This window comes from Massilia luteola, from assembly GCF_034420155.1.
Taxonomy (GTDB): domain Bacteria; phylum Pseudomonadota; class Gammaproteobacteria; order Burkholderiales; family Burkholderiaceae_D; genus Telluria; species Telluria luteola.
Genome location: NZ_JAXOFN010000028.1, coordinates 1 through 56,972, shown reverse-complemented (window position 1 = coordinate 56,972; position 56,972 = coordinate 1). Strand labels below are relative to the sequence as shown.

Genomic DNA, 56,972 nt, shown 5'->3' with positions numbered 1-56,972 from the left:
TCGAGTCGGCTTCGGGAAGCGACATCATACTCTGTCGCTCCGGGCAAGCGAAGGGTTGTAGCCCGTGAGCAACCGTTTGGTATTGGCTAGCATGCGTTTTGATGCATGTCTATTAATATTTGAATTTGCAACGATTTGTAATTAAAAAACGACAATTTTCTTGTGCCGCCGATGGCCGTTTTCATAGGAAAAGCAAAATTTTGTTCAATTTCATATCTTCAACACAATAGTTAATTCGGGGGTATTTTTTCGAAAAGGAATTGTTTTCTTGCTAAAGTGAAAAATCGTGCAGTTGGTAAAAAAACACGAAAGCATCGTACCCGTCGATGCTTCCATTTCAAGGCGAGAGACAATGACAACCCATCCGACTTCTTGCATTTCCCATGCCCGACCCGGGCTGAATCAATTCGTTCTCGGCGTTGCCGCGGCGTGCGCGCTGCTGGCGGCGGCACCGGCCATGGCCACCGTGGTCGACTTCGAATCCCTGAGCCCTGACGCCTTCTATCTCGGCGGCGACACGTTCACCGACGCCGGCTACACGCTGACGGCGGTCGACAATCACGGCCCCAGCGGCACCAGCGGCGCGGTCGGCCTGCTCGCCAACGGCATGGACCCGACGACCTGCTGGGCCGGCGGCTGCCCGACCAACAACGCGAGCCATTTCTATCTCGGCGTCAATGACGGCGGCGTCACGATCAAGAAGAACGACAGCGGCGCGTTCAACCTGCGCAGCCTCGATTACGGTTTCGTCGCCCCCGTCGGCGGCCAGCCGAATTTTTCCTACGGTCAGCTGATGCTTACCGGTAACCTCGCAAACGGCACCAAGGTCGACACGGCGTTCGACTTCGCGGGCACCGACGCCAGCGGCAATCCGCTGTTCGATACGGCCACGCTGCCCACGGCTTTCGGCAATGCGGCGCTGATGAGCCTGACGATCCGCGCCTGCCTGTTCGACGGTATCGGCGGCTGCACCGTCGCGCAGGACTGGTCCGATCCGACCGTCTTCCAGGCGCAATTCGCCATCGACAACATCACACTGGCCACGGTCCCGGAGCCGGGCAGCCTGGCGCTGCTGGGTCTTGGCATGGGTGCGCTCGTCCTGCGCCGCCGCAAGCCGGCCGCTTCGTCCAACCTCGCCTGACCGCCGGAGCCGACCATGAAACTGCGTCCCATCACTACGGCCGTCCTGTTCGCGCTGACCGTCGTCGCGGCCACCCACGCGTATGCCGACGGCGACATCCGCCGTTCCTACATCGTCCAGCTGGCCGACAAGCCGGTCGCCACCTATGACGGCACGGTCAGCGGCCTCTCGGCCACCAAGCCGGCCGCCGGGCAGCGCCTGAACGTCGACGCGTCGACCGTCCAGAACTACATCACCTACCTGGAGACGAAGCAGGCCGACGTCCTCGCCACCGTCAACAAGGCCCAGGTCACCAACGAATACAAGGTCGTCTTCAACGGCTTCTCGGCCATGCTGACCGACGCCGAGGTCCGCGCCCTCAAGAAGAATCCCGGCGTCGCCAACATCTCGGCCGACTCGATCCTGCAGCTCGACACGAGCTACACCCCGACGTTCCTCGGCCTCGACAAGCCGGGCGGCCTGTGGGACCAGGTCGGCGGCCAGGACAAGGCCGGCGAAGGCATCATCATCGGCATCGTCGACGGCGGCATCTGGCCGGAGCAGGACAGCTTCGCCGACCACGTCGACGAGAACGGCAACCCGAGCCGTGCCGGCAGCAAGCTGGCCTACGATGCGCCGCCGGCGACCTGGAAAGGCATCTGCCAGACCGGCGAAGGCTTCTCCGCCAGCGACTGCAACAACAAGCTGATCGGCGCACGGTATTTCAAGCAGCCGACGCAGACGCTGCACTGGACCGAATTCCTGTCGGCGCGCGATTCCGTGGCCGGTGCCGAAGGCCATGGCGGCCACGGCGACCACACGGCCAGCACGGCCGGCGGCAATGCGCACGTGACGGCCACGACCAACGGCCTCTCGCTGGGCAAGATCACCGGCATGGCGCCGCGCGCCCGCATCGCCGCGTATAAAGTCTGCTGGACCGACGGCGTGACGGGCCTGAATGGCTGCGCCACCTCGAACAGCGTGGCCGCGATCGAGCAGGCCGTGAAGGATGGCGTGAACGTCATCAACTTCTCGATCGGCCCCAACGCGGGCGGCGGCGCGTTCAACGAACCGACCGAAGTCGCCTTCCTCGGCGCGGCCGCGGCCGGCGTGTTCGTGGCGGCGTCGGCCGGCAACTCCGGCCCGTCGACGGCCCCGGTCGCCCACATCAGCCCGTGGCTGACCACCGTCGGCAACTCTACGCACAACCGCACGTACGCGGGCGACGTCGCGCTGGGCAACGGCGTGACCGTCACCGGCGCGTCCGGCAACGCCAACACGCCGTCGGCGCCGCTGATCCTCGCGCGCGATGCCGGCCTGGCGGGCGTCGATCCGGCCAACACCAGCCTGAACCTGTGCTTCGGCCCGTCCGACAACGTTGCTCCGCTGCTCGATCCGGCCAAGGTGACGGGCAAGATCCTCGTCTGCGACCGCGGCAGCAACGTGCTCGTCAACAAGAGCGCGAACGGCAAGACGGCCGGCGCCGTCGGTGTCATCATCGCCAACACGCCGACCAGCGCGACGACGATCCTGAACCAGGCCCACACCATCTCGACCGTCCACATCACGAGTGCGGACGGCCAGAAGGTCAAGGACTATTATGCCGCGACGCCGGGCGCCACCGCGGCGCTGAACAACCTGCGCGGCATCGTCGATCCGAATATCGTGGCACCGCAGATGAACAACAGTTCGTCGCGCGGCCCGAACGTGGCCAACGCGAACATCATGAAGCCGGACGTCACGGCGCCGGGCACGGACATCCTGGCCGCCGTCAGCGCCGACCTGACCCATGCCCAGCGCGATGCGGTTGCCGGCGGCGAACCGTCGCCCGTCAAGGACTTCGCGTTCTACACCGGCACCTCGATGGCGTCGCCGCACGTGGCCGGCATCGCCGCGCTGCTGAAACAGCGCCATCCGGACTGGAGCCCGGCCATGATCAAGTCGGCCCTCATGACGACGGCCTACGACACGTTCAGCGATGGCTTGAACGGTTCGGTGCCCTGGGACAGCACCGCCAGGACCACCGGCACGCTGCCGTGGGGCCAGGGCGCGGGCCACGTGGCGCCATCCGTCGCCTCCGATCCGGGCCTCGTGTACGACCTGGGTACGATCGACTACGCGCGCTTCCTGTGCGGCCTCGGCATCACCAACGTGTTCAGCCCGGGAACCTGCTCGGCCGTCGGCTCGATCCAGCCGTACAACCTGAACCTGGCCTCGCTGACGGCGGCCAGCGTGCTGGGCATCCAGACCCTGACCCGCACCGTGACGAACGTCGGCACGACGGCGGCAACGTATAACGCCAGCACCGCGCTGCCGGGCTTCACGGTCGCCGTGCAGCCGGCCACGCTCAACCTGGCGCCGGGTGCGAAAGGCACGTTCACGGTCAAGCTGACCCGCACCACGGCCCCGCTGAACACCTGGGTGTACGGCAAGCTGACCTGGAGCGACGGCACGCACACCGTGCGCAGCCCGCTGACGGCGCGCGCCGCCACGATCGCCGCGCCGGCCACGGTGACGAGCGAAGCGACGTCCGGCACCAAGCTGGTCACCGTCGGCACCGGGTTCGGCGGCGCGATGTCGGTCGCCAGGTCCGGCCTGATCCCGGCCACCGAGTTCAACTCGACGGTCGTCACCGCGACCGACACGAGCAGCAGCGCGTGCACGGGCGGCGGCGCCACGGGCGTGAATGTGCATACCGTCACCATCCCGGCCGGCACGACCGCGGCCCGCTTTGCCCTGTACGACAGCGACACGAGCGGCGGCGGCGCGTCCGACCTGGACCTGGTGGTGGCGCGCGGCACGACCGTCGTCGGCTCCAGCGGTGGCTCGACGGCGAATGAAATGGTCACGCTGAGCAATCCGCCGGCAGGCGACTACAAGGTCTGCGTCGTCGGCTACGCGCCGGTGGGCGGCAGCGCCACGTACAAGCTGTCGACCTGGGTGCTGAGCCCGACCGCGACCGGCGGCAACTTCAAGGCCGTGGCACCGAGCATGGTCGCCGTGGGCGGCACGGCGTCGGTGGTGGTCTCGTGGTCCGGTCTCGCGACCGGCAAGCGTCATCTGGGTTCGCTCACCTACCTGGCCGGAGCGGCCCCGGTCGGAACGACGATGGTCGAAGTCGACACGACCGACCCGATCCCGTTGTTCCAGAACGCCGGCAACAAGCAGGCGAAGGTCGAGTAATCGTCCTGGCAAGGGCCGCCACAAGCGGCCCAAGCGACAAGGCCGCGGGCAGTTTGCCGCGGCCTTGTCGTTTTTACGGTCGGCGATTCAGTAACGCAGCATGAACGCAAACTTCGCGCGGGCTCGGGGAGCCCGCCCTACCGGGATAGATGTCTAGTGCGCCCTGTGATTCAGCGCGCCACGGGCGCCATGCCGCCCGGACCGGCGCCGGCGGCGCGCAGCACGCAATGGCCGGCGGCGCACGTCGCGCCCGGATCCGGGACGACGGAGCAGGTCGACATCATGCCCTTTTTCGTGTCCTCGGCGCTGCGCGCGGCCGCGTGCTCGGCCACGAGCGCGCGCAGGCGCGAGCCGTCGCTGTTCTTGCTGGACCAGGCCAGGTAGCGCTCGGGACCGCCGCAGGCCTTGTGGCCGACGCCGATGGTGTGGCACTGGGCGTCCGTATCGCATGCGGCATCGCCGCGCTCCGCCTCGATGCGCGCCAGCAAGGGCGCGCTGCCACCGGATGCGGAAGGGACCTGCGGCGCATCGCTGCGGCAGGCGCTGCTCGCCAGCAGCAGGGCCAGGCCGGCCAGGCGGGCGAGGGTGCGGGATGGGATGAGCGGGTTCATGTCCCATGATCGCGTGCGCGGCCGCGCTTGGCAAGGGGCGCACGCCTGCGCGCGGCCGGCGTCACGGCGAAGTCATAATCGGCAGCTACAGTGCCAGTCATCGATATGACCGGCGGGACAAGCGTGATGGGTGGGCGTCTGGTGGAGGAAGGCAGGACAGGCAAGCGCATCCTCGTCCTGAGCGTGCCCGCGGGCGCCGGGCATACCCGCGTCGCGGAAGCGATCCGTGCCGGGGCGGAGGCCCAGCCGGGTGGCGCCGAGGTGATCCACCTCGACGCCACGGCCTACGCGACGCCGCGCCTGCGCAAGGTCTACGTCGACCTCTACATCATGCTCGTGCGGCACGCGCCCATCGTGTGGAGCTGGATCTACCAGTACACCAACGGCGCCGCGCCGGACGGCTGGGCCCACCGGCTGCGGCGCCGGATCGAGCGCCGCGACAGCGCGCCCCTGCTCGACAAGATCGCGGCCCTGCGTCCGGACGCCATCGTCTGCACGCATTTCCTGCCGGCCGAGATCCTGTCGCGCGAAGTCGCGGACGGCACGTTGCCGTGTCCGGTGTGGGTGCAGGTGACCGACTTCGACCTGCACCGCATGTGGGTGCACCGGCACATGGCCGGCTATTTCGCCGGCAACGACGAGGTCGCCTTCCTGATGCACAAGCAGGGCATCCCGGGCGACACGATCCACGTCACCGGCATCCCGGTCATGCCGGCATTCACACGCCAGCTGGCGCGCGAGGAATGCGCCCGCGCGCTCGGCATCGATCCCGGCCTCATGACGTTCCTGCTGATGGGCGGCGGCGCTGGACTCGGCGGCCTGTCCACGCTGGCGCAGCGCCTGCTGGCCATTCCCGGCAATTTCCAGCTGATCGTGCTGGCCGGCCGCAATGCCGACGAGCTGGCGGTGCTGGAACGCCTGGCGACCGCGCATCCGGGCCGCCTCGTGCCGCACGGTTTTACGGATCAGGTCGAACGCCTGATGGCCTGCGCCGACGTGGCGATCACGAAGCCGGGCGGCGCGACGACGGCGGAATGCCTCGCCATGGGCCTGCCCATGATCGTGAACGCGTCGATTCCCGGGCAGGAAGAGCGGAATGCCAATTTCCTGCTGGAGTATGGCGCCGCGATGAAGGCATTCGATGCGCCGTCGCTGGAATACCGCGTCCGCTACCTGATGGCCCACCCGGACGCACTCGAGACGATGCGCGTCCGCGCCCGGGCGCTGGGCCGGTCGCACGCCGCCGCCGCCGTCCTCGCCGCCGTCCTTGCCGCCGCCCCGAAACAACCCGAACCCATCGATGCCCTTGTTTGAACTTTCCCATGCCGGCCAGTTCGTCGCGACGCTGGCCGCCGTCGTCGTGGCCGCCTATTTTTTCGCCCGGGTCGAAGTCGAGATCGAAGGCGAAGCGGGCTGGGCGGCGAATCTGCCCACCTGGCGCATCGACGACCATCCGCTGCTCGACATCTTCTGGGGCGGCCGCACGCTGACCGGCTACCACGCGTGGATGTTTTCCTTCATCGGCGTGATCTTTCATTTTCCGCTGGCCTTCATGGGGCAATGGTCGCTGCCATTGGAGGCGCGCGCGCTGGGCGCCGTCATGCTGTTCTGGATCGTCGAGGACTATCTCTGGTTCGTCGTCAACCCCGCCTTCGGCTGGCGCGGCTTCAAGCGCGAACGGGTCCCGTGGCACAAGCGCTGGTTCGCCGGCGCGCCCGTCGACTACTGGACGTTCGGCGTCGTCAGCGCGCTGTTGTTCTGGTACGCGTACTGACCGTTCCCGCGCCGCGCCGGGTGCCGAGGTCGAGCGCGTGGCGCACGCGCTGGCACAGTTCGCCCGGCGTGCGCGCAATCAGCTCGTGGGGAATCTCGAATTTTTCCGTCAGCCGGTCGAAGTCCTCGAAGCCGTACGACACCATGAACGGATGCATGCCCGTGCCGATCGCGGCCGCGAAGTCCTTGTGCTCGTCGCCGCAGACATAGGCCCGTGCCGGATTGATGCCGAACTGCTCGCGGATGGCGCGGAACTGGCTCGTCTTCTTTTCGGAGAGCGGAATGTGGATGAGGAAGTCGAGCGCACTGATGTCGACGTCGTGACGCTGGAACAGCTGGCGCAGCGTCTCCAGCGGCTCGTTCGTGATGTTGCGCGTGACCATGCCGACGACGACGTCCGGCGCCGCGACCAGCTCCCGCACGAGATCCGGAATCCCTTCGTACATGGCCGCTTCCTGCCGGTAGACTTCGGTGAGGCTGTCGACCAGCCTGGCGCGGCTGTTCTTGCGCAGGTTCTTCTTGATGATCGACGGGAATTCCTTCAACCCGCCCAGGTATTTGAAGAGGTTGTGGCGCTTCTGGAAGCGGGCTTCGTCGCCGATGTCCAACCCGTGCCGCGCGAAGGCCGTTTCGATGGCGGAAAACGCGTCGATGGTGGTGCCGTCCGCGTCGAGGATCAGCAGGCGTTTCCTGGATTTGTACATGGGGTTCGTGGCCGGATTCCGTTGCCTCATCATACTCGCGGGCATGTTACCGGCGTATGACGCGATGCCGGCCGGGGCCGGCATCGCGGAGAAGGCACACAAGGGGAGCGCGCTCAGGAAGGTCTGGACGACGGCATCATCGCTGGCGTGCCTTCGTTCAGTCGCGCTCGATGTCCGCGTTCGCGTCGTTGCGGATGAACCCGGCGTCGTGGATGGAGAAGACCTGGTCCGGGATCGCCTTGTGGTCGACGCTCGTCACACGCCACACGGTGCGGCCGTCGGCGGCCTGGATCAGCAGCGGCAGCTTCGCCGTCGCGCTCCAGCACACGTGCGTCGTCTGCGTGCCCTGGACGAGGGCGACCCACTCGCAGGCGCCGATGGCGTGCGCGGCGCCGTGCGGCGTGGCGGCCGGGAAGTGGGCGGCAGGTGGCTCGCCGCGCGTGCTGAAGACGTGCTCGAAGTCCGGCGCGGCGGCGTGGGAAAGGGCGCGGAAAGCACGGCCGCGGCCGCCGTGCAGAGCACGAGCGACCGCGACGCGCGTCTTCCGGCGTGGCCAGGAAGGGCGTTATTCAATGAGGGCGCCTTGGGTCATCAGTTGCGCACCGCGCCAAACGAGCGATCGACTGCAGTGATCAGCCTGCACTTGCAAAAAGGCGCATCGTTTGTAAGCGCCCGTGCGCGGCTCATTCAATCCGGATGGAAGCCGATTCGCATCCATGCCGACGATAGCTATGAGTACGATGGCACGGAAAAACGCCTCGCTGACCGAAAATTCCTTGAAGTCGATTCTTGTTCCACCGACGGAGGAAGCCTTTGTATTTTTTACTATGCAAAGGACAGCACCTGCCTACGTGTTGATACTGTAGGCGAACAAGTAGACGCAATGCGGGTGACGCGGTGGGACAACGCCTGCCCGAACGAGCCGCCAGGGATCTCCGACGCAAGCTCGCAGCGGGCGCTTCAATAAGTCAGCGTAATCAACGACACCGCCTGCCGCGGCAATTGCATCCTGACCGTGGCCGTGCCATCCCGCGTCGCCACGGTCGCATCGGCCCCAAGTGGCGCGAGCGCGCTCGCTTTCTGCAGCTCGGCCACTTGTGCCGCCGTCGGATGCGAGGGCGAACCCATGCGCTTCCAGGCGCTGTACGAATTGCTGTGGTCCTGGTCGATGCGGAAGTGCCGCAACTGCACCTGTCTGGCGGGAATGCCGGCGATGTGCAGTTCGACCGGCGAGCCGGCGTCGATGATGTCGTCGTCGTGGTAATTCCAGACCATGACGGCGATGTGGTGGGCGTCCTTCGCCGCCAGCGCGTCGATGTCGGTGCGCGCGCCGCGCACGCCGGCGGCCTGGATGCTCGCCGCGTCGTAGGCCTGGTCGCCCGTCACCGCCACGCGCTCGCCGCGCAGCATGCCGAGCATGCGGAACACGTTCAGCACCGGCTTGTCGACGCCGTTGGTCGCCAGGTCGCGGAAGCCCGCGAACCACGGCTGGTCCTCGAACTCGAACGACCAGTTCACCGCGCCGATCAGGTTCACGCCGCGCCGCGCGGCCAGGTCGTACTCGCGCGCGATCGAGGCCGCCGTGTAGCTGGCGTACAGCGTGCCGTTGCGGTAGGCGTTTTCCGGGTTGGTCTGCATGCCGCAGGCGGCGCAGCCTTCCGGGTCGGATTCGCCGATGATGACGGGGATGTTCTTCAGTTCCGGATATTTTGCGACGAGCGCGAAGCCTTCGTCGAGGTGGCGGAAATGGGTGCCCATGCCCATCCGCACGACGCCGTCGACGACCTTGGGCGCGCCCTTGGCGTGGAAGGCGACGAAGTCCAGCGGCGAGCCGGTCTTGCCGGTCGCGTAGTTGGTCTCGTGCAGGCAGTGGCGCAGGAAGTCGTCCATGAAGCGTCCGGCGGCGGCCGTGTGCGGCCCGCCGATGCGCGCCGTCGGCAGCGCGCGTTTTACCGCATCGGCCGCGTAGTCGTACATTTTGAAGTACTCGCGTTTCGTGTCCGGCGCGATCAGGTACAGGCCGTCCGGCTCGTTCCACACTTCCCAGTACCAGCTCTCGACTTCCTTCTGCCCGTAGCGCGCCACACTGTGCTTGACCCATTGGTAGATCAGCTCGGACCACTTGCCGTAGTCCTTCGGCGGCGTCGCCCAACCGGTCATGATGTCCTGGTAGGGCGTGCCGGGCTTCCAGTGATGGCGATAGGGTTGCGGGCGCTGCGACAGCGCTTCCGGCATGAACCCGATCTCCGCCAGCGGCTTCATGCCGCGTTCGATGTACGTGTCGAAGATGCGGTCGACGATGGTCCAGTCGTAGACCGGCTTGCCGTCCTTGTCCTCGGTGTACATATTCGTCGAGCCCCACTTGAGCGCGTAGCTGCCATCGCCCGACGTCATCAGGTTGTGCGTGCGGACGTGGACGGGGACCGGGCTCAGGGCGGCAATCTCGCTCAGCAGCTTCTTGCCGTCGGGCGCCGTCGTGTAATTCGGTTCATCGTAGCCGAACCACGCCCAGATCGGCGTCATCGGCCCCTTTACCCGGGTGGCGTCGACGGTGAGCTTGACGGGCGCCGGGGCCGCCGGTTCGGCGACGCACAGCGGCGCGCCGGCCGCGAGGAGGAGGGCGGCGAGATGTCTCTTCATTGTTGTTCTCGTGGATCGGACAGATGACCCAATGCTAGGCCGAACCCAAGGGGGCGTCCAATCATGGTTTTGACGATTTCTATATCGAATCGAATATCGGACCGGCGGGAAAGCACGGCCGGAAATGAAAACGCCACCTCGCAGGTGGCGTTCATGTCCGATGGTTGCCCGCTCAGCTCTTGCGGACGAACTCCGATTTCAGGCTCATCGCGCCGAAGCCGTCGATCTTGCAGTCGATGTCGTGGTCGCCATCGACGAGGCGGATGTTCTTGACCTTGGTGCCCTGCTTGACCACGCCGCCGCCGCCCTTCAGTTTCAGGTCCTTGATGACGGTGACGGCGTCGCCGTCCTGCAGCACGTTGCCGGCCGCGTCGCGCCACACGCGGGCCGTCTCGTCCGCGGCCGCTTCGGCCTTGACCGGCCATTCGTGCGCGCATTCCGGACAGACGTAGTTGCCCGAGCCGTCTTCGTAGGTCAATGCGGAACCGCAGGCGGGGCAGGGTGGAAGGGTCGTCATGGCAGTATGTGGATGAAAGGAATGGTGGAATGCAAAACGCCAACCGGATGGGTTGGCGTTCTGTCCTGAAACTTGGTGGCCCGGGGCGGAATCGAACCACCGACACAAGGATTTTCAATCCTCTGCTCTACCAACTGAGCTACCAGGCCAAGGCGGCGCAGTATAGCACGGGTTACGCGAAATCCATAATTTTTGTCGCGCCGGCGGTTCAGGAACGCGACGCGGCCCGTTCCTCGTGCTGGCGGTCGAGCGCCAGGCGCAGGTCCTTGCGGCCCTTGGCTTCCTCGTAGCGGCGCTGCTCGTCCGGCCCGAACGGACGCAGGGGCGGGACGGGGACCGGCTGCTTGTCGTCGCCCACGGCCACCATCGTGAAGAAGCAGCTGTTCACGTGGCGCACCTGCTGGGTGCGGATGTTCTCGGCCACGACCTTGATGCCGATTTCCATCGATGTGCGGCCCGTGTAGTTCACCGCGGCCAGGAACGTCACCAGCTCGCCCACGTGGATCGGCTGGCGGAACGTCACCTGGTCGACGCTCATCGTCACGACATAGGTGCCGGCGTAGCGGCTGGCGCAGGCATACGCCACCTGGTCGAGCAGTTTCAGGATGTTCCCGCCGTGCACGTTACCGGAAAAATTCGCGGTATCCGGCGTCATCAGGACCGTCATGGTGAGTTGGTGGGCGGGCAGGGTCATGGCGTCATGCGTAAAGAGGAAGGATAGGGGCGATGTTGCCTGAGAAACCCACTGACGGCAACCGCCCCGTTCCCAGGCTCAGAACGCTTCCCAGTCCGCGTCGACCGTGGCGGCCGGCTTGCGGGCGGGGGCGCGCGTCGGGGCGGGCGCCATCCGTGCCGGCTTCGCCGCCGCGGGCCTCGTTGCGGGGGCCGGTGCCGGGACGGTGCGGCATGCCGGCGGCAGCGCGGGTGTCGCGGCCGGCGCCGGCCGCGCCTTCGCCTCGACGCGGAACAGCGCCACCCGCTCGGCCAGCGCCTGCGCCTGCTCGTGCATCGACTGGGTCGCGGCCGCCGATTCCTCGACGAGGGCCGCGTTCTGCTGGGTCACGCCGTCCATCTGCACGATGGCCTGGTTGACCTGGCCGATGCCGCCGGCCTGTTCGCGGCTGGACGCGACGATCTCGTTCATGATGCCGGTGACGCGGTTGATGCTGTCGACGATGTCGTGCATCGTCTGCCCGGCCTGGCCGGCCAGGGTCGCGCCGTCGGCGGCGCGCTGGGTCGAGGCGTCGATCAGGTCCTTGATTTCCCTGGCCGCGGCGGCCGAGCGCTGGGCCAGGGCGCGCACTTCGGCCGCGACGACCGCGAACCCGCGTCCCTGTTCGCCGGCGCGCGCCGCTTCCACGGCGGCGTTCAGTGCGAGGATGTTGGTCTGGAACGCGATGCCGTCGATGACGGCGATGATGTCGACGATGCGCGCCGACGAGGCGTTGATCGCGCCCATCGTGTCGACCAGTTGGCCGACCATCGCGCCGCCCTGCTGCGCCACGCGCGCGGCGTCGCCGGCCATGCGGTTGGCTTCGTCGGCGTTGGTCGAGTTCTGGCCGACGGCCTGCGTCAGTTGTTCCATCGACGCCGCCGTCTCTTCCAGCGCCTGCGCCTGGCTTTCGGTGCGCTGCGACAGGTCCTGCGTTTCGCCCGCCATCGCGGCGGCGGCGCTGACGATCGTGCCCGTGCCTTCGCGCACGTCGGCGACGATGCCCGCGAGGCTGGCGCGCATGCGTTCGAGGGCGGCCATCAGGCTGTCCTTGTCGCCCGGCCCGAGGGGCACGGCCACGCACAGGTTGCCGTCCGCGATCTCGGCCGCCACCTGCGCCGCCGCGGCAGGTTCGCCGCCCAGGCGCCGGAACAGGACGCGCCCGAACACGGTGCCGGCGGCGACGCTGAAGGCGAGCGTGGCGAGGCACAGCGCCGAGAGGACCTTGCTGCTGCGGTCCGCGCTGCCGAGCACCGCGGCGACGCGCGTGTCGATCTCCTTCCGCTGCAGCTCCAGCAGCGCCTTGACCCGGCCGAGATACGCCGTCACGGCGGGCACGAACGCCTCGTCGAAGTACGTGCGGGCTTCCGCGTCCTTGCCGCCGGCCTTGAGGGCCATGACGCGGTCGCGCGTGGCGATGTAGCGCTGGCGCGCCGTGCCGATCTGCCCGAACACGGCATGCTCCTCGGGCGTGTCGAGCAGCGCGCCGACCTGCTGCTGCAGCGCGGTGGTGCGCGTCGTCGAGTCCTGGGTTTCGGGCGCGTAGTACGTCGCGAGCTCCGGATCGGCGGAGCGCGCGATGGACGCCGTGCGCTTGGCGGCGACCGAGGTGTTCAGCAGCCAGCCGGAAATCAGGCGCTCCTTGGCGAGCGGCCGCCGGGTGAGGGCCTGGGTGTCGTCCGACAGGACCTGCAGGCGCCAGATGGCGATGGCCGTCGCGAGGAACGACAGGGCGATGACGATGGTGAACGCGAACCTGAGCCGGTTGCGCACGCTGACGCTGACGCGAATGGTGGCGGATGGTTTCATGGGGCTCCTTGGTTTCTCGGACAACAAGGATCAATGAAAGTCGCATCGAAGCAGGTCCGCCTTGAGGCGACTCAGGACAGTGCGCTATAGGTCGGCGCGCCTATCCGGCGCGGGTGAAAATCGGGAGCGGCGGGGCCGGCGCCCGTCTGCTAGGATGACGGAATGGCTCTCCTGCTCGTCCCCGGCTTCATGGCCGACGAAACCCTGTGGGACGACATGCTGCCGGCGCTGGCGCGCTTCGGCCCCGTCGTCCACGCCGACCTGCGCCACGACACCTCGGTCGAGGCGATGGCGCGGCGGGTTCTCGAGACCGCACCGCCGTCATTTTTGCTCGTGGGTTTTTCGATGGGCGGCTACGTCGCCCGCGCGATCGCGCGCCAGGCGCCCGCACGCGTGCGCGCGCTCGTGCTGATCGCCACGTCCACCCGCGGCGACACGGCCGCGCTGCAAAAGCGCAAGGGCGCGATCGCGAATGCCGCGCCGTCCATCGCCTTCAGCGGCTTGAGCCGCACGGCCGTCGCCACGTCGCTGCATCCGGACCACCGCAACGACGACGCGCTGATCGAGCGGATACGCGCGATGGGCACGCGCCTCGGCGGCGAGGTGTTCCGGCGCCAGTCGATGCTGGACCGGCCGGGCGACCTCGAACGTTCCGGCGAGATCCGCTGCCCGACGCTCGTCGTGTCGGCTGCGCAGGACCAGTTGCGCAGCCTGGAGGAGGCGCGCGAGATGGCGGCCGCGATCCCCGGCGCCACGCTCGCCGTCATCGAGGACACCGGCCACATGATCCCGATCGAGGCGCCGCGGCGCCTGCTCGACGTGATCGTGCCGTGGCTGGCGGCGCACGCGGACAGGTAAGGCAGCGCCGCTAGCAAGGACAATTGGACCACGTTGTCCCTGCGGCGCGCAAGTCGCGACTTACCCCTGGTTCTGCAACCGGCGAACCGCCTCCGCCACCCCCTGCCCATACGCCGGATCCGCTTTCAAGAAATGGCCGATCTGGCGATCCTGGATCACGGCATCCGCGCCGGACAGCGAACCGGCGATGTTCTCGATCAGGTTGCGCTTGCCCTCGTCGGACAGCAGGCGGAACAGGTTGCCCGCCTGCGTGAAGTGGTCGTCAAGGGCGCGGGTGTCGTAGCGGCCCGCGTTGCCTTCCACCGCCCAGCCGGCGTCGCCGTGGCCGAAGCCCCCTGCGGCCGGGATGTCCGCATGCACCGGATCGTAATTCGCCGCCGCGCCGCCGTTGGCGATCGCCATCGCGCCGTCGCGCTGCTGGGTGTGGAACGGGCAGCGCGGACGGTTCACCGGCAGGTGCTGGTGGTTCGTGCCGACGCGGTACAGCTGGGCGTCGTGGTAGGCGAACAGGCGTGCCTGCAGCATCTTGTCCGGGCTGTAGCCCAGGCCCGGCACAATGTTCGACGGCGACAGGGCGGCCTGCTCGACGTCGGCGTGGTAGTTGTCCGGATTGCGGTTCAGTTCCAGGATGCCGACGGGGGTGCGTGGGAACTCGCCCTGCGGCCACACCTTGGTGAGATCGAACGCGTCCCAGCCGGTCCTCGCCTCCCAGGCGGCGCGCTGGGCGTCGTCCATCACCTGGATCTCCACGCTCCAGCGCGGGAAGTCGCCCTGGGCGATGGCGTTGAACAGGTCGCGCTGGGCATAGTCCGGGTCGACGCCGGCCAGGCGCTCGGCTTCGATCGCGGTCAGGTTCTTGATGTCCTGCAGCGTCTTGAAGTGCCACTTGACCCAGACGCGCTCGCCCGCATCGTTGATGAGGCTATAGGTATGGCTGCCGAAGCCGTCCATGTGGCGGTAGCCGTCCGGGGTGCCGCGGTCGGAGAACAGGATCGTCACCTGGTGCAGGCTTTCCGGTGCGCGGCTCCAGAAATCCCACACGTTCTGGGCCGATTTGAGGTTCGTCTGCGGATCGCGTTTTTGCGTGTGGATGAAGTCGGGGAACTTGATGCCGTCCTTCAGGAAGAACGTCGGCGTGTTGTTGCCCACCAGGTCCCAGTTGCCTTCTTCGGTATAGAAGCGGACCGCGAAACCGCGCGGATCGCGTGCCGTGTCGGCCGACCCCTTTTCGCCGCCGACGGTCGAGAAGCGCAGGAACGTCTCCGTCTGCTTGCCGATGGCCGCGAATAATGCCGCCTTCGTGTACTTGCTGACATCGTGGGTGACGGTGAAGGTGCCGTAGGCGCCCGAGCCCTTCGCATGCACGACGCGCTCGGGGATGCGCTCGCGGTTGAAATGCTGCAGCTTTTCGATCAGGTGGAAGTCCTGCAGCAGCACGGGGCCGCGCGGGCCGGCCGTGATCGAGTTCTGGTTGTCGTCGATGGGAATGCCGGAAGCGGTGGTCAGTTGGGTCATGGCGGCTCTTTCAATGGTTAAACTATCGAATAATTAAATTCGATAGATGCGTTCTATCCGTAACCATGGTAGAGCTTGAGTGGCGTCCCTGCAAACTATCTGTTTATATGGCACCAATAGAAAAAATTAATCCGCCGGTGAGCACCGGGGTCAGAGCCCGATTTTGGGCAATTGCCCAAATCGGGGCTCTGACCCCGGTTTGCGTTAGATCAGGCTCAGCTTGACGTCGATGTTGCCGCGGGTAGCGTTCGAGTACGGGCAGACGATGTGGGCCGAATCGACCAGGTCCTGCGCGACGGCGCGGTCCAGGCCCGGCAGGCTCACGGCCAGTTCCACGGCCAGGCCGAAACCGTTCGGGATCGGGCCGATCGAGACGCTGGCGTCGATGGCGGCGTCGGCCGGGACGGCGACTTTCTTCTGGCCCGCGACGAACTTGATGGCGCCCATGAAGCAGGCCGAGTAGCCGGCGGCGAACAGTTGTTCCGGGTTGGTGGCGTCACCCTTGCCGCCCATTTCTTTCGGCGGAGCCAGTTTCACGTCCAGCAGGCCGTCGTCGGAGGCGGAATGGCCTTCGCGGCCGCCGGTGGTGTGTGCCTTGGCGGTGTACAGGACTTTATCGAGTTTGGTGGTCATCGGATTACCTTTCAGTGGTTGGGTTCGTACTGCACATAATTCGTTTCAGATCGCGCCGCCGGCGAGCCTGTCGCGCATGGCCTTGATCTCGCCGGCGAGTCTGACAACTTCCTGCACGTCGCAACCGGTGGCGCCCAGGATGCACGCCGGGATGGCGGCCGCGTCATCTTTCAGCGCCCGCGCCCGCGCCGTCAGCCGGATCACGACGCGGCGCTCGTCCTGCGGATCGCGGGAGCGGTCAACGAGGCCCTGCGCTTCGAGCCGCTTCAGCAGCGGGGTCAGCGTCCCGGAATCCAGGTACAGGCGTTCGCCGATGTCCGACACGCCCAGGCCGTCGCGTTCCCACAGCACCAGCAGCACCAGGTACTGCGGATACGTCACGCCCAGCTTGTCCAGATGCGGCTTGTACACCTTCGTCATCGCCAGCGATGCCGAGTGCAGTGCGAAGCACAGCTGGTTGTCGAGCAGGAGGGCCGCGTTTGCGTCGTGCGTTTTCATGGGTGGAACTATAGCGCGCAATTAAATTGTGCGCAATATGTTTATTTTTATGCAGGCTATAGCTTGAATCAATTAACGCGGTGCACCGAAGACCTGGGTCCAGTACGCGGTGCGGTTGCGGTTCCGCGGATCGATCGCGTAGGCCGCGCCCATTTCCGTGAAGGCCGGGTTCATGATGTTGGCGCAGTGCCCCGGGCTGTCCAGCCACGACGCGACGGCTTCGTCGACCGTGCGCTGGCCCGCTGCGATGTTCTCGCCCACGCGAACCCAGCGATAGCCGGCCTTCGTGGCGCGGTCGGCAGGGAGGCTGCCGTCCGGTTGCTTGTGGTTGAAATAGTGTTGATGAGCCATGTCGGCGCTGTGGGCGAGGGCGGCCTGGCCCAGCAGCGGGTTCCACGTGAGCGGTCCGGCGGGGCCGAACGCCTGCGTCCCGCACGTGCGCGGCCGGGCGCGCGCGGCGTTCACGAGCGCGAGGATGTCCCGGCCCGCATTCGGCCAGTCCGGCAGCGGGGGAATGACGACGGGCTGCGCCAGCACGATCTGCCAGTCGTCGCCGATGTGGGCCGTGCCCACCGCGGCGAACTCGGCGGCACGCAGCGTGCGGCAATATTTTTGTCCGATGACGTCCATCGCCGCGCGCGCATCCGGCGCCCCCGCGACCGTGATCGCCTCGGCATGCGCGGCCTCGTAGCCGGCGTTGCGCAGCGCCGATTCGAGGAAGGTGCCGGGTCCGATGCGGATGCGCGCCAGGGCCGGCTCGACGGCCAGGCGGCCTGCCGGCGCGGCGGGACGGCCATCGCAATCGCCTGGCGCGGCGCGGTACGCGTTGATCAGATCGGCCAGTTCGTCCGCGTGCGCGGGCACGGCCGCGGCGGCGGCCAGCACGGCGACGAACGCAACGGGACGGATGGCGTCGGGCATGGAAACGATATAGGGAAGGCTGGACCAAAGATGGGGACGGCGGCGCGAAATTCCAGCCCGACGGGACGCGCGGCATCGGGCACGTTTCTTCATTCCGGCCGAGATCCTGGCGCGCGCGGCCGGCTTCAGGGGCGTGCGGCATGTGTCGGCCGTCGACCTGACCCGGCGCTGTTTCGCGGGCCGGACCGGCGGCCTCCGCCCGCCCGCCAATGGCGCGGCGTTCCCGGTCTCGACGCCGTGACCGTTCGGTGGCGCGGCGCGTTCGTGGCCGGTGGGCATTACAATCAGGACATCAACCTGAAGGAATTACCCATGCGTCTGATCAGCTTCGCCGCCTTGCTCTCGCTGGCCTGTGCGCCGGTCGTCCACGCCCAGTCGCAAGTGAAGATCGGCAGCGCTTCTCCGCTGTCCGGCCCCAGCGCGCATCAGGGCAAGGACATCGAGAACGGCGCCCGCCTGGCGATCGACGACCTGAACGCGCAGGGCGCGACCATCGCGGGCAGGAAGGTCAAATGGGTGTTGCAGGCCGAGGACGACGGCAGCGATCCGAAGCTCGGCACGGCCGTCGCGCAAAAGCTCGTCGACGGCGGCGTGGTGGCCGTCGTCGGCCACCTGAATTCCGGCACGACGGTGCCGGCCTCGAAGATCTATGACAGCGCGGGCATCCCGCAGATTTCGCCGGCCGCCACGACGCCGCTGTACACGCACCAGGGCTACAAGACCGCGTTCCGCGTCGTCGCCAACGACGACCTCGTGGGCCGCGTGCTGGCGAATTACACGATCGCCACCCTCAAGGCGAACAAGATCGCCGTCATCGACGACCGCACCGCGTTCGGCCAGGGTCTCGCGGACCAGTTCGCGAAGGACGTCAAGCGGATTGGCGGCGCGCAGATCGTCAGCCGCCAGTTCACCAACGACCGCGCGACGGACTTCAACGCCATCCTCACCCAGATCCGCGCGCGCCGCCCGGACGTGATCTTTTACGGCGGCATGGACGCCACGGCCGGCCCCATGCTGAAGCAGATGCAGGCGCTCGGCATCGATGCGAAATTCGTGTCGGGCGACGGCGTGTGCTCGGAAAAGCTGCCGCTGCTGGCCGGCACGGCGCTCGGCGACGACAAGGTCATCTGCGTCGTCGCGGGCGGCGTCGATGCGCCGCTGGAGGCGGGCATGACGGCCTTCTCGGAACGCTACAAGAAGCGCTACGGCATGGCGTTCCAGACGTACGCGCCGTACGCTTACGACGCCACGATGGCGTTCGCCGCCGCGATGCGCGCGGCCGGATCGTCCGACCCGGCGAAGTTCCTGCCGGCCCTCGCGCACATCAAGTACCAGGGCATCACCGGCACCATCGCCTTCGATGCGCACGGCGACCTGCGCGACGCGGCGCTCACGCTGTACACCTACCGCCGCGGCCAGCTGACGAAGCTGCGGGTCGTGCGCGACGGCGGCGGCGGCAACGCGGCCGGCGCGCGCTGAGGCACTGACGCGGCGGCGCGCCCGGCCGCTCAATCCGTCACGACGTGCCAGACGTTCATCTTCTTGTCGCCTTCGCGCTCGCCCGCCTTCTTGTCCTTGACGAACGTGTACAGCGGCTTGCCGTGGTAGGCGAGCTGCTTGGTGCCGTCGTCGCGCACGATGGTCGAATAGGGCGAGGGCAGGGTCGCGTCGCCCGCTTTCACGGCCGGCCAGTTTTGCGCGCACGGGCCCGAGCAGGCGCTCTTGCCGCTGCCGGCGACGTCCTTGTCGAAGGTGTAGACCGTCATGCCATGGGCATCGACGAGGATGCCGTCGACCTTCTTGACCGGTGCGGGATCGGCGGCGTGGGCGGGCAGGACGCACAGGGCGTACAGGGTGGAAAGACAGGCAATACCAAGGTTCACGGCTTTCATGGAGAGGCTCCCGGTTGAAAACATCGGACATCGGTTGTCAGGACTGCCCGGCCATTCTAGACCAACGCGCGGGCTATAATGCGCGGTTCCGGCCGTCCCGCCCAACCTGATTCTCCCCATGTCCCTCGACTGGTTCTCGCCGGCGCAATGCGTCGGCTATATCGCGTTCGTCCTCGGCGTCGCCTGCGCCGTGCAAAAGGACGACCGCCGCTTCAAGCTGTTCATGGCCGGCGAATGCCTCGCCTACATCGTCCACTTCGCCCTGCTCGGCGACCCGACCCCTGTCGCCAGTACGACGATGTCACTGCTGCGTTCCGTGCTGGCGCTGTACACGCGCTCGTTGTGGGTGGCGGGCGGCGTCGTCGCGATGAACCTCGTCCTCGGCTTGTCGCTCGCCACGCGCATGACGGACTGGCTGCCCCTGGCCGCATCCTGCGTCGGCACGCTCGCCCTGTTCCTGCTGCGCGGCGTGCCCATGCGGCTCGTGATGCTGTGCGGGACGTTCCTGTGGATCGCGAACAACATCATCGCCGGCTCGATCGGCGGCACTGCGCTCGAGATCGTGATGGCCGTCGTGAACACGACGACGATCTTGCGCATGGTCCGCGCGGCGCGGGTGGCGCAGCCGGCCTGAGGTCCATCAACGCCGCCCGTGGAGGGCGGCGCGGCGATCGGGGATAATAACGCCTCGATTTGCTTACGATACACCTGCACATGGAATTCACCCGCGACGACATCAGGCGCCAGTTCGATCCCGGCACGTTTGGCCGGGGCGAGGAGTATGCCCGGAAAGGCCGGGTCCTCGGCATCGACCTGGACGGCGACAAGCTCTACGGCGAAGTCGAAGGCAGCGGCAACAGCGTCTATGAGCAGAAGATCCGCGTGACGAGCGGCAAGCACGGCATTCAGTTCAAGGGCGACTGCGGCTGTCCCATGAACTTCAACTGCAAGCACGTCGTCGCCGTGCTGCTGACCATGCTGGACCGCGCTGCGCCGGACGTTCCGATGGCGGCCGAGCGCTGGTTGCAGCAGCTGGCGACGCTGCAGGACTACCTGCAGCGAGCCCAGGGACCATCGGCGGACGACGCCTTCCGGATCATCTACGTGCTCGTCCCCGACCGTCATGGCAAGGCATTGAGCCTGCATTCGTACGTGGCGCGCATGAACGAGAACGGCAGCATTGCCGACGCCGACATCATGAACGAGCCCCGGTCCCTGCTGACGATGCGGCCGTCGTACGTCCGGTTCGAGGACGAAGAGCCGCTGCTCCTGCTGGCCGCGATGCGTACCGGACAGGCGGCGCCCAGGCCGACGGGCGTGCTCGGCGCCCGGTTGCTGGGCATGCTGAGCGCCGAAGGCCGGTTGTGGCGCGCACGCTCGCAGCATGCGGCCTCGCGGGGCGACCTGCAGCTGATGGCGCCGGGCCCGCAGCGAGCCATCGACATCGCGTGGCACCCGCATCCGGCCAATCGCGAGGCGGTCGTGCTGGACTGGCATCTCGATGACGGCGGGACGGTCGAGCAGATCTTGCCAACCGATCCGATGACCTATCTGGACGATCTCACGCTCGGCGTACTGGCGGTGCCCGGGCAATTCGCTGGCATGCCGTCCGCGGCCTTGCTGGACCTGGTCGCACAGGCGCCGATGCTGCGGGCGGAACAGCGCAACGGGGTGGCCGGGCGCCTGGTCGAACTGGGCCTGGACGGACTCATGCCCACACCGGCGGCGCTCGAGGTGCGCGAGCGCCGCGACGTCGCGCCCGTGCCGTGCCTGCTGCTGGACAGCCTGCAGATGCCGACGCGCCGCGACTGGGTCTGGCGCGACGTGGCCGTCCTGTCCTTCGACTACGACGGCCTCTCCACGGACGGCGTCGACGAACCCGTCGTGCGTCGTGCGCTCGACGACGGCATCGAAGTGATCGTGCGCGATCAGAAGGCCGAAGCCGCCGCTGCCGCCTGGCTGGCCGCGTCCGGCTTCGCCTCGCCGCCGCCGGGCGACCCCTTGCTCGACGACTGGTGGGACGCCCTGGTATTGCCGGACGAATCCGCGTGGCTGGCCTTCGTGCGCGATGAATTGCCGCGCCTGCGCGCGGCCGGCTGGCTGGTCGCGATCGATGACGACTTCCGCTACGCCGTCGCGGAAGTCGAAGCGTGGTATGCCGACCTGGACGAAGGCGGGCAGGACGGCAGCGGCTGGTTCGACCTGGAACTGGGCGTCATCGTGGCCGGCGAGCGCTATCCGTTGCTGCCGCTGCTGCTGGATATGATCCGCGAGGCACCGACAAAATTCGACGCCGCCGCCCTGGCCGCGCGCGCCGACGCCGACGAACTGCTGGTCGAATTGTCCGGCCTGACGCGCGTAGCCCTGCCGTGGGGCCGCGTGAAACCCATCCTGGCGACGCTGGGCGAACTGTATTTTGGCGACCGCATCGGCGCGACCATCCGCCTGCCCGCGCTGGACGCCGCGCGCCTGGCGGAGCTGGAGCGGGCGGCGCGGATGCGCTGGCTCGGTGGCGACCGCCTGCGCGAACTGGGCCGCAAGCTGCACGATTTCGCCGGCATTCGTCCCGTGGACGTGCCGGCCGGCCTGACGGCGCAGTTGCGCGCCTACCAGCGTGCCGGCCTGGACTGGATGCAATTCCTGCGCGAATACGGCTTCGGCGGCATCCTGGCCGACGACATGGGGCTCGGCAAGACGGTCCAGACGCTCGCCCACATCCTCGTCGAAAAGGAGGCGGGCCGGCTCGACGCGCCGGCGCTCGTCGTGGCGCCGACGAGCCTGATGGGCAACTGGCAGGCGGAAGCGGCGCGCTTCGCACCGGGCCTGCGCGTCCTGCTCCTGCACGGCAAGGACCGCAAAGCGTTGTTCGACCAGGTCGGCGAGGCCGATCTCGTCCTGACGACCTACGCGTTGCTGGGCCGCGACGAGCCGGCGCTGCGCCGGCACCGCTACCACCTCCTGATTCTCGACGAAGCCCAGTACATCAAGAACAGCCGCGCGAAGGCGGCGCAGACGGCGCGCCTGCTCGACGCCCGCCACCGCCTGTGCCTGACCGGCACGCCGGTGCAGAACCACCTCGGCGAATTGTGGTCGCAGTTCCACTTCCTGATGCCGGGCCTGCTGGGCGACGAAAAACAGTTCAATGCCGTGTTCCGCAAGCCGATCGAACTGCAGGGCGACGTCCAGCGCAAGGACTTGCTGGCGCGGCGCCTGAAACCCTTCATGTTGCGGCGTACGAAGGACAAGGTGGCGACGGAACTGCCGCCCAAGACCGAGATCGTGCTGCCCATCGAGCTCGACGGCGCCCAGCGCGACCTGTACGAGACCGTGCGCGTGGCGATGGACAAGAAGGTCCGCGCCGCGATCGACAGCAAGGGCCTGGCACGCAGCCACATCGTGATCCTCGACGCCTTGCTGAAACTGCGCCAGGTCTGCTGCCATCCGCGCCTGCTGGACGAGGCCGCCAAGGCCGGCTCCGCCAAGCTGGACGCGCTGCTGGAACTGCTCGACACGTTGCTGAGCGAAGGGCGCAACGTCCTCGTGTTTTCCCAGTTCACCAGCATGCTCGCATTGATCGAGGATGCCCTGCGCGCGCGCGCCATCGACTACGCGTTGCTGACCGGCGACACGCCCGACCGCGCGGCACCGGTCGCAGCGTTCCAGCGGGGCGACGTGAACGTATTCCTGATCAGCCTGAAGGCGGGCGGCGTGGGCCTGAACCTGACCGCGGCCGATACCGTCATCCACTACGATCCGTGGTGGAATCCGGCCAGCGAGAACCAGGCGACCGACCGCGCCTGGCGCATCGGCCAGCAACAGCCGGTATTCGTCTACAAGCTGATCGCGCAGGGCACGCTGGAAGAAAAAATCCAGGAAATGCAGCGCCGCAAGGGCGAACTGGCCAGCGCCGTGCTGGATGCGGAGGGCGGGCTCGCGGCGGCGATCGGCGGGGACGACCTGCAGGTCCTGTTCGCGCGGCCCTGATTGTCGGGCGCACACCGTGCACTAACGTACGGACGCCCGCGCCCGCCTCCGGCATCCTGAATCCATGATCAATTCGCTGACGAAAGGAGAACGATCATGGGCAAATATTTCCTGGCCTGGATCCTGGGCGTGCCGGCAATCGTGCTGGTCATCCTGTACCTGTTTTTCCACTGATCGCGGCAGCTCGCGACGACGAACGACGACGCCACCAGCCGGTGGCGTCGTCGTTTTGGGGATCAGGCCAGCGTGATGGTGACGTCGATGTTCCCGCGCGACATTTTCGAATACGGGCAGCGCTGGTGCGCGGACTCGATCAGACCTTCGGCGACCTCGCGCGGCACGCCGGGCAGGCTCACGGCCAGGCGCGCCTGCAGCGCGTAGCCGTCGGCGCCGGTGCCGAGGTCGACTTCGGCATCGACCGCCGTGTCCGCCGGCAGGACAACACGCCGTTCGCGCGCCGCCAGTCCCATGGCGCCGATGAAGCAGGCCGACCAGCCGGCCGCGAACAGCTGCTCCGGATTGGTGCCCGTGCCGGCGCTGCCCGGCGGCGACAACGTGATGTCGAGGCGCCCGTCGTCGCTGCGTGCGCCGCCTTCGCGACCGCCGGTGGTGCGGGTTTTACCGGTGTACAGAACCTTGTCGATCTTGCTCATGATATCTCCTTGTGATTACAGGTGGTTGACGGCGATGACGGCATCGGCAAAGGCGCGCGGCGCTTCCTGCGGCAGGTTGTGGCCCACGCCGCCCTTGATGAGTTCGTGCTTGTACTTGCCGGTGAAACGCTTCGCGTACGCGGCCGGCTCCGGGTGCGGGGCGCCGTTGGCGTCGCCTTCCAGCGTGATCGTCGGCACGGTGATGGCCGGGAACGTCGCCAGGCGGGCTTCCAGCTTCTCGTATTTCGCCTCGCTTTTTTCGAGGCCGAGACGCCAGCGGTAGTTGAAGACGGTAATGGCGGCCTGGTCCGGATTGTCGAGGGCGGCCGCGCTGCGGTCGAAGGTGCGGTCGTCGAAATGCCACTGCGGCGATGCCGTTTGCCAGATCAGCTTAGCGAAATCGTGGTGGTTCTTGGCGTAGCCGGCAGCGCCGCGCTCGGTGGCGAAGTAGAACTGGTACCACCATTGCAGCTCGGCCTTCGGCGGCAGCGGCTGCTTGCCGCTGTCCTGGCTGCCGATCAGGTAACCGCTGACGGAGACCAGGCCCGTGACCCGCTCGGGCCACAGCGCGGCGACGATGTCGGCGCTGCGCGCACCCCAGTCGTAGCCGGCCAAGGTGGCCTTGTCGATCTTGAGCGCATCCATCAGGTCGATGACGTCCTGTGCCAGCGCCGCCGGTTCGCCGTTGCGCACGGCGTTCGCATCGAGGAAGCGCGTCGTGCCGTACCCGCGCAGGTAGGGCACGATCACCCGGTAGCCGGCCTTCGTCAGCTGCGGCACGACCTCGTCGTAGCTGTGGATGTCGTAGGGCCAGCCGTGCAGCAGGATCACGGCGGGGCCGTTGGCCGGACCCGCGTCGACGTAGCCGACGTTCAGCACGCCGGCATCGATCTGCTTGATGGCCGTCTGCGCGTGGGCCGTGCCGAGCGCGGTGATGGCGAGGGCGGCGGCGCCGAGGACGTTGCGAAGCTTGCGGGTCAGGTGCTGGCTCAGGTGCTGGTTCATGTGATTCCTCCGGTGATGGTCAGGTGGCTTGCCGTAAATTGCTTATCGCGATAATCATTATGTCGATAACTTTATCCGAGCGTATCCCGCTTTGCAAGCGCAAAATCCATTATTTCGATAATTATTTTTCCTGCAGCGCTCCGGCCGCACATCGGCCCGCTAGAATGATCATTTCGACAAGCAAGGAGGAGACACCATGGGAGTGACGTGGACCACGGCCCTCGTCGCCGGATGCCTGCTGGCCTGCGCGGCCCAGGCCGCACCGGTGATGGACCCGGTGAAAGTGACGGGCGGACAGATCGTCGGCACGTCCGCCGACGGCGTGAAGGCATTTCTCGGCGTCCCGTTCGCTGCGCCGCCGGTCGGCAAGCTGCGCTGGCGCGCGCCCCAGGCCGTCGTGCCGTGGCAGGGCGTGAAGCAGGCGCGCGAATTCGCGCCTGCCTGCGCCCAGACGGCGCAGTGGGTGTCGAATCCGAAAAGTGAAGACTGTCTCTACCTCAACGTCTGGACGCCCGCCAAGGCGCAAAAGCTGCCGGTCATCGTCTGGATCCACGGCGGCGGTTACTACGGCGGTACGGCCGCCACGCCGATGTTCGATGGCGGCACGCTGGCGCGGCGCGGCATCGTCGTCGTTACGATCAACTACCGTCTCGGCATCTTCGGCTTCTTTGCCCACCCCGAACTGACGGCAGAGTCGCCGGACAAGGCGTCGGGCAACCAGGGCATCGAAGACCAGATCGCGGCGCTGCGCTGGGTGAAGGAAAATATCGCGGCCTTCGGCGGCGACCCCGGACGCGTCACCATCATGGGCGAATCGGCGGGCGGCGAATCCGTCGCGCTCCTCATCGCCACGCCGCTGGCGCAAGGCCTGTTCCAGCGCGCGATCTCGCAAAGCGGCAACGACGCCATGCCCATCGACGCGAGCGAAAACGCGCTGTTCTACCGCAAGGCCGCGGAAAACGAAGGCTTGGCGTTCGCCAAGGCGGTCGGTGCGGCGCACCTGGCGGACTTGCGCGCACTGCCCGTCGCCGCGCTGAAAAAACCGGCGTGGGCGCCGCATCCGATCGTCGACGGCCACGTGCTGCGCGAAGACATGACGACGATCTATCGCAACCACCGCCAGAACGACGTGCCGCTGCTCGCCGGCTGGAATGCGGAAGAGGGCAAGGATCTCGCGCCCGAAATCCTCGGCACGGACCAGTTCACGGCCGCGCATCACCGGGGCCTGGTGGCAAAACTTCTGGGCCATGCACCGTCCGCCGCCTTGCTGGCGGTATACCCGGGCGCGACGGACGCCCAGGCCAAGGCGTCCATCGACCAGCTCACGAACGACTGGTGGGGCTGGCGCACCGTGTACTGGGCCGGACTGCAGGCGCGGTACGGCCGGGCGAAGCCCTACGTCTATTATTTCGCGCACCGGCCGGCGGAACCCGTGACGCCATGCGGCTACGGCTGCGGGGCAGGGCACGGCGCGGAGATCCAGTATGTCTTCGACCATCTCGGCCAGGACGCACGGCCGTGGTCCGCGTACGACCGGCAACTGGCGAACCGGCTGGCCGACACCTGGGCCAGTTTCGCGCGCACGGGCAGTCCGAACGGCAAGGGATTGCCGGCCTGGCCGGCGTTCGACGGGACGCCCGCGTCGATCTTGCGCATCGGCGACAAGGCCGACCTGGATGCGCGCGGCAAACTGCCGGACTTCTCCTTGTTTCCGCAGCCTGCCATGGCCAGATAACGCGGCGTCACCGAAGACATCACGGCACGCAAGTCCATGGCACCGATGAGCCGGCCATAACGATCGCGCAGCCGGACAACCGCAACGCCAACCTGCACGGGTTGGCGTTTTTGTTTATTTAAATTGCGACTTGTTGGAAATGTGGTCATACTGCGTCAGTTGAATTGGTCTGACCAAATTTCAACAAATCAGCGATTCCAATACCAAATTGTGAAAACTGGCCTGACCAAATATCTGGCTCTGGCGATGGAGTCGCTCTGCAGCTGTTCTTGGGTACATCAGAAATTTCACCAATTTTCCCGGAGAAGAAATGACGATTTCCAAAAAGCAGTTATGTCAGGCACTATGCATCGGCGTCGTGATGGCCTGCGCCAGCGCGAGCGCCAATGCGCAAATTTCCTCGCTCGGCGCGAACGGCTGGGCGGCCACCGGCACCAATAACCTGGGCGGCACCGGCACCACCGGCGGCAACGGCGCGGCCGCGGCCAAGATCTACACCGTCTCGACCCGCGCGGGCCTGATCCAGGCTATGTACGGCAACACCGCGACCATCAAGTCCGACGGGTCGTTCAGCGGCACGCTCGACAACAGTAAGAAGATCATCTACATCTCGGGCACCATCAGCCTGAACCAGAACGGGGCCGGCACCGAGCTGACGGCCAATAATTACGTGACCTATGCCAACGCGGCCAGCAGCACGTGCGCGGGCTACGGCTACACCACTTTCGACAAGATCTGGAGCGACTACCTGGCCGCCTACAAGCCGCCGTACGCGAAGGTGCCGCCGTCGACCGACAAGGTCGAGGCGGCGCGCGCCTGCGCCAGCAACCAGATGAAGAAGAACGTCGTCCTGACCGTGCCGTCGAACACCTCGATCATCGGCAATGGCTCGACCGCCAAGATCATCCACGGCAACCTCAAGATCAGCGGCGCGAGTTCGAGCGCACCGGTCGACAATGTCGTGATCCGCAACGTCGCGTTCGAAGACGCGTTCGACTTCTTCACGGCATGGGACCCGACCGATTCCGGCGGACGCTGGAATTCGAACTACGACAACGTGTCGATCCTGTACGCCACGCACGTCTGGATCGACCACTGCACCTTCTCCGACGGCGCGCGTACCGACGACCAGTTCCCGTCCGTGTGGGCCGCACCGTACGACGGCGACCTCTACCACGTCCAGCACCATGACGGCCTGCTCGACATGACCAAGTCGGCCAACCTGATCACCGTGTCGTACAACCACCTGCATGACCACGACAAGTCCATGCTGATGGGCGGCACCGATACGGCCAGCCTGACGGCGGAAAACCCGGGCGTGCTGAAGACCACCTTCCACCACAATTATTTCCAGAACCTCGTGCAGCGGAAACCGCGTGTGCGCTACGGCATGGTCCATATCTACAACAACTATTTCGCCGGCAGCAACAGCGTCACGTTGTATAACTGGCTGGTGGGGCTCACATCGGGCCAGGGCTCGAAACTTTACGTTGAAAATAATGTCTTCAACATCAGCGGCGGCGCGACGGCCGGCGACACGATCGGCGCGTCGGTCTCGTCCGGCAGCACGCTGACCAAGTGCGCCGCCCTGTCGGGCATGAGCACGGCGCGCTGTTCGCCGTATATCTTCGACAGCGGCAACCTGCTCAACGGTGCGGCCGTGAACCTGGGGGCGACCGCCCACAGCGCCAATGCGCTGGTGACCGTCACCGCCACGCCGTGGCCGTCGGCGAGCAATCCGGCGGCCACGCCCTCGGCGACACCGGCCAACTACTACAATTATTCGGTCGAGGCGACCAGCAATCTCGCTACCTCGGTGCCGGCCGCAGCAGGCGTCGGCAAGCTGTAAGCAGCGCCGGCGACGGACAAGAAACGCCGACCCGCACGGGTCGGCGTTTTCGTTTGATCGGCCGTCCCATCCCGCGCCGGCAGGCTGACGTAAGTGCGCAACAATTCAGCAAAGTTCTGTACCATATAATCATTAAATGTTGATGCATGGTAACATTGGCGCACTGGGAGTTTGCCGGGCGGCGGTGTGCCGCCGCCATGCGATTGCTGTCGCAAGCGTCATGGCTTCATGTCTTCCTGCTCAGTTTCGAACACGATGTTTCACTCGCGTCCGCGAGCGGCCGCTCAGATCGGCAGGCTTGGCGCTTGACGTCATATTTCCGAAGGTGGACAGGAATGTCCGAAATCACAGGCACCGCGAATACGACCGCCACGCAACCCGGCACGCCCCGCCTCCATGCAGGCACGGATGTGCCTGGTGTACATCACCCCGACAGCCCGGCGGACCGCCGCCGCCTGCGCTTCCATGAGGGGCTGAGCGGCCGGCCGGCCCTGCTCCTCGCTTGCCTGCTTCCGGCGTTGTGGCTGGTCACCGCGCTGTTCCTGGCGCAAGTGCGGGACCATACCCTGGACGACGCCGACACCGACGCCGCCAACCTGGCGAAAGTGCTGGCGGAAGAGACGCAGTCCTCGGTGTTCGCCGTCGACCGCATGCTGATCGACCTGCGCGAACGCTGGCAGGAAGAACCGCAACACTTCGGCGACAAGGTCAGCCTGCGCCGGTCGCAACTGAACCAGATGACCGGCTTTCGGATCGCCGTCCTGGATGTCGATGGGAAGCTGGTCTTTTCCAGCCTTGCTCCCGGGGCAAAGAACATCGATTACAGCGACCGCGAATACTTCACTGCCTTGCGCGAACGCCAGGCGGACGCATTGTTCATCAACGGTCCGGTCCGGGGGCGGCTCTCCGGCCGGGAGGCTGTCCAGTTCGCCCGTCCCTTGCTCGATGCGACCGGTCGCTTCGCCGGCATCATCGTGTTATCGGTGTCGCCCGAGTATTTCGTTCGCTTTTCCCACGAGATCATGCTCGGTCAGAACGCGGTTGTCGTGCTGGCGCACTCGGATGGGCAGGTGCTGGCGCGCTCGCCCACGCCGGTCGACGGCGCGGAATATTCCCTGAGCAATTTTCCATTTGCCGATCCGACGGCGCCGCGCGCCGGCGTACTGCGGGCGGCGGCGCCGCTCGACGGCGTGGATCGCCTGTACGCCTGGCATACCGTCGAAAAATACGGATTGACCGTCCTGATCGGCCGCTCGATCGAGGACGTGCTGGCATCTTACGAGCGCGTGAAGGAGGGGGCGATTTTCTTCTGCGGTATTTTCTCGGTGCTCATGGTCTGGGTCTGCATCATCGTGCTCATGGGGATTCGCGACCGTGCCGCGGTGCGCAAGGCGCTGGAAGAGAGCGAGTTCCGCTGGAAGCGGGCCGTCGAGGGGGCCGGGCAGGACGTCTGGGACCTCGACTACCGTACCGGCACCGACTTTCTTTCCGCCCGCTGCCAGCGCATGCTCGGTTACGGCGAACACGAGATCCGCACCCTGGCGGAATGGGAAAGCCTGATCCATCCCGACGACAGGGCGCACGTGCTGGCGGCGCTGGACGATTGCCGCACGGGCGCCAGCCAGGCCTACGCGGTCGAGTACCGGATGCGCGGCGGCGATGGCGCATGGCGCTGGATCGCGAACCGCGGCACCAACGTCAGCGTCGACGGCCAGGGCAGGCCGTTGCGCATGATCGGCACGATGGCCGACATTACCGAACGCAAGGAGATGGAAGCGGCCGTGCGCGAAACCGAGGTTGCCGAGAGCCGGGCGCACAGCGACCTGCGTTTCCGCCAGCTTGCCGATGCGATGCCGCAGATCGTCTGGACGGCCGACCCGGACGGCAGCGTCGATTATGCCAACCACGTCATCACGGCGTATTCGGGTTTCGCGGGGCTGTTCGGACCCGGGCAGGGCTGGACCTCCATCCTGCACCCGGACGACGTGGCACCCACGCTGGCCGCCTGGAAGCGGGCCGTCGACGCCGGCGCGGTGCTGGAGGTGGAATACCGGCTGTTCCGGGCCGCCGACCGCAGCTATCGCTGGCACCAGGCACGGGCCCTGCCGATCAGGGACGAGAGCGGCGCGATCGTCAAGTGGTATGGCACGGCGACCGACATCCACGACAGCAAGCTGGCCAATGACGAGATCAGGCGCCTCGCCCGCGGCCTGTCGAACATCCTCGAGAGCATCACCGATGCGTATTATTCGCTCGATGCTGAATGGCGCTTCACCTACGTCAACAAGGAAGCGGAACGCCTGATCAAGCGGCCGCGCGCCGAGCTGATCGGCAAGGTCTTGTGGGACGAGTATCCGGAAATCGCCGGCGGCATCGCCGAGAGCGCATTCCGCATGGCGGCGGCCACCGGCGACCCGGCATCGTTCGAGATGTTCCACGCGCCGTCGAACAGCTGGTTCGAGACGCGCGTGTTCCCGTCGGGCGATGGGGTCACGGTGTATTTTGCCGACATCACCGAGCGCCGCCGGCTGCGTTTGTACAAGGACGAGCAACTGGCGATCCTGGAAAACATCGCGGCAGGGGCGCCATTGGGCGAAGTCCTGGTGGCGGCGACCCACATCATCGCGGAACTCAATCCCTTGGGCGGCTGCGCCGTGATGCTGATGGACGAGGACGGCAGGCATCTCGGCCATGCCGTCGCCGTCGGCCTCCCGGCCGCGCTCGAAGCGGCGCTGGACGGCATCGAGGTCGGCCCGGATGCCTTGCCGTGCGGCCGTGCTGCGTTCGGGCGGCGTCCCGTGATCGCCACCGACCTGGATGCCGAGCCATGGTGGGAACGGGTGGGCAAGCCGGTGGCGCCCGCCATCCGTGCCTGCTGGTCGTATCCGATCCAGGCCGGCAACGGGGAAGTATTCGGTACCATCGACGTGTACACCGCGGCGAACCCGCAGCCGGCCCAGGTCGAACTCGAGATCCTGGGCTCGTGTGCGCACACGATCAGCATCGCGATCGGGCGCGGGCGGGCCGAACAGAAGGCGCGCCAGAGCGAGGAGCGCGTGCGCCTGCTGCAGCGCGCGATCGAAGCGAGCGCCAATCCGATCGTCATCCGCAGCGCGGCCGGGCCCGATTATCCCGTCGACTACGTGAACCCGGCGTTCGAGCGGATCACCGGCTACGAGGCCGGCGAGGTCGTCGGCAGACCGCTGTTATTCCTGTGCGGCGAGGATGTCGCCCAGGACGCGCTGGTCGAACTCGACGCTGCGCTGGCCCAGCAACGCGAAGGCCACGCCGCGCTGCGCACCTATCGCCGCGACGGCAGCCTGGTATGGCTGGACATTTATTGCTCGCCGGTCAGGGACGGCAACGGCGCGGTCACCCACTTCCTGAACGGCATGTATGACATCACGGCAGCCAGGCAATATCAGGAAGAGCTCGAATACCGCGCCGATTACGACGCCGTGACGGGCCTGGCCAGCCGCAAACTGCTGGTCAGCCGCGTCGGGGCCGCGATTGCCCGCGCGGGTGCGCAGGCGCGCCAGACCTGGATCGCGTGCCTCAACTTCGACCGCTTCAAACTCGTCAACGAAACCCTGGGGCACCGCGGCGGCGACATGGTGTTGCAACTGCTGGCGCAGCGCGTGCAGGGCGTCCTCGGGGCCAGCGACACGGCGGCCCGGGTGGGCGGGAGCGAGATCATGTTGTCGTTCGCCGAGGGCAACGACGAGCATACGGTCGTGACCAAGGTACGGCGCATCATGGACGCGATCGCCACGTCGATGCCGGTCAACGGCCACGACTTCTTCATGAGTTCGAGCGTCGGCATCGCCGCTTATCCGGCGGACGGCGACAACGCCGAGACGCTGATGAAGAACGCACATGTCGCGATGCGGCGCGCGCGGGAAGTGCGCAGCAATCACCTCGAGTTCTTCACCAGCGCGATGAACGAGCGCGCGACCGACCGCCTGCGCCTCGAGGGCGACCTGCGCAACGCGCTGGAACGCAATGAACTGGAGTTGCACTACCAGCCGCAGGTCGACGCGCGGACTTGCCGCATCATCGGCATGGAGGCGCTGCTGCGCTGGCGGCATCCCGAGCTGGGCCTGGTGGCGCCGGAGCGCTTCATCCGCATCGCCGAGGAGACCGGGCTGATCGTGCCGATCGGCGCGTGGGTGCTGCGTACCGCGTGCGCGCAGGCCGCGAAGTGGCAGGGGCTGGGCGGCGGCACGCTGCGGGTGGCCGTCAACCTCGCGGCCAGCCAGCTTTACCACACCGACCTGGTGACCATGGTCGAGCGCACGTTGCGCGACAGCGGACTCGATGCCAAGTGCCTGGACATCGAACTGACCGAAAGCCAGGTGATGGACGATGTCGAGCAGGCGCTGGACATCATGCAGCGCCTGAAGGCACTCGGCGTGAAGCTGTCGCTGGACGATTTCGGCACCGGCTATTCCAGCCTGGCGTACCTGAAGCGCTTTCCGATCGATGTGCTCAAGATCGACAAGTCGTTCATCCACAATCTCGCCACCGATCCCGACGATGCCGTGATCGCGCGCTCGATCATCACGCTCGGCCAGAGCCTGCAATTGCAGGTCATCGCGGAAGGCGTGGAAACCGAGGAGCAGTTTGCCTACCTGCGGCGCCATCGCTGCGACCAGATCCAGGGCTATTATTTCAGCCGCCCGCTTCCCGCCGACGAGTTCCAGCACCTGCTGTCGGCACCCAGGGGCGAGCATGCGCCGGCGCCCGGCGATGCCGGGCAGTCGACCCTCCTGATCATCGATGACGAGGAGCAGGTGTCGGCGTCGCTGTCCCGCCTCTTGCGCCGCGACGGTTATCGCATCCTGCGCGGCAAGTCGGGCGCCGAGGGCCTGGCGCTGCTGGCCGCGCACGACGTGCAGGTCGTGCTGTCCGACGAACGCATGCCGGGCATGAGCGGCACCGAGTTCCTGTCCAGGGTGAAGGTCATGTACCCGAACACGATCCGGATCATGTTGTCGGGCTATACGGCGGTGGATTCGATCATCGAAGCCACCAACAGCGGCGCGGTATTCCGCTTCCACGTCAAGCCCTGGGACGACGACGTCTTGCGCAACAGTATCGCGGAAGCATTCCGTTACCACTGGCTGATGCACCGCAACGGTGCCGTGCAGTCGGGGACGGGCGTGACCGGATAAGTCCCGGCGGCGCGCCCGCGCCGTCCTACCCGCCGCCCGGCCGACCGGCGCGGATCTGCGAGGGACCGAGTCCCAGCAGCCGGCGCATCCAGCGCGCCATGTGGCTCGGGTGCGCGAAGCCGGCTTCCAGCGCGATTTCCGTGATGCTGTGCCGCCCCTCGAGCAGGCGCAGGCGCGCGCGCTCGATGCGCCGCTCCAGCACGAACCGGTGGACCGGCACGCCGGTCGCCTGCTTGAACAGGGCCTTGAAATGCGACGGGCTGAATTCGGCGACGGCGGCCAGTTCGGCGAGGGTGAGGTCCTGGTCCAGATGGGCATCCACATACTCGATGACGTGGCGCAGGCGCCATGCGGGCAACGCGCGCGCCGGCGGCGCGGCCCGCGCGGGCGCCTGCAGGGCGATCAGGCGCACGGCAAGTGCCGAGGCCAGGCTGTCGGCGAATATCCTGCCGCCCGGACAGGCGGCATGGTCCTCGGCCTGCATCATCCAGCCGATGCGTTCGATCTGCGGGTCGCGGATGTGGATGGCCGGCGCGAGGTCGAACGTGCGCGTGCCCAGTCCCATGTCTTCGGCGGTGGCGCGCACGTGCGCGGGGGCCAGCCGCAGCAGCAGCGAGGTGGCCGGCTGCGACATGGTCCAGCGCGTACTCGACCCGCCCGGCACGACGCAGAACTGGCCATGCAAGCGCACGCCCTGGCGCTCCGCCTTGCCGGCGCGGTACGACACGGGCACCGGCGCACCCAGGTGGAGGCACAGCACATGGCGCGCATCCACGGGCGAATCGAACCGCCCCGGCGGCACCGGCGACGTGAGCACGTCGAGGAGCGGCAGCGGGCCGCCCGCAGGGCTGGGATAGCAGGAAGGTCGGTCGATCATCGCATCCTCCGGGTACGCGTCGCGTTAATTTACAGGAAATCATCCGCTTGTGTCCGGGACCGGCCGATGATGCTCGCCGGGCAGTGGCGGCGCCGCTAGCATCCTCCCATGCACCAACCCAACCAAGGAGAGGCTAGATGAAACGCAGGAATTTCTTGCAATTGACCGGCGCCGCCGTCGCCGCGACGTACGGATTGGCCGCGGCGGCACGGCCGCCCGCGCCGACGGGCGTGAACGCCTATCGCCAGGCGCGCCGCTTCGCCGACCTGCCGTGCGGCCGCATCGCGTATGTCGAGCGCGGCACGGGCGGCGCGGCGCTGTTCCTGCACGGCGCCCCGCTGAACGGCTTTCAATGGCGCGGCGCGCTCGACCGCCTGGCGCCTTACCGGCGCTGCATCGCCCCGGATTTCATGGGCCTCGGCTACTCGGAGATCCCCGAACGCCAGTCGGTGGCGCCCGCTGCCCAGGCGGCGATGCTGGCGGCGCTGCTGGATGCGCTGCGGGTCGGCCAGGTCGACATCGTCGCGTCCGACAGCGGCGGGGCGGTCGCGCAGCTGTTCCTGGTCCATTACCCGGAGCGTGTGCGCACGATGCTCCTGACCGACTGCGACACCGAACCCAACAGCCCGCCGCCGATGATCAAGCCGGTACTCGACATGGCGAACGCCGGTACCTTGGCCGACGACACCGCCAAGTGGCTGACCGACAAGAACCTCGCACGTTCGACCTTCGGCGCGGCCGTGTACCACGACCCCGCCATTCTCACGGACGACATCATCGAGTATTACGTCACGCCGATGGTGAGCACGCCGTTGCGGCGCAGGCAGTACCACGCATTCCACAAGGCGCTGGCGCCGAACCCGCTGGCGGGGATCGAGGCGACGCTGAGGCGGAGCACGGTGCCGGTGCGGATGGTGTGGGGTTCCGCGGACACGATCTTTCCCGTCGCCGACGCAGCGTATCTGGACCGGACGTTTGCGCGGTCGCTGGGTGTACGCCAGGTGCCCGGGGGGAAGCTGTTTTTTCAGGAGGAGTTTCCGGATGTGATCGCGGAAGAGGCGAGGGGGTTGTGGCGCGTCGGTTGAGCCGCGGTCCAAAAAACGACAACGCCGACCTGCATGGATCGGCGTTTTTGCACGCGCACCCGGGCTTATTTCTGCGGCGTTGCTTCGGGCCTGGCGCCGCCCAGGCCCTGTGCGGCAATCCGTGCGAGCAGTGCGTCGTCGCTCGCCTTGTCCATCGTCGGCGTGCGCGCAAGGATCCACAGGTAGTCGCCCTTGCGGTCGCTGACCGCGGCAAGCCGATAGTCCGGGTCGGGGTCGATCACCCAGTAGTCGCCCCTCACCATCGGAATGAACGGGAAATCGCCGGTGCGAACCGCACTGCGAGTTTGGGCGAGGTCGAGCCGCCGAGCGGGCGCGCGGCACCTGCACCTTGCGCCTGTGCAGGCCTGCTGCCTACGCTGTCGCAGGTCTCGTGCACCTCGGCAACGAGGGCACGATGCAATCTCAGTCGAGTGGCGTCGTCAGTTCTTTCTCGTTCGTGTCCACGACGAACACCGCGAGCAGCTTGGCCGGCGCCGTCTTGCTGGCATTGGCACTGACGCCGTGCCGGTCGCCAGGCATCTCGGAGAAATTCTGCCCTGCTTTGTAGATGGTCTCGGGTCCGTTGTTGACCTTGCTGCGGATCGCCCCCTCCAGCACCGTCGCGTAGATGAAGGCAGATTTGGGATGGGTATGCCCAGGCGAAAAGCCGCCTGGACCGTATTCGACCAGCACGCCCTTGAGGCTCTTGCCCGGAACATTAGGCAGTTCGTGTTGGAAGACCAGCGTTACCTTGGCGTTCTTCGCCTTCGGCGCTTCGGCATGGACACCAGCATATGGCAGACTGGCGACCAGCAGGGAAAGAATGATGCGTTTCATGACGTTCTCACTTGGTTTGCGGACTTGGCGTTGCGCAGCCATTCGTCGAGACCGATGCGGCCGAGGCGCGCTTCGCCCAGAGGCACCAGCGAGTGTTCGCCGACCTTGCCGCCGAAGTAGCGGGCCTCGGGATCACTGACGACCTGGCGCGGGTCGCCGACCGCCTTGAGGTAGCGGGCGATGAATTCGTTGAGCGGTGCGCGTTCCGGGCCGGCGATCTCGACAATACCCATGCGCGGCGTCGCCAGCGCGACTTCGGCAACGTTCGCCGCCACGTCGTCCGATGCGATGGGCTGGAACTGGCCGGGCGCCAGCTTGACGACGTTGCCGACCATGCCTGAATCGGCAATGCCGCCGAGGAATTCCATGAACTGGGTCGCGCGGACGATAGTGTAAGGAATGCCGGACGCCACGATCGCTTCTTCTTGTGCGACCTTGGCGCGGAAATAGCCGTTGTCAGGCATCCGGTCGGTCCCCGCGATGGAGAGCGCAACGTGGTGGCGAACGCCGGCTTCGGCTTCCGCCGCAAGCAGATTGCGGCTGGACGTCTGGAAAAATTCCAGTACGGCCTGGTCTTCCCATGAGGGCGAATTGGCGAGGTCGATCACCACCTGCGCGCCGGCCATCGCCTGTTGCAGGCCCTCGCCGGTGACACTGTTGATACCGCTTTTGGGCGAAGCGGCGACGACTTCGTGGCCGCGCTGACGAAGAATGGTGACGGTTTTCGAGCCGATCAGCCCGGTACCGCCAATGACGACGATTTTCATGATTTACCTTTCACATTTAAGATGCACTTGCGGTCTTCCTGGTTATAAGTCGTTGTAGGCAAGCGATTTGTGACAGGCAATCAGATAGTTTGTGCAGCCGGCCTGCACGGACGCAGGGGGCGCTTCGTCGAGCGGCGCGACCTGTGCGCGCAGGTCGAGGATGGGATCCCGCCGGTTGCACTGGGAGTTGAACCGAAACGGGTCGTCAGGACAGGGCGTGCCGCGAGGGGGGCGTGGGTGAAGTGGGTGAGGGACCGGCAATGGACCGGACAGGGGGACGTTCTGTTTTCGGAAACAAAAACGCCGACCTGCATGGGTCGGCGTTTCGTTTGTTGCTGAATTCTTTGGTGGCCCGGGGCGGAATCGAACCACCGACACAAGGATTTTCAATCCTCTGCTCTACCAACTGAGCTACCAGGCCAAAGGAGGCACGATTATAGCGACGGGTTTGCGAAGTCGCAAGTCCTGTCGAGCAAATTTCCTGCTGCGGGAGGGCGAAATGTCCGTCCTGTTCGCCGGAAGCGGCCCGCGTTGAAGCGTCTATAATGTGTGTCATGAGCACACAAACCACTTCCTCCGCACATCATCGCAATGTCGCCCGCCGCAGCGACGTCTGCATCGTCGGCAATGGCGCGATCGCCAAGACGGCGGCGCTGGGCCTGTCGCAGGCCGGGCACAGCGTCACGCTGCTCGTGCCGCCCGCGCGCCCGGATGCGCCGGCGGCGGCCGGCGGCGAGAAGCCGTGGGACGTGCGCGTGTATGCGCTCAACCACACGGCGCATACGCTGTTGTCGTCGCTCAAGGTGTGGGGCGCGCTCGACATGGCGCGCGTGGCGCCCGTCGACGCGATGGACGTGCAGGGCGACGGGGAGCAGGGCGGCCATCTCGGCTTCGATGCGTTCGGCGCGCACGCGGGGGCGCTCGCGTGGATCGTCGAGGACAGCAACCTGAACCAGGCGCTCGATGCCGCGCTGCGCTTCGCCCAGAACGTCGAGACCGTTACCGGACGCGCTTGCCGGATCGTGAGCGGCGCGGACAATGTCGAGGTCGAACTGGAAGACGGCAAGGTGCTCGCGGCCCAGCTGCTGGTCGGCGCCGACGGCCGCGATTCCTGGGTGCGCGGACAGTGCGACATCGGCATCGATTACCGCTCGTACCACCAGCGCGCCATCGTGGCGAATTTCTCGTGCGAAAAGCCGCACCACAACGTCGCGTATCAATGGTTTACCTGCAAGGATGGCGTGATCGCGCTGCTGCCGCTGCCGGGCAATCAGGTGTCCCTGGTATGGTCGGCGCCGGACACGCTGGCGGACACGATCATGGGCGAATCGCTGGGCGAGCTGGCGATTCGCCTGGGCGAGTATGCGGACGGCAAACTGGGCCTGCTGAAACCGCTGCAGCCGGAAGCCGTCAAGGCGATCCCGCTGGCGCTCGTGCGCCCGCATGCGGTGACGGCGCCGCGCGTGGCGCTCGTCGGCGATGCCGCCCACGCCGTGCATCCGCTGGCCGGACACGGCATGAACCTGGGCTTCGGCGACATCATTGCCCTGCTCGACACGATCGCCGCGCGCGATGACCATCAAGGGATCGGCGACGAGCGCGTGCTGGCGCGCTACGCCAGGGCGCGCAAGGAAGACGTGTTGCTGATGCAACTCGCCACGGATGGCCTGGAGCGTTTGTTCGGCGCAAATCTGGAGCCCGTGCGCGTGGTTCGCAATTTGGGATTAAACTTGCTGGATAAGTTGCCCTTGATCAAGCGACGGCTGATCGCCCATGCAATGGGCAGGTAACGTGCCAAATCTTTAAGGAATTATCATTCATGGGTAAAACGAAGCTCGCCGTCCTGTTGGCGACCGGCTTGATGACGTCGTGCGTCGGCGCGCAGAATTCGGTCGAAGCCAATATCAAGAAGGCGATCGAGCCGCGGCTGGGCGGCGCCAAGATCGAATCGATCAAGGAAACGCCGTATGCCGGCCTGTACGAACTGCGCGTCGCCGGCGACATCCTGTACACGGACAAGAAGGGCGAATACCTGATCATCGGCCACGTCTACGATGCCAAGTCGACGCGCGACCTGACGCGCGAGCGCATCGACGACATCAACAAGATCAAGTTTTCCGACCTGCCGCTGGGCGACGCCATCAAGCAGGTCAAGGGCGACGGCAAGCGTGTGATCGCCGTGTTCGAGGACCCGAACTGCGGCTACTGCAAGCGCCTGCGCCAGACGACGCTGAAGAACATGGACAACGTGACGATCTACACGTTCATGTACAACATCCTGGCGCCGGATTCGTTCGACAAGTCGAAGAACGTGTGGTGCGCACCGGACCGCGCCAAGGCCTGGGACGACTGGATGATCAACGGCAAGCCGGCGCCCGTCGCGCCCGCGAGCTGCGCGGCGCCGAACGACAAGGTGCTGGCGCTTGGCCAGAAGCTGCATATCACGGGCACGCCGGCGATCTTCTTCTCGGACGGCAGCCGGATCCCGGGTGCCGTCGACCAGAAGACGCTCGAGGCCAAGCTGGCTTCCCTCAAACAGTAATCCAAGCCCGGCATCGCCGGGCTTTTTTCACCGCAACGACGCGAAGATCCCGTGGGCGGAGGCCGCCCACCAGGCAGATAGCAACAACAAACCAGAACAGGGAGAAGTCATGATCACTTTGAACATCAACGGGCACGACGTCCAGGTCGACGCCGATCCCTCCACGCCGATCCTGTGGACGCTGCGCGACAACCTCGATATGACCGGCACCAAGTTCGGCTGCGGCGCCGCGCTGTGCGGCGCGTGCACCGTGCACCTGGACGGGCAGGCGATCCGTTCCTGCGTCACGCCGATTTCGGCGGCCGTCGGCCACAAGGTCACGACGATCGAAGCGATGGAAACCGACAAGGTCGGCAAGGCCGTGCAGGACGCCTGGGTCAAGCACGACGTCCCGCAATGCGGTTATTGCCAGAGCGGCCAGGTGATGAGCGCCACGGCCCTCCTGCGCGTGAATAAAAAGCCGACGGACATCGACATCGACAACGCCATGAGCGGCAACATCTGCCGCTGCGGCACCTATCAACGCATCCGCGCGGCCATCAAGGATGCCGCCAAGATCCTGGCGTAAGGAGACCCGCATGCGATTCGACCTGATGAAGACTGTGGCGGCCAAGGCCGGCCGCCTTGCCCCGGCCTCCCGCCGCGGCTTCCTGAAAGCCGGCGCCGCCGCGACCGGTGGCCTCGTGCTGGGCTTCGTGCTGCCGGCCGGCGGGCGCATCGCCCGTGCGGCCGATGCCGCCAAGCCGACCGTCTACGCCCCGAACGCCTTCCTGCGCGTGGCGCCGGACAATACGGTGACCGTGATCGTCAACCGCCTGGAGTTCGGCCAGGGCGTGCACACCGGCCTGCCGATGGTGATCGCGGACGAGCTGGATGCCGACTGGAGCCAGATGCGCGCCGAACTGGCGCCCGCCGGCGACGTGTACAAGGATCCGGTATTCGGCATCCAGATCACGGGCGGTTCGGGCACCATCGCCCACTCGTTCACGCAGTACCGCGAAGTCGGCGCCCGCGCCCGCGCGATGCTGATTGGCGCCGCCGCCCGGCAGTGGAAGGTGAGTCCCGCGCAATGCCGCACCGCGAAGGGTGTGGTGTATGGCCCGGCGGGCCAGAAGGCCACCTACGGCGCGCTGGCCGACGCGGCGATGGCGCTGCCCGTGCCGGAAACGATCGTGCTGAAAGACCAGAAGACGTTCCGCTACATCGGCAAGCCGATGCCGCGCCTGGACGCCCGCGCCAAGTCGACGGGCCGCCAGAAGTTCGGCCTCGACGTCAAGCCGGCCGGCACCAAGGTCGCCGTCGTCGCGCATCCGCCCGTGTTCGGCGCGAAGGTCGCGAAGTTCGACGCCGCCAGGGCCAGGGCGCTGCGCGGCGTGATCGCCGTGCTGGAAGTGCCGGTCGACCGCGGCGGCAGCGGTGTGGCCGTCGTCGCCGACGGCTACTGGCCGGCCAAGCAGGCGCGCGACCTGCTCGCCATCGAGTGGGACACGAGCGCCGTCGAAAAAGTCGACAGCGCCAGGCAGCTGGCGCAATTCGCCGAGCTGTCCAAGACGCCGGGCGCCGTCGCGCGCAAGGCCGATACGTCGAAGCTGGCCGGCGCCGCCAGGAAGATCTCGGCCGTCTACGAATTCCCCTATCTGGCGCACGCGCCGATGGAACCGATCAACTGCACGGTCGACCTCCGCGACGACGCCTGCACCTTGTGGGTCGGGTCGCAGTTCCAGGGCATCGACCAGGCCGCGGCCGCGGCGGTGGCCGGCCTCAAGCCCGAACAGGTGACGCTCAACACGATGATGGCGGGCGGCGGCTTCGGCCGGCGCGCCACGCCGACGTCCGACTTCGTCGTCGAAGCCGTCCACGTCGCCAAGGCGTATAAGGCCGCGGGCCATGCCGGTCCGGTGAAGCTGATCTGGAGCCGCGAGGACGACATCCGCGGCGGCTACTATCGTCCGTCGCACGTGCACCGCGCCGACATCGGCCTCGATGCCGACGGCAACATCGTCGCGTGGAACCACACGATCGTCGGCCAGTCGATCATCACCGGCACCACGTTCGAACCGTTCATGGTCAAGAACGGCGTCGACAGCACGATGGTCGAAGGCATGGGCGAACCGTACGACGTGCCGCTGAACCTGACGGCGCACGCGGCCAAGGCCAACGTGCCCGTGCTGTGGTGGCGCTCCGTGGGGTCCACGCACACGGCGTTCGTGATGGAGACGCTGATCGACGAAGCCGCGCACGCGGCGGGCCAGGACCCGGTCGCGTACCGCAAGAAGCTGATCGACGCGAAGCACGTGCGCCATCACGCGGCGCTGGACCTCGCCGTGGCGCAGTCCGGCTACGGCAAGAAGACGCTGCCGAAAGGGCGCGCGTACGGCGTGGCGCTGCACGAATCGTTCAACACCGTCGTCGCCTATGTCGTCGAAGCATCCGTCGTCGACGGCAGCCCCAAGGTGCACAAGGTCACGGCCGCCGTGCACTGCAACCTGCCGGTCAACCCGATGTCGATCGAGGCGCAGATCCAGGGCGCGGCGCTGATGGGCCTCGGCACGACGTTGCCGGGCGCGCGCATCACGCTCAAGGACGGCGTCGTCGAGCAGCAGAACTTCAACGACTACACGGTGGCGCGCATGAACGACATGCCGCACATCGACGTCCACATCGTCCCGTCGCAGGATGCGCCGACGGGCATCGGCGAACCGGGCCTGCCGCCGCTGGCGCCGGCGCTGGCCAATGCCGTCTTCACGCTGACCGGCAAGCGCCTGCGCAAGCTGCCGTTCGACCTGGCGACGGCGTGACCGTGTCCCCGGCCGCGCCGGCCGGCATTCTGCTGGCGGCCGGCCGGGGGCGCCGCTTCGATCCCGAAGGACGGCGCAACAAGCTGCTGCAGCCGCTGGCGGGCTTCGATTCGGTCGTCGTGGCCAGCGCGCGCAAGCTGCTGGCCGCCGTGCCTCGCGTCGTCGCCGTCGTGGCGCCGGATGACGGCGGCGTGGCCGAGCGACTGGCCGCACTGGGCTGCGACGTGACCGTGTGTCCGGACGCCGACAGCGGCATGGCGGCGTCGCTCACGCACGCCATCCGCCATTCGGTCGGCATGGCGCCCAGGCCGCAGGCATGGCTGGTGGCGCTGGGCGACATGCCGTACGTCGAGGTGGCCACGCTGCGGTCGCTGGCCGACGCGCTGGCGGCCGGCGCGGACATCGCGGCACCCGTCATGGATGGCCGGCGCGGCAATCCGGTCGGTTTCGGCGCCGTTCACCTGGATGCGCTGCTGGCCCTGCGCGGCGACGAGGGCGCGCGCCGCCTCCTGCAAACCGGCCCGGTGACGGCGGTGCCGGTGCATGATCCCGGCATCTTCCGCGACATCGACAGGCCCGCCGATCTGACCGGATCGTAGCTCAACCGTGTGAACACGCGATGTTGTGAACACCGGTTGTGTGAACATGCTCTTTCTTGAAAAATCCGATTACACTACGGCGCATCGGAGAGAGATTGTTCACGCCATATGAAAAAAGCACCCCAGAAGCAGCCGCCGGCCATCCAGTACACGATCGTCCCCAAGGACCTGGCCGGGCACCTGTTCAACGTCACTGTCACCGTGGCCGAACCGAGCCCGGAAGGGCAGGTGTTCGCGCTGCCGGCCTGGATCCCGGGCAGCTACATGATCCGCGAATTCGCCCGCAACATCGTGCGCATCCGCGCCGAAGCCGGCGGCGCGGCGGTCCGGCTCGCGAAGCTGGACAAGCATTCGTGGCAGGCCGCGCCCGTCAGCGGGCCTCTGACGGTGCATTACGAAGTCTATGCGTGGGACCTGTCGGTGCGCGCCGCCCACCTCGACCAGACCCACGGCTTCTTCAACGGCACGAGCGTGTTCCTGCGCGTCGTCGGGCAGGAGGCGCGGCCGCACCTGGTCGACATCCAGCGCCCGGGCGATGCGGGCACGCGCAGCTGGCGCGTCGCCACGTCGCTGCCGGAAGCGGGCGCCAAGCGCTACGGCTTCGGCACGTATGCCGCCGCCGACTACGATGAACTGATCGACCACCCGGTCGAGATGGGCGACTTCGCGCTGGGCGGCTTCACCGCGCACGGCATCCGCCACGACATCGTGATCACGGGCCGCGTGCCGAACCTCGACATGGCGCGCCTGGAAAAAGACCTGAAAGCCATCTGCGAGACGCAGATCGCATTCTTCGAGCCGAAGACGAAAAAGGCGCCGATGGACCGTTACGTGTTCCTGACGATGGTCGTGGGCGACGGCTACGGCGGCCTGGAACACCGCGCGTCGACGGCGCTGCTCTGCGCGCGCACCGACCTGCCGACGACGGCGGCGCCCAGGACGGCGGAGCCGAACGAGGGCTACATCAAGTTCCTGGGCCTGTGCAGCCATGAGTACTTCCACACCTGGAATGTCAAGCGCATCAAGCCGGCCGTGTTCGCGCCGTACGATCTGCAGGTCGAGAACTACACGCCCCTGCTGTGGCTGTTCGAGGGCTTCACGAGCTATTACGACGACCTGATGCTCGTGCGCAGCGGCATCATCAGCGAGGCGACGTATTTCAAGCTGCTCGGCAAAACGGTCGCCAGCGTCCTGCGCGGCACGGGCCGCACGAAGCAGAGCATCGCGGAGTCCAGCTTCGACGCCTGGAGCAAGTACTACCGCCAGGACGAGAACGCGCCGAACGCCATCATCAGCTACTACACGAAGGGATCGCTCGTCGGCCTCGCGCTCGACCTGACGATCCGCGCCAAGACGGGCGGCGCGAAGTCGCTGGACGACATCATGCTGGCCCTGTGGGACCGCTACGGCCGCGATTTCTACAAAGGCGGCGCGCGGGGTGTGACGGAACAGGACGTGGAAAGCCTGTTCGACGAAGTGAGCGGCGTGCGCCTGAAAACGATCTTCGACCGCTACATCCGCGGCACGGACGACATCCCGCTGGCCAAGCTGTATGCCCCGTTCGGCGTGAAGGTGACGGAAGAGCGCAAGAACGCCAAGCCGTCGCTGGACGCCGGCATCGGCCGCGACGCCGCCGGCGTCAAGCTGACCCAGGTGCACGAGGGCGGCGCCGCGCACCAGGCGGGCCTGTCGGCGGGCGACGTCGTGATTGCCGTGGATGGCCTGCGCGTGAACGCCAACCCGCCCAACCTCGACCAGCTGTTCGCGCGCTACCGCGTGGACGACACGGTGACCGTGCACGCCTTCCGCCGCGACGAGTTGATGACGTTCGACGTCACCTTGCAGGGCGACCGCGTGCCCTGCGTCCAGGTCACCGTGGCGCCCGGCACGCGCAAGGGGCCCGTGGTCAAGCGGCCGAGCGCGAGCTGAGCGGGCGTTCGCTTCGCCTGCGTTCCGGGTGGGCATTTGCGGCCGGGGGCGTCAAATGAAACGTGCCCACGCGGACCCTTGTAATGAAGCGCACCATCGCGCGGTCGCGTCACTCCCCCGCCTGCGGCTCCGCGAGGCTGCGCAACTGATATCGCTCGCTGTCCGCGAACAAAAACGTTTCCGAAAAGGTGAGCCTGCCCGTCGCCTGCGCCAGCTGGCGCGGGGCCGGCAGCGGCGCGCTGCGTCGCACCGAGGCCAGCGCGATCCGGGAGGCATCCGGATTGCGCGAGCGCTGCACGGCCACGTCGGCCAACTGGCCGTCGCGGTCGACCGTGATCTCGAGCACGACGATGGCCGGCAGCATCGGCGGCAGCGTGCCCGCGTAGACGTGCTCGGGATTGCGCTCGACCACGTGGCGCGCGACCCGGGCCTTGTAATCGTCCAGGCCCGCGGGCGCGGGCGCCGTCGGCGTTGCGGGTGTGAAGGGGTGGAGGATGCGCGTGGCGGCGTGCTCGACGGACGCGGTGACCGTCCGGACACCCGAGCAACCACTCAAACCGGCCAACATCGGGATGACGATCGGGATGACAACCAGACCCGTACGGATGATCGTCTTCATGCCGGAACCCTCCAATTAAACGCCGTGTTCGCATCCTGGTCGGCTGGCCCTGCGCTCGCCGCGACCTTCCGGAGATTCCGTCAGTCGAACAGGCGGCGCAGTTCCGTGCCGGGATCGGGCGCGCGCATGAACGCTTCGCCCACGAGGAAGGCATGCACGTCGGCGTCGCGCATGCGCTTGACGTCGGCCGGCGCCAGGATCGCGGACTCGGTGACCACGAGGCGCTCCGCCGGGATGCGCGGCAGCAGGCCGATGGTCGTGTCGAGCGTGACCTCGAAGGTGCGCAGGTTGCGGTTGTTGATGCCCAGGAGGCGCGTCTTGAGCTTCAGGGCCGCATCCAGTTCGTCGCCGTCATGGACTTCGACCAGCACATCCATGCCGAGTTCCCGGGCACACGCTTCCAGGTCGGCCATCAGGCCATGATCCAGCGCGGCGACGATCAAGAGGATCGCGTCCGCGCCCATCGCCCGCGCTTCGTAGACCTGGTACGGGTCGACGATGAAATCCTTGCGGATCACGGGCAGGTCGCACGCCGCGCGCGCCTGCTTCAGGTACTCGGGCGAGCCCTGGAAGAATTGTACGTCGGTCAGCACGGACAGGCACGATGCGCCGCCCGCGGCATAGCTTTGGGCGATTTCGGCCGGGCGGAAGTCGGCGCGGATCACGCCCTTCGACGGCGACGCCTTTTTCACTTCGGCGATCACGCCGGCACGGCCGGCCTCGATGCTGCGGCGCAGGTTCGCTTCGAAGCCGCGCAGGTCGGCGCGCAGGGCGGCATCGCTTTCGACGTCGCGGCGCAGGCTGTTGAAATCACGGTATTGTTTTGCGCTGGCGATCTCGCTCGCCTTGACGTCGAGGATCTTGTTCAGGATATCGGACATGGTGGACCTTCAGTGTTGTTTCGCCAGCGCCAGCTTGACGCCGAGCCAGACGAACAGGCCGCCCGTGGCGCGGTTGAGCCATTGCGTGACGGCGGGATGCAGTTTGATGCGCGCCCTGGCCTGCGCGGTGAACAGCGCCAGCGCATGGCACCACAACATGCCGTTGATGTTGAAGACGGCGCCGAGGATGAGGAAGGCGAGCGCCTTGTGCGGCGCGTGCGCATCGATGAATTGCGGGACGAAGGCGAGGAAGAACAGCGCCACCTTCGGATTCAGCACGTTCGTCAGGATGCCTTGCGCGTAGATGCGGCGCAGGGGCAGCGGCGCGATGGTCAGCGGCGCCGCGACGCCGGCGCCGCGCTCATTTCCTCGCTTAATGAGCAGCATGCCGACAGCGAGGTACAGGATGTACGCGGCGCCCAGCAGCTTGACGACGGTGAACGCGGCGGCGGACGTCGCGAGGATCGCCGACAGGCCCAGGGCAGCGCCGACGATGTGCACGAACGTGCCCGTGCCGATGCCCAGGGCCGCCGCGCTGCCGGCGCGCCAGCCCTGCGTCGCGCTGCGCGTCATGATCAGCAGCGAATCCGGGCCCGGCATGATGTTCAGCAGCAGGCCGCTCGCGACGAACAGCCTCAGATCATGGATACCTGACAGCGGGATGCCGAACATCTCAGTTCACCGCGCCCAGCTGGCGCGTGACGCCCACGAACTGGTCGAGCTTCGCGAGCGCCGCGCCCGACGCGATCGCGGTGCGCGCGCGCTGCAGGCCGTCCTCGATGGACGCCGCCACGCCGGCCGCGTACAGCGCGGTGCCGGCGTTGAGCAGCACGATGTCGTGCGCCGGACCCGGTTCGCCGCGCAGCGCTTCCATGATCTTGCCCTTCGATTCGGCCGCGTCCGCGACCTTCAGGTTGCGGCTGGCGATCATCGCGAGTCCGAAGTCTTCCGGATGGATCTCGTATTCGCGGATCTCGCCGTTCACGAGTTCACCGACCATCGTGCCGGCGCCCAGCGAGACTTCGTCCATGTTGTCGCGGCCCCAGACGACGAGCGCGTGCTGGGCGCCGAGGCGTTGCAGCACGCGCACCTGGATGCCGACGAGGTCCGGGTGGAAGACGCCCATCAGGATGTTCGGCGCGCCGGCCGGATTCGTCAGCGGCCCGAGGATGTTGAAGATGCTGCGCACGCCCATCTCGCGCCGGACCGCCGCCACGTTCTTCATGGCCGCGTGGTGGTTCGGCGCGAACATGAAGCCGATGCCGGTCTGCGCGATCGACTGGGCGATCTGCTCGGGTGTCAGGTCGATGTGGGCGCCCAGCGATTCGATCACGTCGGCGCTGCCGGACGACGACGACACGCTGCGTCCGCCGTGCTTGGCGACGCGCGCGCCGGCGGCGGCGGCGACGAACATCGACGCGGTCGAGATGTTGAAAGTGTGCGCGCCATCGCCGCCGGTGCCGACGATGTCGACGAGGTGCGTCGTGTCGGCCATCGGGACCTTGGTGGAGAATTCGCGCATCACCTGGGCGGCGGCGGTGATCTCGCCGATGGTTTCCTTCTTCACGCGCAGGCCCATGGTCAGCGCGGCGACCATCGTCGGCGAGATGTCGCCGGACATGATTCTGCGGAAGAGATGCAGCATCTCGTCGTGGAAGATTTCGCGGTGTTCGATGCAGCGGAGGAGGGCTTCTTGAGGGGTGATCATGGCAGGTCCAGTTCTTGGAAATCGGTTGTCGCCACGCGGCCGTCGCACGTCGCCCCCGCGCAGGCGGGGGCCCAATTACTGTGCGGCGTGCACATAAACTTGGATTCCCGCCTCCGCGGGAACGACGTTGGCAAGCGTTCGGTTGCGTTCAGCGCTCGAGGAAGTTCTTCAGCATCGCATGCCCGTGCTCCGACAGGATCGACTCGGGGTGGAACTGCACGCCCTCGATGTCGAATTCCTTGTGGCGCACGCCCATGATCTCGCCGTCGTCCGTCCACGCCGTCACTTCCAGGCACGCAGGCAGCGACGCGCGCTCGATCGCCAGCGAGTGGTAGCGGATCACGGTGAAGGGGCTCGGCAGGCCCTTGAACACGCCTTCGCCGATGTGCGCGATCTTCGACGTCTTGCCGTGCATGACCTGCTTGGCGCGGATGATCTTGCCGCCGAACGCTTCGCCGATCGCCTGGTGGCCCAGGCACACGCCGAGGATCGGCTTCTTCCCTTTGAATTCACGCAGCACGTCCACCGACACGCCGGCATCCTTCGGCGACTTCGGGCCCGGCGAGATGCAGATGCGGTCCGGGTTCAGGTCCGCGATCTGCTCGAGGGTGATCTCGTCGTTGCGCACGGTGTGCACATCCTCGCCCAGCTCGCCGAAGTACTGCACGATGTTGTAGGTGAACGAGTCGTAGTTGTCGATCATGAGCAGCATGTCAGATCTCCCCATCCAGTCCGTCTTGCACTTGCTCGGCCGCGCGCAGCACGGCGCGCGCCTTGTGTTCCGTTTCCAGCCATTCCATCTCGGGGATGGAATCGGCCACGATGCCCGCCGACGCCTGCACGTACAGGTTGCCGTCCTTGATGACGCCCGTGCGGATGGCGATCGCCACGTCCATCTCGCCGCCGAACGACAGATAACCGCAGGCGCCGCCGTAGATGCCGCGCATTACGGGTTCGAGTTCGTCGATGACTTCCATCGCACGCACTTTCGGCGCGCCGGTCAAGGTGCCGGCCGGGAAGGTGGCGCGCAATACGTCCAGGTTGGACATGCCGTCCTTCAAAGTGCCTTCCACGTTGGAGACGATGTGCTGCACGTGCGAGTACTTCTCGATCACCATCTGGTCCGTGACCTTCACGCTGCCCGTCTTGGCGATGCGGCCGATGTCGTTGCGGGCCAGGTCGATCAGCATCACGTGCTCCGCCACTTCCTTCGGATCGTGCAGCAGTTCGTGCGCCAGTTCGGCGTCGCGCTCCGGCGTCGAACCGCGCGGGCGGGTGCCGGCGATCGGGCGCAACGTGACCTTGCGGCCGACGGCGGCGTCCTTTTCGTTGCGCACCAGGATCTCGGGCGAGGAGCCCACGATCTGCATGTCGCCGAAGTTGTAGTAGTACATGTACGGCGACGGATTCAGCGAGCGCAGCGAGCGGTATAGCGACAGCGGCGAATCCACGTACGGCTTGCGGATGCGCTGGCCGATCTGCACCTGCATCAGGTCGCCCGCCATCACGTATTCCTTCGCGACGGCGACCGCCTTCAGGTAGTCTTCCTTGCTGAAGTCGCGCACGGCCTCGGTGCGGACGGAGCTCGACGTCACCGGCGCGTCCACGCTCCGGCGCAGCATCATGCGCAAGTCCTTCAGGCGCTGGCGGCTCTTGTTATAGGCTTCGGGCTGGGACGGGTCGGCATACACGATCAGGTACAGCTTGCCCGACAGGTTGTCGATCACCGCCAGTTCTTCCGTCACCATCAGTTGGATTTCCGGCAGGTCGAGTTCATCGCGCGGCGCCGTATGGGCCAGCTTCTTCTCGATGTGGCGCACGGTGTCGTAGCCGAAGTAGCCGGCCAGGCCGCCGCAGAAGCGCGGCAGGCCCGGGCGCAGCGCGACCTTGAAGCGCGCCTGGTACTGTTCGATGAAGTCGAGCGGATTGCCTTCGTGCGTCTCGATGACTTCCCCGTTCTTCTCGACCGTCGTGACGTTGCCGCGCGTGCGCAGCAAGGTCTTGGCCGGCAGGCCGATGAAGGAGTAGCGGCCGAAGCGTTCGCCGCCGACCACGGACTCGAGCAGGAACGTGTTCTTGCCGGCGTCCTGGCTCTGGGCCAGCTTCAGGTACAGCGTAAGCGGGGTTTCGAGATCGGCAAATGCTTCCGCGATCAGGGGAATACGGTGATAGCCTTGCGTGGCGAGCGATTTGAATTCGAGTTCGGTCATGCTTTTCTCCGGGCCGCCCGCAGGAAGGGGAACGGGCGGCGATTTCTTCAAAAAACCTGCCGGTATCAATGTGCACGAGGCGTGCACCGGCAGCAATCAGCTTGGGTCAGTTGGACCAGGATTGCCAGCGTCGCCACAGCCAGGCCTCATGGGCACCGGTTGGGTTGACGATGTGTTTTTTGGCGAAAAACATGGAGTCGATGGTTTAGGAGTTGGCTTTGTTATGAGCGCTGATCAGTTCAGCGGCTTCAAGTAGCGAACCAACTATACCATCGGAATTAATACTTTGCACAGGTTTTCCGTGGTTGTAGCCATACGGGACCGACAGCACGAAGCAACCGGCCGCGCGTGCGGCTTCCGCGTCGTTGCTGGAGTCGCCGATCGCGACGACGCGCGCCGGCGCCAGGTCGAACTCGCGGCACACCTGCAGCAGCGGCATCGGGTCGGGCTTCTGGCGCGGGAACGAATCGCCGCCGTAGACCAGGTCGAAGAACGAGGTGAGTCCCTTCTTCGCCAGCAGCGGCTGGGTGAGCGCGACCGGCTTGTTCGTCACGCAGGCGAGGCGCAGGCCCAGGTCCTTCAGCGCCTGCAGGCCTTCGATCACGTGCGGATACAGCACCGCGCGTTCGCCGACGATCGCCTGGTAGTGGCGGTGGTAGGCGTCCAGCGCGGCGTCGGCGACGGCGTCGATGCGCGCCGCGTCGAAGTCGAGGGCCAGTACGTCGCGGATCAGCTTTTTCGATCCCTTGCCGACCATCGGTTCGATGATCTGCTGGGTGATCGGCGCCAGGCCGTATTCCGCGCGCATGCCGTTCAGCGCGAGCTCGAAATCCGGCACGGTGTGCAGCATCGTGCCGTCCAGGTCGATGATGGCGGCCCGGATCGTATCGGCGCCGTGCTTCATCAGGCGGCCTTCTTGGCGACGGTGGCCAGCTCGGCGCGCATGGCGTCGATGACCGCCTTGTAGTCCGGCTTGCCGAAGATGGCGGAACCGGCCACGAACGTGTCGGCACCGGCTGCCGCGGCGGCGGCGATGTTGTCGGCCTTGATGCCGCCGTCGACCTCCAGCAGGATGTCGCGGCCGGATTCGTCGATCATGCGGCGCGCGAGCGCGATCTTCTTGAGCGCTTCCGGGATGAACGACTGGCCGCCGAAGCCCGGGTTCACGGACATGATCAGGATCATGTCGATCTTGTCCATCACGTGGTCCAGGTGGTGCAGCGGCGTGCCCGGGTTGAACACGAGGCCGGCCTTGCAGCCGTTGTCGCGGATGAGTTGCAGGGTGCGGTCGATGTGCTCCGACGCTTCCGGGTGGAACGTGATGATATTCGCGCCGGCCTTGGCGAAATCGGGGATGATGCGGTCGACCGGCTTGACCATCAGGTGGACGTCGATCGGCACCTGCACGTGCGGACGGATGGCCTGGCACACCAGCGGACCGATGGTCAGATTGGGAACATAATGGTTGTCCATCACGTCGAAGTGGATGATGTCGGCGCCGGCGGCGACGACGTTACGCACTTCCTCGCCCAGGCGGGCGAAGTCTGCGGACAGGATGCTGGGAGCGATGCGGTAGGTGGTCATGATTGGGCTATTGCCGGGGTTGCTTTGGACAAAGCCAGCATTGTACGCCGACGCCGTGCTTTCGGTCGGCGCGTGTATCATGTCGACCACGCTCATGTTGGCCACGCGTCTTTTGCAAATACAACAAGGAACACCCATGCCCGTCTACGATTTCGCGATCACCGTCAGGACCCAATACCTGCCGGAACAATCCCAGCCGGACCGGACGCAGCATGTGTTCACCTACACCATCACGATCAAGAACACGGGCACCGTCGCGGCCCAGCTGATCTCGCGCCACTGGGTGATCACCGACGCCAACAACCAGGTGCAGGAAGTCCGCGGCCTGGGCGTCGTCGGCCACCAGCCGCTGCTGCAGCCGGGCGAACAGTTCGAATACACCAGCGGCACCCAGATGGCGACGCCGCAGGGTTCGATGGTCGGCGAGTATTTCTTCGTGGCCGAGGACGGGCACCGCTTCGAGATCAAGATTCCCGAGTTCGTGCTGTCGCTGCCGCGCGCCCTGCATTAATCCCTTGAGCTGATCAAGCGTCGGGCGTATCGTTTTTCCTGGCCGGCGGCGGTTGCTCCGGCTTGCGTCCGGAGAACATCGTCCACCACACGATGAACACCAGCAGGAACAAGGCCGCGCCGGCTTCCAACATCAGTATCCACATCACGCATTCCAGTATGTTTTCAACACGCCGCAGTGTACCCGCTTTATTGACCCTCGTCGCCTTGCTGGCCGCCTGCACGACGACGCCGCCGCAACCGCCGGCGCAGCCGCAGCCGCAGCCACAGCCGCAGCCGCAGCCGCAGCCGCAGCCGCCGATCAAGCTGCCGCCGCCGGTCGGACCCGTGACCGTGCCGCCGGCGCCGCCGGCGCCCCTGTTCACGCCCGTGACGTTCGATGCGCTGCCGGGCTGGCAGCAGGACGACCTGCGCCAGGCCTGGCCCGCGTTCCAGGCATCGTGCCGCGCGTTGGCGTCGAAGGCGGACTGGCAGACGCCGTGCGCCGCCGGCAAGCTGGTCGACGCGGACGATGGCGCGGCCATCCGCCAGTATTTCGAGACGTATTTCGTGCCGAACCTCGTGCGTGCGCCCGACGGCGCCGACGCCGGCCTGATCACGGGTTACTACGAACCGATGCTGCACGGCGCGCGCCGGCGCGGCGGCGCATACCAGACGCCCCTCTATAAGGTGCCGGACGACCTGATCACGGTGAACCTGGCCAGCGTCTATCCGAGCCTGAAAGGCATGCGGCTGCGCGGGCGCCTCGTCGGCAAGACCGTCGTCCCGTACGGCACGCGCGCCGAGATCGAGCGCGCGCGCATCCCCGGCAAGGCGCTGGTGTGGGTCGACGATCCCGTCGAGGCGTTCTTCCTCGAGGTGCAGGGCTCGGGCCGCGTGCAGCTGGACGACGGCGAGACGGTGCGCGTCGCCTACGCCGACCAGAACGGCCATCCGTACAAGGCGATCGGCCGCTGGCTGATCGAACAACGCGAACTGGCGCCGGGCGAAGCGACGGCGCAGGGCATCAAGGCGTGGATCGCAGCGCATCCGGAACGCCGCCAGGAACTCCTCGACGTCAATCCGAGCTATGTCTTCTTCCGCGAAGAGCGCCTGCCCGACCCGAGCGTCGGTCCGAAGGGCGCGCTGGGCGTGCCGCTGACGCCCGCGCGCTCGGTCGCCGTCGACCCGTCCTTCCTGCCGCTGGGCGCACCGCTGTTCCTTGCGACGACGGAACCGGGAGACGACGTACCGATGCAGCGCCTCGTGATGGCGCAGGACACGGGCGGCGCCATCAAGGGTGCCGTGCGCGCCGACTTCTTCTTCGGCTTCGGTGCCCAGGCCGCCGATGACGCGGGCCGCATGAAGCAGCGGGGCCAGATCTGGGCGCTGCTGCCGCGGCCGGCCGCGGTGGCGGCCCGCTGATCACTGCCGTATCCTGTGCAGGCGGGTGCCGAACAAGGTGGTGAGGGTCAGCAGCAGGGCGCCCGCCGCCACGACGCTCAAGCCGCCGCGCACGCCGAGCCGTTCCGCCAGCGCGCCCGCGCCGGCCGCGCCGATGGGGGCCGTGGCCACCGTCATGAAACGCATCGTCGACGTCATCCGGCCCAGCAGCGGATCCGGCGTGACGCGCTGGCGTAGCGCGAGGTAGGGCAGGAAGAACAAGGTGCCGCCGCAATCGAGGCAGAACACGACGGCGGCGTAGGCGGCCGCCGTGGCGCCGCGGGTGCCCAGCAGGTCGCGCGGGATCGTCGGCATCAGCATGAAGCCGAGGCAGGAAATGCACAGGCCCGTCGCGATGGTACCGCCGGAGCCGACGCGCCGCGTCAGGGGTTTCAACAGCAGGGAACTCACCAGGACGCCGGCGCCGCCCAGCATCTGCGAGGTGCCCATCAGGCCGGGCGACATCCCCAGCACGCGCGTGGCGAACAGCACGTACAGCGCCGTGTAGCCATAGAACAGCAGGTGCCAGCTGGCCGACGTCCAGGCCAGCAGGCGTAGCACGGGCTGGCTCCAGACGAACCGCAAGCCCTCCGCCATGTCGCGCAGCACGTGCGATCGCGCTGGATGCGGTTGCGGCTCGCGCGTGCGGACCTGGCGCAGGTTCCACAGCGAGACCGAGAAGCCCGCCACATTGCACAGGATCGCCACCGGTGCGCCCAGCGCTTGCACGAGCAGGCCGGCGATGCCGGGGCCGAGGAGGCGCGACGCGGATTCCGTCGCCCCCAGCTTCGATTGCGCGTCGATCAGGCCCTCGCGGCCGACGAGGAAGGTCAGGAAGATCTGCTCCGCGCTGCCGCCCACGACGAATCCCGTCCCCAGCATGAACTGCACGGCATACAGCCAGTGGACGCTGAGCCACCCATGCCACCACGCGAACGGCACGCTGGCGAGGCTCAGCGCGACCATCGCATCGCTGGCCAGCATGACGGGCAGGCGCCGGCTGCGGTCGAGCAGCACGCCGGTCGGCAGCGAGAACAGCAGGAAGGGCAGCGAGCCGAAGGCGGCGAGGGTCCCCATCTGCCCGGGCGTCGCATGCAGCAGCAGGGCCGCGCAGATCGGGAGGGCCAACAGGGTGATCTGGGCGCCGAAATTGGTCAGGGCGCTGCTGAACCAGAAACGGCGAAAGTCGACGTTGCGCAGCTGCCGGTCGGCGGCGAGGCTGCGGAGGAGGGCGATGGGGGACACGTGTGGCGAGATCGACGATGGGTTCGGGTATCGATGATAGCAAAGCCATGATTGCCGTATACGTCACATCCGTCGTTCAGGCGCTACAATCCGGGTTCATCTTATTAAGGGGTGTCCCATGGAATATTCTGACCTGCTGATCGAACACCACGGCAAAGTGGTCGTGATCCGCCTGAACCGTCCGAAGGCGCTGAACGCCCTCAACGACAACATGATGAACGAACTGGGCGACGCGTTATCGAAATTCGACGCCGACCCTGCCATCAACGTCATCGTCCTGACCGGCAGCGACAAGGTGTTCGCCGCGGGCGCCGACATCGCCGCGATGGCCAATTACACGTATGCCGATACCTATCCCGGCAATTACATCGGCCGTAACTGGGAGCACATCCTGGACGTGCGCAAGCCGGTGATCGGCGTCGTTGCAGGCTATGCGCTGGGCGGCGGCTGCGAACTGGCGATGATGTGCGATTTCCTGATCGCCGCCGACACCGCCAAATTCGGCCAGCCGGAAATCAAGGTCGGCGTGACCCCGGGCGCCGGCGGCACGCAACGCCTGCCGCGCGCGATCGGCAAATCGAAGGCGATGGACATGCTGCTGACGGCGCGCATGATCGACGCGGCGGAAGCGGAGCGCACGGGCCTCGTGTCGCGCGTCGTGCCGGCCGACCTCGTGATGACGGTGGCGCTGGAAGTGGCGGAGACGATCGCCGCGATGCCGGTCTCGGTGGCGATGCAGATCAAGGATTCCGTCAACCGTGCGTTCGAAACGACGCTGACCGAGGGCGTGCGCTATGAGCGCCGCTTCTTCCATGCCGGTTTCGGTACGCCGGCACAGAAGGAGGGGATGGGCGCGTTCCTCGAGAAGCGCAAGCCCGATTTCGAGGGCATGTAACAGATCGCGTTCGTCCGGGCGGGCGGCAGCCGGTCCGGCGGCGCACGTTTCTTTCGATGTCCCTTGCATACCCCCGCTTCGGTTTGCTATAGTACGCCTCCTGTTTTGCAGCGCATGAAACGAGTCGGAAACGACGGTGCGACAAAACAGACGAGGGGTTGACGAGTTAAGCGAAGCACGGCATAATCTCACTTCTCTGCTGCTGACGAACAAAACGATTCGCAAATGCAGCAAGACAGTACCGAATACCAAGTTCTTTAACAATCAACAGTCGATAAGTGTGGGCGTTTGATGAAGTGCCAGCATCCTTCGGGGTGCTGAATGCTTAAATTATCAAATGTTCACACAAAAGAAATACGTTGCTCAGCAATGAGTAACGGTCAGTATTTTGAGTGAGCGATCTGCTGCGAAAGCAGCAAAAACAGAGATTAAACTGAAGAGTTTGATCCTGGCTCAGATTGAACGCTGGCGGCATGCTTTACACATGCAAGTCGAACGGCAGCGCGGGGCAACCTGGCGGCGAGTGGCGAACGGGTGAGTAATATATCGGAACGTACCCAAGAGTGGGGGATAACGTAGCGAAAGTTACGCTAATACCGCATACGATCCAAGGATGAAAGTGGGGGACCTTCGGGCCTCATGCTCCTGGAGCGGCCGATATCTGATTAGCTAGTTGGT

Annotated in this window: 50 protein-coding genes, 2 tRNA genes and 1 rRNA gene; 23 read left to right on the top strand and 30 right to left on the bottom strand. The window is 66.6% G+C overall.

The features are described 5' to 3' along the window. Positions 1-457 precede the first annotated feature (457 nt). Positions 458-1,141: an NF038120 family PEP-CTERM protein gene (locus U9J41_RS23355; RefSeq protein ID WP_322404544.1), complete on the top strand. Its 684-nt coding sequence runs from the start codon at positions 458-460 to the stop codon at positions 1,139-1,141. A 15-nt stretch (positions 1,142-1,156) separates the two neighbouring features. After that, complete coding sequence (locus U9J41_RS23350) at positions 1,157-4,303, top strand: S8 family serine peptidase (protein WP_322404543.1); 3,147 nt, start codon at positions 1,157-1,159, stop codon at positions 4,301-4,303. 170 nt (positions 4,304-4,473) lie between these two features. Here the strand turns inward: U9J41_RS23350 and U9J41_RS23345 are convergent, their stop codons facing one another. Further along, positions 4,474-4,914 (bottom strand): hypothetical protein, encoded by a 441-nt coding sequence (locus tag U9J41_RS23345; protein ID WP_322404542.1) that lies wholly within the window; start codon positions 4,912-4,914, stop codon positions 4,474-4,476. A 126-nt stretch (positions 4,915-5,040) separates the two neighbouring features. On the opposite strand from U9J41_RS23345, the gene U9J41_RS23340 reads away from it, so the two are divergent. Beyond that, positions 5,041-6,228, top strand: coding sequence for an MGDG synthase family glycosyltransferase (locus U9J41_RS23340; RefSeq protein ID WP_322404541.1), 1,188 nt, complete (start codon positions 5,041-5,043; stop codon positions 6,226-6,228). Then, positions 6,221-6,688 (top strand): hypothetical protein, encoded by a 468-nt coding sequence (locus U9J41_RS23335; RefSeq protein ID WP_322404540.1) that lies wholly within the window; start codon positions 6,221-6,223, stop codon positions 6,686-6,688. Before U9J41_RS23340 ends, U9J41_RS23335 begins: the two co-directional genes overlap by 8 nt. Here U9J41_RS23335 and U9J41_RS23330 read toward each other — a convergent pair. Both U9J41_RS23330 and U9J41_RS23325 read right to left on the bottom strand, forming a co-directional pair. Continuing rightward, positions 6,657-7,391, bottom strand: coding sequence for an HAD family hydrolase (locus U9J41_RS23330; protein ID WP_322404539.1), 735 nt, complete (start codon positions 7,389-7,391; stop codon positions 6,657-6,659). The genes U9J41_RS23335 and U9J41_RS23330 overlap by 32 nt on opposite strands. Before the next feature lie 157 nt (positions 7,392-7,548). After that, positions 7,549-7,719, bottom strand: coding sequence for a hypothetical protein (locus U9J41_RS23325; protein ID WP_322404538.1), 171 nt, complete (start codon positions 7,717-7,719; stop codon positions 7,549-7,551). Here U9J41_RS23325 and U9J41_RS23320 point away from each other — a divergent pair, their 5' ends adjacent. Then, positions 7,720-8,358 (top strand): hypothetical protein, encoded by a 639-nt coding sequence (locus tag U9J41_RS23320; RefSeq protein WP_322404537.1) that lies wholly within the window; start codon positions 7,720-7,722, stop codon positions 8,356-8,358. It abuts the gene before it with no gap. Here U9J41_RS23320 and U9J41_RS23315 read toward each other — a convergent pair. From U9J41_RS23315 to U9J41_RS23295, 5 genes are all read right to left on the bottom strand, one after another. Beyond that, a complete protein-coding gene (locus U9J41_RS23315; protein WP_322404536.1) occupies positions 8,352-10,031 on the bottom strand; it encodes a GH39 family glycosyl hydrolase in 1,680 nt (559 codons plus the stop codon). The genes U9J41_RS23320 and U9J41_RS23315 overlap by 7 nt on opposite strands. Positions 10,032-10,203: 172 nt before the next feature. Next, positions 10,204-10,548, bottom strand: a complete 345-nt coding sequence (locus U9J41_RS23310; protein ID WP_322404535.1) for a zinc ribbon domain-containing protein YjdM — start codon at positions 10,546-10,548, stop codon at positions 10,204-10,206. A gap of 73 nt (positions 10,549-10,621) precedes the next feature. Beyond that, positions 10,622-10,697 (bottom strand) — tRNA-Phe (locus U9J41_RS23305). Between the two features lie 59 nt (positions 10,698-10,756). Beyond that, on the bottom strand, positions 10,757-11,242 hold the full coding sequence (locus tag U9J41_RS23300; protein ID WP_322404534.1) for an acyl-CoA thioesterase: 486 nt from the start codon (positions 11,240-11,242) through the stop codon (positions 10,757-10,759). 78 nt (positions 11,243-11,320) lie between these two features. Beyond that, entirely contained in the window at positions 11,321-13,069 is a 1,749-nt protein-coding gene (locus tag U9J41_RS23295) for a methyl-accepting chemotaxis protein (RefSeq protein ID WP_322404533.1), read from the bottom strand. A 162-nt stretch (positions 13,070-13,231) separates the two neighbouring features. On the opposite strand from U9J41_RS23295, the gene U9J41_RS23290 reads away from it, so the two are divergent. Continuing rightward, positions 13,232-13,927 (top strand): alpha/beta fold hydrolase, encoded by a 696-nt coding sequence (locus U9J41_RS23290; RefSeq protein WP_322404532.1) that lies wholly within the window; start codon positions 13,232-13,234, stop codon positions 13,925-13,927. A 60-nt stretch (positions 13,928-13,987) separates the two neighbouring features. Here the strand turns inward: U9J41_RS23290 and U9J41_RS23285 are convergent, their stop codons facing one another. The 4 genes from U9J41_RS23285 to U9J41_RS23270 form a co-directional block, all read right to left on the bottom strand. Next, positions 13,988-15,442 carry a catalase gene (locus tag U9J41_RS23285; protein ID WP_322404531.1) on the bottom strand — a complete coding sequence of 485 codons (1,455 nt, stop codon included), beginning with the start codon at positions 15,440-15,442 and terminating at the stop codon, positions 13,988-13,990. A 204-nt stretch (positions 15,443-15,646) separates the two neighbouring features. Then, a complete protein-coding gene (locus U9J41_RS23280) occupies positions 15,647-16,075 on the bottom strand; it encodes an organic hydroperoxide resistance protein (protein ID WP_322404530.1) in 429 nt (142 codons plus the stop codon). Between the two features lie 45 nt (positions 16,076-16,120). Further along, on the bottom strand, positions 16,121-16,573 hold the full coding sequence (locus U9J41_RS23275) for a MarR family winged helix-turn-helix transcriptional regulator (protein WP_322404529.1): 453 nt from the start codon (positions 16,571-16,573) through the stop codon (positions 16,121-16,123). 72 nt (positions 16,574-16,645) lie between these two features. Further along, positions 16,646-17,494 carry a CAP domain-containing protein gene (locus U9J41_RS23270; protein ID WP_322404528.1) on the bottom strand — a complete coding sequence of 283 codons (849 nt, stop codon included), beginning with the start codon at positions 17,492-17,494 and terminating at the stop codon, positions 16,646-16,648. Positions 17,495-17,806: 312 nt separating this feature from the next. Between U9J41_RS23270 and U9J41_RS23260 the strand changes: the two genes are divergently transcribed. Beyond that, positions 17,807-18,973, top strand: coding sequence for a branched-chain amino acid ABC transporter substrate-binding protein (locus U9J41_RS23260; RefSeq protein ID WP_322404527.1), 1,167 nt, complete (start codon positions 17,807-17,809; stop codon positions 18,971-18,973). 29 nt (positions 18,974-19,002) lie between these two features. On the opposite strand, the gene U9J41_RS23255 is transcribed toward U9J41_RS23260, so the two are convergent. Further along, entirely contained in the window at positions 19,003-19,386 is a 384-nt protein-coding gene (locus U9J41_RS23255) for a COG4315 family predicted lipoprotein (protein WP_322404526.1), read from the bottom strand. A gap of 118 nt (positions 19,387-19,504) precedes the next feature. On the opposite strand from U9J41_RS23255, the gene U9J41_RS23250 reads away from it, so the two are divergent. Next, positions 19,505-20,020 carry a YgjV family protein gene (locus U9J41_RS23250; RefSeq protein WP_322404525.1) on the top strand — a complete coding sequence of 172 codons (516 nt, stop codon included), beginning with the start codon at positions 19,505-19,507 and terminating at the stop codon, positions 20,018-20,020. Between the two features lie 80 nt (positions 20,021-20,100). Continuing rightward, positions 20,101-23,370 carry a DEAD/DEAH box helicase gene (locus U9J41_RS23245; RefSeq protein WP_322404524.1) on the top strand — a complete coding sequence of 1,090 codons (3,270 nt, stop codon included), beginning with the start codon at positions 20,101-20,103 and terminating at the stop codon, positions 23,368-23,370. Between the two features lie 236 nt (positions 23,371-23,606). Here the strand turns inward: U9J41_RS23245 and U9J41_RS23240 are convergent, their stop codons facing one another. Beyond that, positions 23,607-24,023 carry an organic hydroperoxide resistance protein gene (locus U9J41_RS23240; RefSeq protein WP_322404523.1) on the bottom strand — a complete coding sequence of 139 codons (417 nt, stop codon included), beginning with the start codon at positions 24,021-24,023 and terminating at the stop codon, positions 23,607-23,609. 15 nt (positions 24,024-24,038) lie between these two features. Beyond that, a complete protein-coding gene (locus tag U9J41_RS23235) occupies positions 24,039-25,028 on the bottom strand; it encodes an alpha/beta fold hydrolase (RefSeq protein WP_322404522.1) in 990 nt (329 codons plus the stop codon). Positions 25,029-25,224: 196 nt separating this feature from the next. On the opposite strand from U9J41_RS23235, the gene U9J41_RS23230 reads away from it, so the two are divergent. The 3 genes from U9J41_RS23230 to U9J41_RS23220 all read left to right on the top strand — a co-directional run bounded on the left by U9J41_RS23230 (position 25,225) and on the right by U9J41_RS23220 (position 33,786). Continuing rightward, positions 25,225-26,763 carry a carboxylesterase/lipase family protein gene (locus tag U9J41_RS23230; RefSeq protein ID WP_322404521.1) on the top strand — a complete coding sequence of 513 codons (1,539 nt, stop codon included), beginning with the start codon at positions 25,225-25,227 and terminating at the stop codon, positions 26,761-26,763. 310 nt (positions 26,764-27,073) lie between these two features. Then, positions 27,074-28,612, top strand: coding sequence for a pectate lyase family protein (locus U9J41_RS23225; protein ID WP_322404520.1), 1,539 nt, complete (start codon positions 27,074-27,076; stop codon positions 28,610-28,612). A 335-nt stretch (positions 28,613-28,947) separates the two neighbouring features. Next, complete coding sequence (locus U9J41_RS23220; RefSeq protein ID WP_322404519.1) at positions 28,948-33,786, top strand: EAL domain-containing protein; 4,839 nt, start codon at positions 28,948-28,950, stop codon at positions 33,784-33,786. Between the two features lie 25 nt (positions 33,787-33,811). On the opposite strand, the gene U9J41_RS23215 is transcribed toward U9J41_RS23220, so the two are convergent. Continuing rightward, entirely contained in the window at positions 33,812-34,663 is an 852-nt protein-coding gene (locus U9J41_RS23215; protein ID WP_322404518.1) for an AraC family transcriptional regulator, read from the bottom strand. A gap of 137 nt (positions 34,664-34,800) precedes the next feature. On the opposite strand from U9J41_RS23215, the gene U9J41_RS23210 reads away from it, so the two are divergent. After that, entirely contained in the window at positions 34,801-35,748 is a 948-nt protein-coding gene (locus U9J41_RS23210) for an alpha/beta fold hydrolase (RefSeq protein ID WP_322404517.1), read from the top strand. Between the two features lie 65 nt (positions 35,749-35,813). On the opposite strand, the gene U9J41_RS23205 is transcribed toward U9J41_RS23210, so the two are convergent. From U9J41_RS23205 to U9J41_RS23190, 4 genes are all read right to left on the bottom strand, one after another. Beyond that, positions 35,814-35,990 carry a lipocalin family protein gene (locus U9J41_RS23205; protein ID WP_322404516.1) on the bottom strand — a complete coding sequence of 59 codons (177 nt, stop codon included), beginning with the start codon at positions 35,988-35,990 and terminating at the stop codon, positions 35,814-35,816. 181 nt (positions 35,991-36,171) lie between these two features. Then, on the bottom strand, positions 36,172-36,585 hold the full coding sequence (locus tag U9J41_RS23200) for a cupin domain-containing protein (RefSeq protein WP_322404515.1): 414 nt from the start codon (positions 36,583-36,585) through the stop codon (positions 36,172-36,174). Continuing rightward, positions 36,582-37,352 (bottom strand): SDR family oxidoreductase, encoded by a 771-nt coding sequence (locus U9J41_RS23195; protein ID WP_322404514.1) that lies wholly within the window; start codon positions 37,350-37,352, stop codon positions 36,582-36,584. The genes U9J41_RS23200 and U9J41_RS23195 overlap by 4 nt, the downstream gene beginning before the upstream one ends. Positions 37,353-37,697: 345 nt before the next feature. After that, positions 37,698-37,773 (bottom strand) — tRNA-Phe (locus U9J41_RS23190). Between the two features lie 133 nt (positions 37,774-37,906). Here U9J41_RS23190 and U9J41_RS23185 point away from each other — a divergent pair. From U9J41_RS23185 to U9J41_RS23160, 6 genes are all read left to right on the top strand, one after another. Next, positions 37,907-39,142: an FAD-dependent monooxygenase gene (locus U9J41_RS23185; protein ID WP_322404513.1), complete on the top strand. Its 1,236-nt coding sequence runs from the start codon at positions 37,907-37,909 to the stop codon at positions 39,140-39,142. Positions 39,143-39,171: 29 nt separating this feature from the next. Beyond that, positions 39,172-39,894: a DsbC family protein gene (locus U9J41_RS23180; protein WP_322404512.1), complete on the top strand. Its 723-nt coding sequence runs from the start codon at positions 39,172-39,174 to the stop codon at positions 39,892-39,894. Between the two features lie 109 nt (positions 39,895-40,003). Beyond that, positions 40,004-40,462, top strand: coding sequence for a (2Fe-2S)-binding protein (locus U9J41_RS23175; RefSeq protein WP_322404511.1), 459 nt, complete (start codon positions 40,004-40,006; stop codon positions 40,460-40,462). Between the two features lie 10 nt (positions 40,463-40,472). After that, positions 40,473-42,692 (top strand): xanthine dehydrogenase family protein molybdopterin-binding subunit, encoded by a 2,220-nt coding sequence (locus tag U9J41_RS23170; protein WP_322404510.1) that lies wholly within the window; start codon positions 40,473-40,475, stop codon positions 42,690-42,692. Next, on the top strand, positions 42,689-43,291 hold the full coding sequence (locus tag U9J41_RS23165; protein ID WP_322404509.1) for a nucleotidyltransferase family protein: 603 nt from the start codon (positions 42,689-42,691) through the stop codon (positions 43,289-43,291). Before U9J41_RS23170 ends, U9J41_RS23165 begins: the two co-directional genes overlap by 4 nt. A gap of 108 nt (positions 43,292-43,399) precedes the next feature. After that, a complete protein-coding gene (locus U9J41_RS23160) occupies positions 43,400-45,220 on the top strand; it encodes a M61 family metallopeptidase (protein ID WP_322404508.1) in 1,821 nt (606 codons plus the stop codon). 109 nt (positions 45,221-45,329) lie between these two features. Here the strand turns inward: U9J41_RS23160 and U9J41_RS23155 are convergent, their stop codons facing one another. From U9J41_RS23155 to rpe, 8 genes are all read right to left on the bottom strand, one after another. Next, the gene (locus tag U9J41_RS23155) at positions 45,330-45,839 is read right to left on the bottom strand and encodes a TonB C-terminal domain-containing protein (protein WP_322404507.1); all 510 of its coding nucleotides are present in this window, start codon (positions 45,837-45,839) and stop codon (positions 45,330-45,332) included. Between the two features lie 80 nt (positions 45,840-45,919). After that, positions 45,920-46,720: an indole-3-glycerol phosphate synthase TrpC gene (gene trpC / locus U9J41_RS23150; RefSeq protein WP_322404506.1), complete on the bottom strand. Its 801-nt coding sequence runs from the start codon at positions 46,718-46,720 to the stop codon at positions 45,920-45,922. 9 nt (positions 46,721-46,729) lie between these two features. Further along, the gene (locus U9J41_RS23145; protein ID WP_322404505.1) at positions 46,730-47,392 is read right to left on the bottom strand and encodes a LysE family translocator; all 663 of its coding nucleotides are present in this window, start codon (positions 47,390-47,392) and stop codon (positions 46,730-46,732) included. Between the two features lies 1 nt (position 47,393). Continuing rightward, on the bottom strand, positions 47,394-48,428 hold the full coding sequence (gene trpD, locus U9J41_RS23140) for an anthranilate phosphoribosyltransferase (protein ID WP_322404504.1): 1,035 nt from the start codon (positions 48,426-48,428) through the stop codon (positions 47,394-47,396). Between the two features lie 148 nt (positions 48,429-48,576). Next, a complete protein-coding gene (locus tag U9J41_RS23135) occupies positions 48,577-49,140 on the bottom strand; it encodes an anthranilate synthase component II (protein WP_322404503.1) in 564 nt (187 codons plus the stop codon). Position 49,141: 1 nt separating this feature from the next. Continuing rightward, positions 49,142-50,638, bottom strand: coding sequence for an anthranilate synthase component I (gene trpE / locus U9J41_RS23130; RefSeq protein WP_322404502.1), 1,497 nt, complete (start codon positions 50,636-50,638; stop codon positions 49,142-49,144). A 205-nt stretch (positions 50,639-50,843) separates the two neighbouring features. Continuing rightward, positions 50,844-51,542, bottom strand: coding sequence for a phosphoglycolate phosphatase (locus U9J41_RS23125; protein WP_322404501.1), 699 nt, complete (start codon positions 51,540-51,542; stop codon positions 50,844-50,846). Further along, positions 51,542-52,222: a ribulose-phosphate 3-epimerase gene (rpe, locus tag U9J41_RS23120; protein WP_322404500.1), complete on the bottom strand. Its 681-nt coding sequence runs from the start codon at positions 52,220-52,222 to the stop codon at positions 51,542-51,544. The genes U9J41_RS23125 and rpe overlap by 1 nt, the downstream gene beginning before the upstream one ends. A gap of 136 nt (positions 52,223-52,358) precedes the next feature. On the opposite strand from rpe, the gene apaG reads away from it, so the two are divergent. Continuing rightward, complete coding sequence (gene apaG, locus U9J41_RS23115) at positions 52,359-52,733, top strand: Co2+/Mg2+ efflux protein ApaG (protein WP_322404499.1); 375 nt, start codon at positions 52,359-52,361, stop codon at positions 52,731-52,733. 13 nt (positions 52,734-52,746) lie between these two features. On the opposite strand, the gene U9J41_RS23110 is transcribed toward apaG, so the two are convergent. Continuing rightward, positions 52,747-52,878: a hypothetical protein gene (locus U9J41_RS23110; RefSeq protein WP_322404498.1), complete on the bottom strand. Its 132-nt coding sequence runs from the start codon at positions 52,876-52,878 to the stop codon at positions 52,747-52,749. Positions 52,879-52,891: 13 nt separating this feature from the next. Here U9J41_RS23110 and mltA point away from each other — a divergent pair, with 13 nt between their 5' ends. Beyond that, positions 52,892-54,136, top strand: coding sequence for a murein transglycosylase A (mltA, locus tag U9J41_RS23105; RefSeq protein WP_322404497.1), 1,245 nt, complete (start codon positions 52,892-52,894; stop codon positions 54,134-54,136). On the opposite strand, the gene U9J41_RS23100 is transcribed toward mltA, so the two are convergent. After that, positions 54,137-55,399: an MFS transporter gene (locus U9J41_RS23100; RefSeq protein WP_322404496.1), complete on the bottom strand. Its 1,263-nt coding sequence runs from the start codon at positions 55,397-55,399 to the stop codon at positions 54,137-54,139. A 118-nt stretch (positions 55,400-55,517) separates the two neighbouring features. Here U9J41_RS23100 and U9J41_RS23095 point away from each other — a divergent pair, with 118 nt between their 5' ends. Both U9J41_RS23095 and U9J41_RS23090 read left to right on the top strand, forming a co-directional pair. After that, entirely contained in the window at positions 55,518-56,294 is a 777-nt protein-coding gene (locus tag U9J41_RS23095; protein ID WP_322404495.1) for an enoyl-CoA hydratase, read from the top strand. Positions 56,295-56,724: 430 nt separating this feature from the next. After that, positions 56,725-56,972, top strand: a 16S ribosomal RNA gene (locus U9J41_RS23090); the annotation flags it as partial.

Bases quoted from the DNA above. Each gene is read 5' to 3' on its own strand.
- U9J41_RS23355 (WP_322404544.1), top strand. From the start codon at position 458: ATGGCCACCGTGGTCGACTTCGAATCCCTGAGCCCTGACGCCTTCTAT.
- U9J41_RS23350 (WP_322404543.1), top strand. From the start codon at position 1,157: ATGAAACTGCGTCCCATCACTACGGCCGTCCTGTTCGCGCTGACCGTC.
- U9J41_RS23345 (WP_322404542.1), bottom strand. From the start codon at position 4,914: ATGAACCCGCTCATCCCATCCCGCACCCTCGCCCGCCTGGCCGGCCTG.
- U9J41_RS23340 (WP_322404541.1), top strand. From the start codon at position 5,041: ATGGGTGGGCGTCTGGTGGAGGAAGGCAGGACAGGCAAGCGCATCCTC.
- U9J41_RS23330 (WP_322404539.1), bottom strand. From the start codon at position 7,391: ATGTACAAATCCAGGAAACGCCTGCTGATCCTCGACGCGGACGGCACC.
- U9J41_RS23315 (WP_322404536.1), bottom strand. From the start codon at position 10,031: ATGAAGAGACATCTCGCCGCCCTCCTCCTCGCGGCCGGCGCGCCGCTG.
- U9J41_RS23310 (WP_322404535.1), bottom strand. From the start codon at position 10,548: ATGACGACCCTTCCACCCTGCCCCGCCTGCGGTTCCGCATTGACCTAC.
- U9J41_RS23300 (WP_322404534.1), bottom strand. From the start codon at position 11,242: ATGACCCTGCCCGCCCACCAACTCACCATGACGGTCCTGATGACGCCG.
- U9J41_RS23295 (WP_322404533.1), bottom strand. From the start codon at position 13,069: ATGAAACCATCCGCCACCATTCGCGTCAGCGTCAGCGTGCGCAACCGG.
- U9J41_RS23290 (WP_322404532.1), top strand. From the start codon at position 13,232: ATGGCTCTCCTGCTCGTCCCCGGCTTCATGGCCGACGAAACCCTGTGG.
- U9J41_RS23285 (WP_322404531.1), bottom strand. From the start codon at position 15,442: ATGACCCAACTGACCACCGCTTCCGGCATTCCCATCGACGACAACCAG.
- U9J41_RS23280 (WP_322404530.1), bottom strand. From the start codon at position 16,075: ATGACCACCAAACTCGATAAAGTCCTGTACACCGCCAAGGCACACACC.
- U9J41_RS23275 (WP_322404529.1), bottom strand. From the start codon at position 16,573: ATGAAAACGCACGACGCAAACGCGGCCCTCCTGCTCGACAACCAGCTG.
- U9J41_RS23270 (WP_322404528.1), bottom strand. From the start codon at position 17,494: ATGCCCGACGCCATCCGTCCCGTTGCGTTCGTCGCCGTGCTGGCCGCC.
- U9J41_RS23260 (WP_322404527.1), top strand. From the start codon at position 17,807: ATGCGTCTGATCAGCTTCGCCGCCTTGCTCTCGCTGGCCTGTGCGCCG.
- U9J41_RS23255 (WP_322404526.1), bottom strand. From the start codon at position 19,386: ATGAAAGCCGTGAACCTTGGTATTGCCTGTCTTTCCACCCTGTACGCC.
- U9J41_RS23250 (WP_322404525.1), top strand. From the start codon at position 19,505: ATGTCCCTCGACTGGTTCTCGCCGGCGCAATGCGTCGGCTATATCGCG.
- U9J41_RS23245 (WP_322404524.1), top strand. From the start codon at position 20,101: ATGGAATTCACCCGCGACGACATCAGGCGCCAGTTCGATCCCGGCACG.
- U9J41_RS23240 (WP_322404523.1), bottom strand. From the start codon at position 24,023: ATGAGCAAGATCGACAAGGTTCTGTACACCGGTAAAACCCGCACCACC.
- U9J41_RS23235 (WP_322404522.1), bottom strand. From the start codon at position 25,028: ATGAACCAGCACCTGAGCCAGCACCTGACCCGCAAGCTTCGCAACGTC.
- U9J41_RS23230 (WP_322404521.1), top strand. From the start codon at position 25,225: ATGGGAGTGACGTGGACCACGGCCCTCGTCGCCGGATGCCTGCTGGCC.
- U9J41_RS23225 (WP_322404520.1), top strand. From the start codon at position 27,074: ATGACGATTTCCAAAAAGCAGTTATGTCAGGCACTATGCATCGGCGTC.
- U9J41_RS23220 (WP_322404519.1), top strand. From the start codon at position 28,948: ATGTCCGAAATCACAGGCACCGCGAATACGACCGCCACGCAACCCGGC.
- U9J41_RS23215 (WP_322404518.1), bottom strand. From the start codon at position 34,663: ATGATCGACCGACCTTCCTGCTATCCCAGCCCTGCGGGCGGCCCGCTG.
- U9J41_RS23210 (WP_322404517.1), top strand. From the start codon at position 34,801: ATGAAACGCAGGAATTTCTTGCAATTGACCGGCGCCGCCGTCGCCGCG.
- U9J41_RS23200 (WP_322404515.1), bottom strand. From the start codon at position 36,585: ATGAAACGCATCATTCTTTCCCTGCTGGTCGCCAGTCTGCCATATGCT.
- U9J41_RS23195 (WP_322404514.1), bottom strand. From the start codon at position 37,352: ATGAAAATCGTCGTCATTGGCGGTACCGGGCTGATCGGCTCGAAAACC.
- U9J41_RS23185 (WP_322404513.1), top strand. From the start codon at position 37,907: ATGAGCACACAAACCACTTCCTCCGCACATCATCGCAATGTCGCCCGC.
- U9J41_RS23180 (WP_322404512.1), top strand. From the start codon at position 39,172: ATGGGTAAAACGAAGCTCGCCGTCCTGTTGGCGACCGGCTTGATGACG.
- U9J41_RS23175 (WP_322404511.1), top strand. From the start codon at position 40,004: ATGATCACTTTGAACATCAACGGGCACGACGTCCAGGTCGACGCCGAT.
- U9J41_RS23170 (WP_322404510.1), top strand. From the start codon at position 40,473: ATGCGATTCGACCTGATGAAGACTGTGGCGGCCAAGGCCGGCCGCCTT.
- U9J41_RS23160 (WP_322404508.1), top strand. From the start codon at position 43,400: ATGAAAAAAGCACCCCAGAAGCAGCCGCCGGCCATCCAGTACACGATC.
- U9J41_RS23155 (WP_322404507.1), bottom strand. From the start codon at position 45,839: ATGAAGACGATCATCCGTACGGGTCTGGTTGTCATCCCGATCGTCATC.
- trpC (WP_322404506.1), bottom strand. From the start codon at position 46,720: ATGTCCGATATCCTGAACAAGATCCTCGACGTCAAGGCGAGCGAGATC.
- U9J41_RS23145 (WP_322404505.1), bottom strand. From the start codon at position 47,392: ATGTTCGGCATCCCGCTGTCAGGTATCCATGATCTGAGGCTGTTCGTC.
- trpD (WP_322404504.1), bottom strand. From the start codon at position 48,428: ATGATCACCCCTCAAGAAGCCCTCCTCCGCTGCATCGAACACCGCGAA.
- U9J41_RS23135 (WP_322404503.1), bottom strand. From the start codon at position 49,140: ATGCTGCTCATGATCGACAACTACGACTCGTTCACCTACAACATCGTG.
- trpE (WP_322404502.1), bottom strand. From the start codon at position 50,638: ATGACCGAACTCGAATTCAAATCGCTCGCCACGCAAGGCTATCACCGT.
- U9J41_RS23125 (WP_322404501.1), bottom strand. From the start codon at position 51,542: ATGAAGCACGGCGCCGATACGATCCGGGCCGCCATCATCGACCTGGAC.
- rpe (WP_322404500.1), bottom strand. From the start codon at position 52,222: ATGACCACCTACCGCATCGCTCCCAGCATCCTGTCCGCAGACTTCGCC.
- apaG (WP_322404499.1), top strand. From the start codon at position 52,359: ATGCCCGTCTACGATTTCGCGATCACCGTCAGGACCCAATACCTGCCG.
- U9J41_RS23110 (WP_322404498.1), bottom strand. From the start codon at position 52,878: ATGTGGATACTGATGTTGGAAGCCGGCGCGGCCTTGTTCCTGCTGGTG.
- mltA (WP_322404497.1), top strand. From the start codon at position 52,892: ATGTTTTCAACACGCCGCAGTGTACCCGCTTTATTGACCCTCGTCGCC.
- U9J41_RS23095 (WP_322404495.1), top strand. From the start codon at position 55,518: ATGGAATATTCTGACCTGCTGATCGAACACCACGGCAAAGTGGTCGTG.